A 57,258-nucleotide genomic window follows, 5' to 3' on the forward strand; every position below is an offset into this window, starting at 1 on the left:
CCCTTGCGGTAGGTGGTGCCGATCGGGTGGATCGGCGGCAGGTAGACGACGTCGAAGCCCATCGCGGCGATCGCCGGCAGCCGGCGCGCCGCGCTACGGAAGGTGCCGTGCGGCCGCTGGGCGGTGCCCTCCGAACGCGGGAAGAACTCGTACCAGGCGCCGTACAGCGCCCGCTCCCGCTCCACCAGCAGCCCCAGCGTCGGCGAGGCCGTCACGAACTCCCGCAACGGATGCCGCGCCAGCACCGCGTCCACCTCCGGCGTCAACGCCGCCGCCAGACGCGAGGCGGCCGGCCGGCTCTCGTCGCGCAGCGCCTCGACCGCGGCGGCGAGCACGTCCCGCCCAGTGCCCTCGGGGGCGCCGTCGGCCGCGCGCTCGTACAGGCGCGCGCCCTCCTCCAGCACCAGCTCCGTGTCCATCCCGGCCGGGATCTTGATCTGGGCGTGGTGCCTCCAGGTGGTGACCGGGTCGCCCCAGGCCTCCACGGTGTACGTCCACCGGCCGGGCTCGCCCGCGGTGACGGTGGCGCCCCAGCGGTCCGTACCGGGGGCCAGTTCCCGCATCGGGGTCCAGGGGCCCGCACGGCCGTCGGGATCCCGTAGGACGACATTGGCGGCGACGGCGTCGTGGCCCTCGCGGAAGACGGTGGCCGAGATCTCGAACGTCTCGCCGGTCACGGCCTTCGCGGGCCTGCGCCCGTGCTGGACGACGGGCCGGACGTCGAGGACCGGGATGCGCCCGAGTGTCTCCTCGGCGTCGGACGTCGGAGGTGCTGACGAGTGGTGCGTGGCGGGCATGACCGCTCCTGTCCGCGTCAACGTGGGTGGGCGGATGGCTGTGGGGAGGTGGGTCCTGCGTGGTGTTTTCTTGATCTGCCTGTCGTGTACCCCGGGAGCCTTCCCACCCTATTCGGGTGAGCAATCCGGCACTTTGTTAACTACTCACTCGTATGTCTACACACAAGACCGGCCCCGTTCGTGAACGAACGGGGCCGGTATGAGTACTCCTGGATGACGAACCCGGAACCTGTCACTACGAGGCCGGGACCTGGAGCAGCTCGTCCGGCGAGCCGAGACCCCGGCCGGAGACCTTCCCGGGCACCGCCAGCTTGACCAGCGCCTTCGCGACCTGGGCCGGCGTCGCCTTCGGATGGCCGGCCAGATACAGCGCGGCCGCGCCGGTCGCGTGCGGGGTCGCCATCGACGTACCGGAGAAGGTCGCCCTCCCGGTGTCGCTCGCGAAGGAGGCCGAGGTGATCGAGACTCCCGGGGCGAACAGGTCCACGGCCGGCCCGAAGTTCGAGAAGGCCGCCCGCGCGTCCGTCCGGCCGGTCGCGCCGACCGTGATCGCCTCCTTGACGTCGGCCGGGGAGTAGAGCCCCGCCGGCAGGCCGTCGTTTCCCGCGGCGACGGCGTAGGTGACGCCCGAGGCGATCGAGTTGCGTACGGCGGCGTCCAGCTGGGCGTTGTGCGAGCCGCCCAGGCTGAGGTTGGCGACCGCGGGCTTCCTCGCATGCCTGGTGACCCAGTCGATCCCCGCGATGACCTGCGCCGTCGTGCCGGAGCCGTTGTTGTCCAGGACGCGCACGGAGACGACGTCGGCCCGCTTGGCGACGCCGTACGTGGTGCCGGCGATGGTGCCCGCGACATGGGTGCCGTGGCCGTTGCCGTCGTTCGCGGTCCGGTCGTTCCCGACGAAGTCCCACCCGTAGCTCGCCCGGCCGCCGAAGTCCTTGTGGGTGATCCGGATGCCGGTGTCGATCACGTACGCCGTCACCCCGCGGCCCGCCGCGCCGGGCGGGATGTAGCGCCTGTCCAGCGGCAGGCTCTTCTGGTCGATCCGGTCCAGGCCCCAGGACGGCGGGTTCTTCTGGGTGCCGTCCAGCGTGACCCGGGCGTCCTGGACGACCGAGGCGACCCGGGAGTCGGCCGCGAACCGCTCGGCCTGTCTCTCGTTCGCCCTGATCGCGTAGCCGTTCAGGACCGTGCCGTAGCTGTGGCTTATTCTCGCCCCGTACTTCTCGGCCAGGCCCTTTCCGGCCGCCGACGACGCCTTCGTACCCCCCTTGAGTGTCACCAGATAACTTCCGCCGACGGCGCCGGGCTCTCCGGCGCCGAGTATCCGCCCCTCAGGTGCGGCGTGCGCGGGCAAGGTGCCGGCTGAAAGCGCGGCGGTGCAGGCCACCGCCGTCAGGCCCCCCGCCCGGCGCAGACGCCGTGGTCGCGTCCGTGCCATGGTCCGAGTTCCCCTCCTCGACTCGGCGTACGGCGACCGTCGGTCACCGGGGTGCACCCGGCTGTGGTCGGATACGCCTTCCGGCAGCCTCTCGTGCGGTGCAGAAGGCCACAAGAGGGCCCATGGGGAGGGAATCGGCCATGTCCGCCATGGTGGATGCATGACGGTTGCGGCTTTTTCCGGACTTCGCAGGAGTCTGTCGTGTTCTTGGACGTGCCGTGGTTGCGGAGCCCTCCGCACCGATACCGTCGAGGTTGACGACGAGGCGCACAGTGTTGTGCGTCCGCACAGCGACACGCGTCGAGGTGGAAAGTGAAGGCGATCCGTCGATTCACCGTCCGACCCGTTCTCCCCGAGTCCCTCGGGCCGCTGAGTGATCTGGCCCGCAATCTGCGCTGGTCCTGGCATCCGGAGACCCGAGACCTGTTCCAGTCCGTCGATCCCGAGCGCTGGGCCGCCTCCGACGGCGATCCCGTACGTCTGCTGGGGAGCGTGGCGCCCGCGCGGCTCGCGGAACTGGCCGAGGACCGTCGATTCCTGCGCCGCCTGAAAGCGGTCTCGGACGACCTGAACGACTATGTGAGCGGCGACCGCTGGTACCAGGACCAGGCCGGGGAACTGCCCGCGGCCATCGCGTACTTCTCGCCCGAGTTCGGCATCACGGCCGCCCTGCCCCAGTACTCCGGCGGCCTGGGCATCCTCGCAGGCGACCACCTGAAGGCGGCCAGCGATCTCGGTGTCCCCCTGATCGGGGTGGGCCTGCTCTACCGGCACGGCTACTTCCGGCAGTCCCTGTCCCGGGACGGCTGGCAGCAGGAGCACTATCCGGTCCTGGACCCCAACGAGCTGCCCGTCGCCCTCCTGGAGGAGCCCGACGGCACGCCCGCCCAGGTCTCCCTCGCCCTGCCCGGCGGCAGGCAGCTGCACGCCCGCATCTGGCACGCCCAGGTCGGCCGCGTCCCGCTGCTGATGCTCGACTCCGACGTCGAGGAGAACGACCTCGGCGAGCGCGGGGTGACCGACCGGCTCTACGGCGGCGGCAGCGAGCACCGGCTCCTCCAGGAGATGCTGCTCGGCATAGGAGGGGTACGGGCGGTGCGGACCTACTGCCGGCTCACCGGCCACCCCGAGCCCGAGGTCTTCCACACCAACGAGGGGCACGCCGGCTTCCTCGGCCTGGAGCGCATCGCCGAACTCTGCGACCAGGGGCTGGACTTCGACTCGGCCCTGGAGGCCGTCCGCGCCGGGACCGTGTTCACCACCCACACCCCCGTCCCCGCCGGCATCGACCGCTTCGACCGCGAGCTGGTCGCCCACCACTTCGGGACCGACGCCGAGCTCCCGCGCATCGACGTCGAGCGCATCCTGCGGCTCGGCATGGAGACCTATCCCGGCGGCGAGCCGAACCTCTTCAACATGGCCGTGATGGGCCTGCGCCTCGGCCAGCGGGCCAACGGCGTCTCCCTGCTGCACGGCCACGTCAGCCGGGAGATGTTCTCCGGACTGTGGCCGGGATTCGACCCCGACGAGGTGCCGATCACCTCCGTCACCAACGGCGTGCACGCGCCCACCTGGGTCGCTCCCGAGGTCTTCCGGCTCGGCGCCCGGGAGATCGGCGCCCAGCGCACCGAGGACGCGATGACCGTCGGCGGCTCGGACCGCTGGGACGCCGTGGGTGACATCCCCGACCAGGACATCTGGGAGCTGCGCCGCAACCTGCGCGAGCAGCTGGTGGACGAGGTGCGCCGGCGGCTGCACGCCTCCTGGCGCGGGCGCGGCGCCGGAACGGCCGAGTTGGGGTGGATCGACGGCGTCATGGACCCGGACGTCCTCACCATCGGCTTCGCGCGGCGCGTCCCGTCGTACAAGCGCCTGACCCTGATGCTGCGCGACCGCGACCGGCTGATGGACCTGCTGCTGCACCCCGAGCACCCGATCCAGATCGTGGTCGCGGGCAAGGCGCACCCGGCGGACGACGGCGGCAAGCGGCTGGTGCAGGAGCTGGTGCGGTTCGCCGACGACCCGCGCGTGCGCCACCGCATCGTGTTCCTGCCCGACTACGGCATGGGGATGGCGCAGAAGCTCTACCCGGGCTGCGACATCTGGCTCAACAACCCGCTGCGTCCGCTGGAGGCCTGCGGCACCTCCGGGATGAAGGCCGCCCTCAACGGCTGCCTCAACCTCTCGGTGCTGGACGGCTGGTGGGACGAGTGGTTCCAGCCCGACTTCGGCTGGGCGATCCCCACGGCGGACGGCGCCGGGACCGACCCCGACCACCGCGACGACATAGAGGCGGGCGCTCTCTACGACCTGCTGGAGCAGCGGGTGGCACCCCGCTTCTACGAGCGGGGCCAGCACGGCCTGCCCGACCGTTGGATCGAGATGGTGCGCCAGACCCTCACCCTGCTCGGCCCGAAGGTGCTGGCCGGCCGGATGGTGCGCGAGTACGTCGAGCGCCTCTACACCCCCGCCGCCCACGCGCACCGCGCGATGGACCCGGGCTCCGCGCGTGAACTCGCCGGCTGGAAGGCCCGGGTGCGGGCCGGCTGGCACGAGGTCACCGTCGACCATCTGGAGACGTCCGCCCACACGCCCACCGCGGAACTCGGCACCACGCTCGCCCTGCGGGTGCGGGTCGCCCTCGGCGAGCTCGGGCCGGACGACGTGGAGGTCCAGGTCGTCTCGGGCCGCGTCGACCCGGAGGACCGCATCGCGGACGCGGCGACGGTCCCGCTGAAGCCGACGGGCGGACCCGACACGGAGGGCCGCTGGGTCTACGAGGGCCCGCTCTCCCTGGACCGCACCGGGCCGTACGGCTACACGGTGCGCATCCTGCCCGCGCACCGGCTCCTCGCGTCCGGCGCGGAGCTGGGACTGGTGGCAGTGCCTTCGGAGGAGACGGGCGAGGGAGGCGGGGTGCTGCTGCGGTGAGCCCGGCGCACACCGCCGGGCCGAGCCGGACTCACACCTCCGAGTAGGGGGCGCACATCCGCCTCAGCACGTTCCCGCACCGTCGTGCGTAGGCATGCTGGATGCCGCGCGTCGCAGGGCCGCCCGCACGGGCGTACCACTTCGCCGCGCGGCTGAAGGCGTCCAGGGTCAGCCACACCGTGCCGTCGCCGGTGCGGTCCACGACGAACGCCTCCTCGCCGCACTCCGGATGACCGGTCAGCGTGCCGTAGGCCCAGCCGGCGCGGCGGGGCTCCTCGACCGTGTAGACGATGCGGCAGGGGGCCTTGATCAGCCCGGCGAAGCTCACCGTGACGTCGACCCCGGGTGCCGCCCGGTCCGCGCTCGTCTCGACGCCCACGCCCAGCTCGCGGTGCATCTCCCAGGTCAGCACCGCCTCGGCGGCTCTGTGGAAGAGCTTCTCCCCCTCGCCGATGCGCGTGCGGACATGCATCGGGTGAAAACCCGGCGGGCAGAAACCGCCGCGGCGGGTGCCGCCGACGTCGTCGTAGGTGAAGTCCTCCAGGCGCATGGCACCCAAGAGTAGGGCGGTACCCGGGAGCGGCTGCGCTCCGGGTACCGCCCGCCAACCCCCCTCGGGTCAGTTCACGTTGACCGCGGACCAGGCCGCGGCCACCGCCTTGTACTCGGCGCTGCTCGCGCCGTACAGCGCGGAGGCGGCGGACAGCGTGCCCGCCCGTGCCTTCGAGTAGTTGGTCGTCGACGTGAAGTACGTGGTCAGCGCCTTGTACCAGATCTGCAGCGCCTTGTCCCGGCCGATGCCGGTGACCGTGGAGCCGTTGGACGTGGGCGAGTTGTAGCTCACGCCGTTGATGACCTTGGCTCCGCTGCCCTCCGACAGGAGGTAGAAGAAGTGGTTCGCGACACCGGACGAGTAGTGCACGTCCTTGTTGCCGACACCGGAGGACCAGGAGTCGGCCGAACCGCCGTCCTTGCTGGGCTTGTCCATGTAGCGCAGCGGGGTGCCGTCGCCGTTGATGTCGATCTTCTCGCCGATGAGGTAGTCGCCCTTGTCGGACGAGTTGTTGGCGAAGAACTCCACGCCGGTGCCGAAGATGTCCGAGGTGGCCTCGTTCAGACCGCCGGACTCACCCGAGTAGTTCAGGCCCGCGGTGTTCGAGGTGACGCCGTGGCTCATCTCGTGGCCGGCCACGTCCAGCGCGGTGAGCGGGTGGTTGTTGCCCGAGCCGTCGCCGTAGGTCATGCAGAAGCAGCTGTCGTCCCAGAAGGCGTTCACGTACGAGTTGCCGTAGTGGACGCGGGAGTAGGCGCCGACGCCGTTGTTCTTGATGCCGCTGCGGCCGAAGGTGGACTTGTAGAAGTCCCAGGTCTCCTGCGCGCCGTAGGCGGCGTCGGCCGCGGCGGTCTGGTCGGTCGCGGAGCTGGAGGCGGTGCCGGTGCCCCAGACGTTGTCCGTGTCGGTGAACAGCGTGCCGGTGCCGGACGTGCCGTGCTTCAGGTTGTACGTCTTGTGGTTGCCGCGCGAGGCGTCGGTCAGCGAGTACGACGAGCCCGACCCGGACGTGGTCAGGCTGACCGTGCCCGAGTACAGCGTCTTGCCGGTTCCGGTGGCGTTCTCGATGCCCTGGTACTCGAAGAGCTTCTTGCCGGTGGCGGCGTCGGTGATGACGTGCAGCTGGTTCGGGGTGCCGTCGTCCTGGAGGCCGCCGACGATCGTCTCGTAGGCGAGGACGGGCTTGCCGGAGCCGGCCCAGATGACCTTGCGGGCGCCGTCGGCCGCGGACTTGGCGGAGCCGAGCGACTTGGCGGCGCTGACCGCCTGCTGCTCGGCCTTGGCCGGGGTGACCTGCGCCTTGAGGGAGGCGACCTTGATGGCGGCCGAGGTCGCCTTGGTCACGCCCTCGGCCTTGCCGGCCTTCGAGGTGTGGACGACGAGGTCGCCGCCGAGGACGGGCAGGCCGGCGTAGGTGCGCTCGTAGCGGGTGTGCACGGTGCCGTCCGCATCTCTGACGACGTCCTTGACGACCAGCTTCTCCTTGGCGCCGAGGCCTATCTTCTGCGCCGTCTGCGCTATGTCGGCCTGAGCCTTCTGCACGAGCGAGGTGCGGGCTGCCGCGGAGAGCGCGGTGGGCGCGGCGGCGAGGGTGGCCTTGCCCGTCTGGTCGGACGGGATCTGGGCCGATGCCGTACCGGCGGCGAGTCCGCTGGTGAGCAGGGCTCCGGCGGCGACGGCGGTGGCGATGGCCAGGCTTGAGCGCTTGTGACGCGCGTAGCGGGGGGTGGTCACACAAGCTCCTTGAAGTGGGGGTCCGGCACGGCGTGGGGCGCCCGGGCCGGAAGCGGAGTGAATTTGTGCGGCGGTTGTGAGGAAGGGTGACATCGGGGATGCGTACATGTCAGGACCCCCAAGTGATGTTGGCTGAAAACCGACTGCCGGGTGAACTTTGCAGTCGTGTAACAGCGGGCGAAACGGCAGAGCGCCGCCCTGGAGAGTCGAACCTCCGGAGCGGCGCCCTGACTTGGGATCCCGGGCCGGCCTACGGGAAGGTGAGCTTCCAGCTGTTGATGTAGCCGGTGTCCTGCGCCGCCTGGTCCTGGACCCTCAACTTCCAGGTGCCGTTGGCGACTTCGGAGGAGGCGTTGACGGTGTAGGTCTGGTTGACGTTGTCCGCCGAGTCGGAGCCGCTGAAGTTCTTCAGGCGGTACGCCGACCCGTCGGGGGCCAGCAGGTCGATCACCAGGTCACCGCGCCAGGTGTGCACGATGTCGACCGAAACCTGAAGGTTCGACGGGGCGTTGCCCGTACGGCCGGAGACGGTGATGGGCGACGTCACGGCCGGTCCGTTGTCCGGAATCGATACGTCGGTGGTGTTCTCGAAGGACGTGCCGCCGCCCCCGCCGCCACCGGAGCGCGAGCCGACCGCGACGCCGGCCCAGGCGTCCTGCACCGCCTTGTACTCGGCGGACGTGGTGCCGTACAGCTCGCCCGCCGCCGCGAGTGTGCCGGTGCGGGCGCTCGCGTAGTTGGTGGTGGAGGTGAACTTCGTGGTCAGCGCCCGATACCAGATCTGCAGCGCCTTGTCGCGGCCGATGCCGGTGACCGGAAGCCCGTCCGCCGTGGGCGAGTTGTAGCTGACGCCGTTGATGACCTTGGCGCCGCTGCCCTCGCTCAGCAGGTAGAAGAAGTGGTTCGCGGGGCCGGACGAGTAGTGCACGTCGAGGCCGCCGAGCCCCGAGTACCAGCTGTCCTTGGACGCGCCGTCCTTGCTGGGCTTGTCCATGTAGCGCAGCGGGGTGCCGTCGCCGTTGATGTCGATCTTCTCGCCGATGAGGTAGTCGCCCACGTCGGAGGAGTTGTTGGCGAAGAACTCCACTCCGGTGCCGAAGATGTCGGAGGTCGCCTCGTTCAACCCGCCCGATTCACCGGTGTAGTTGAGCCCGGCCGTGTTCGAGGTGACGCCGTGGCTCATCTCGTGGCCGGCCACGTCCAGCGCGGTGAGCGGGTCGGCGTTGCCGGAGCCGTCGCCGTAGGTCATGCAGAAGCAGCTGTCGTCCCAGAAGGCGTTCACGTACGAGTTGCCGTAGTGGACGCGGGAGTAGGCGCCGACGCCGTTGTTCTTGATGCCGCTGCGGCCGAAGGTGGACTTGTAGAAGTCCCAGGTGACCGCCGCGCCGTAGTGGGCGTCCGCGCCCGCGGTCGCCGCGTTCGACGTGGTGCCGTTGCCCCAGGTGTTGCTGGTCTGCGAGAACAGCGTGCCGGTGCCGGACGTGCCGTGGTTCAGGTTGTACGTCTTGTGGCCGCCGCGGTCGCCGTCGGTCAGCGTGTAGTTGGAGCCCGACTGGGTCGTCGTCAGCGGGACCGTGCCGCTGTACTGGGTGTTGCCGGTGCCGGTGGCGTTCTCGATGCCCTGGTACTCGTAGAGCTTCTTGCCGGTGGCGGCGTCGGTGATGACGTGCAGCTGGTTCGGGGTGCCGTCGTCCTGGAGGCCGCCGATGACGGTCTCGTACGCCAGGACCGGCTTGCCGCTCGCCGCCCAGATCACCTTGCGCGCGCTGTCGGCGGTCGCCTTGGTGGAGCCGAGGGCCTGTGCGCGCTTGACGCCCTGCTGCTCGGCGGCCGCCTTGCTGATGTCCGGGGTGAGGTCGGAGACCTTGATGGCGGCGTTCGTCGCCTTGATGACGTCCTTCGTGGCGCCTGACTTGGCGGTGTCGACGATGAGGTCGCCGCCGAGCACGGGCAGGCCGCCGTAGGTGCGCTCGTAGCGGGTGTGGACGGTGCCGTCGGCGTCCTTGACCACGTCACGGGCGACGAGCTTCTCCTTCGCGCCGAGGCCGATGTCCCGGGCGGTCTGCGCGCGGGCGGTGTCGGCGTCGCGTATCAGCTCCGCGCGCTGGGAGGCGGTGAGCTGTACGGCCGTGTGGGCGGGGCTGGCCTTCCCCGTCGAGGCCCCGGCGGGGGCGGCGGAGGCGGCGCCCGACTGGACGGCCGCGGCGAGCAGGGCTGTGACGCCGGCGACGGCGACGATGTGGGAGGTGCGTCTGCGAGAGATGTTGCTTCTCAACACTGACTCCTTCTGCGTGGCCGCGGGGTTGCGCGGCCAGGGGAGATCCGGACGGTGGGTCGACCGTCCGGGCAGAACTGTGCAGAACCAATGCGGAACCAAGTGCGCGACCGTGACGACACAGCGGCATGTTTCTGTGGGGTTGCTGTGAAGCGGCCGTGGGGAAGCGTGGCACCGGATGGCGCTTTCTGTCAGGCTCGCGTCAGAATTTTGGCCGAATCTGGTCCGTTGTCCGGTTGTTCATGTTCGTTATCCGGAGCGGGAGTTGACGCCTCAGATGCGGTCGCCGTGCCATGTCCGCCACAGCGCCGCATACGCGCCCTCGGCCGCCACCAGCTCCTCGTGCGTGCCGAGTTCGGTGAGCCGGCCGTCCTCCATCACGGCCACGCGGTCCGCGTCGTGGGCGGTGTGCAGGCGGTGCGCGATGGCGATGACCGTGCGGCCCTCCAGCACGGCGGCCAGGGCGCGTTCGGTGTGCCGGGCCGTCGTCGGGTCCAGCAGCGCCGTCGCCTCGTCGAGGATCAGCGTGTGCGGGTCGGCCAGCACCACGCGGGCGAGGGCGAGTTGCTGCGCCTGCGAGCCGTCCGTGCGCAACCCCCCGTCACCGAGCGCCGTGTCGATGCCGTCCGGCAGCTCCCGCACCCAGTCGTCGGCGCCGACCGCTGCGAGGGCGGCCCACAACTGCTCGTCGGTGGCGGCCGGTTCGGCGATCAGCAGGTTGTCCCGGACCGTGCCGAGGAAGACGTGGTGCTCCTGGGTGACCAGGACGACCTGGCGGCGCAGCCGCTCCGGTCCGAGGCCGACGACGGGCACCCCGCCGACCGTCACCGTGCCCTCGGTCGGCGCGTCGACGCCCGCGAGCAGCCGGCTGAGCGTGGTCTTGCCCGCGCCGGAAGGGCCCACGACCGCCAGCCGCTCGCCCGGCCGCACAGTCAGGTCGACCCCGCGCAGCACCTCGCCGCCGCGGTCGTAGGCGTAGCGCACCCCGGTCACGTCGAACCGGTCGTCCACCGGGGCCGGCGAGCGGGTCTCCCGTGTGCGCGGGGCCCGGGCGAGACCCTCCACGCGGGCGAACGAGGCGCCGCTGCTCTGGAGTTGCTCGATCCGCATCAGGATCTCGTCCAGCGGACCGCTCAGCCGCTGGAGGTACAGGGCCGCGGCCACCACCGCGCCCAGGCTCAGTGTGCCGTGCCCGTGCAGCACGCCGCCCACCAGCAGGACGGCCGCCACGGGCACCAGGTAGGAGACGTCCACGGACGGGAAGAACACGGTGCGCAGGAACAGGGTGTAGAGGCGGGCGCGCCGGGAGGTCTCCAGCGCGTCCCGGCTCGCCGCGATCCGCTGCTTCTCCAGCCGCAGCGCCTCGACGGTGCGGGCGCCGGACGCCGTCGCCGCGACGATCTCGGCGATGTCGGAGGTGGCGGCGCCCTCGGCGAGGTAGCCGTCGCGGGCCCGGCGCAGATACCAGCGCAGCGCGCACCAGATGCCGAGCAGGCCGAGCAGGCCGCACGCGCCGAGCAGCGGGTTCAGCCAGAACACCGCGCCGAGCAGGAACAGCGCCTGCACGGTGTTGATGAGCAGCTCGGGTCCGACGTCGCGCAGTGTGGTGCCGACCATGGCCACGTCGGCCGTGCCGCGCGCCGTCAGATCGCCGCTGCCGGCCCTTTCCACCACGGCCGCGGGCAGGGCGAGGGTCCGGTCGACGAACTGCTCCCGCACACGGGCGAGGGTCCGCTCGCCGAAGCGGTGGCCCACGTAGCGGGCCGAGCGGGCGAGCACCAGCTGGGCCAGGGAGCAGAGCAGGATCCACAGGGCGAGGCGGTCCACCGCGTGGACGCCGCCGCTCGCCTTGACCTCGTCCACGATCCGGCCCACCAGCCAGGGGCCGGCCAGTCCCGCGGCGGCGGCGAGCGCGTTGAGCGCGAGCACCGCGGCGAAGGCCGCGTGGTCGGCCCGCAGCAGCCGTACGACCGCCCGGCGTACGTCGGCCCGCTCGGCGACGGGGAGCCGGCCCGACGGGTCTGCCGTCACCGCACGACCTCCTCTGCGTCGGCGTCCCTTGCCACGAGTGCGCGGTATCCCGCTTCCGTGTCCAGCAGTTCGCGGTGCCGGCCTGTGGCCGCGACCGTGCCGTCGACCAGGTAGTACACGGTGTCGGCGTGGTCCAGCACGAGTGGGGACGTGGTGGTGACCACGGTCGTACGGCCTTGGCGGGCTTGCTTGAGCCGTTGTGCGACGCGGGCCTCGGTGTGGGCGTCCAGGGCGGATGTCGGCTCTGCGGCGAGGAGTACTTCGGGGTCGGCCAGGAGCGCCCTCACCAGGCGGATGCGTTGGCGCTGGCCGCCGGAGAGGTTTCTTGCCTGGGCGTCGACGAGTGAGTCGAGGCCTGTCGGTAGGGCGTGGAGGATGTCTTCCGCGGCTGCGGTGTGGATGGCCTGGGTCAGGTCCGCAGCTCCGTCGTGGCTCGTCGCGCAGTTCCCCGCGCCCCTGAAAGACGTGCCGCCCACTACATCGCGCAGCGTCCCTGCGAAGAGGTCCGCCTCGTGGTCGGCCACCAGAATGCGCTCCCTGACCTGTTTCAACTGGATCTCGTCCAGCGGGATGTCGCCCCAGGTAGCCCTTGACGGGACATACCTCCCCAGCCTGTCCAGGACGGTTGTCGCGTCCGACGGGCGCGCGCAGGCCAGGGCCGTCAGGGCGCCGGGGCGTACGCGTACGCCCGACTCGGGGTCGTGGAGGCAAGCCGTGTCGGCGGGGGCGCCGCAGGTACCCGTGTCGGCGAGCGGCTCCAGTTGCAGGAAGCGCACGACCCGTCGGGCGGCCACCAGGCCGCGGCTGATCTGGTAGCCGCACTCGACCCAGAAGGCGACCGGGCCCACCAGGACCGCGACGTAGCCGTAGACCGAGACCAGCTCGCCGATGCTGATGGCGCCCTGGGCGGCGAGCCGGGCCGCCAGCCAGGTGACGACGGCGAGGAAGAGCGTCGGCAGACCGACGCCGAGCGCCTGCACCCAGCTGGTCACCGCGCCGACCCGGTAGCCCTGCCGGCGCAGATGCTGCGAGTCGCGGTGGAAGGCGTCGGCGAACAAGCCCTTGCCGCCGAGGCCGTTGAGGACGCGCAGGCCGCCCGCGAGGTCCGCGATCCGGGCGGTGAGCACGCCCTGCCGCTCCCGGTACTCGGCCTCCGCGCCCTGCAACCGGGCAAGCAGCGGGCCGACCAGGACGACGATCAGCGGGAGGCCGAGGAGGACGACCGAGGCGATCAGCGCGGAGATCGACAGCAGCAGACCGGCGACCACCAGGTACGCCACGACCGCGCCGACCCCGGGTCCGACGACCGTCAGCGACTGGCTGATCGTCTGCACGTCGCCCACCCCGATGGTGACGACCTCCCCGGCCCCGACCCGGCGCCGGAGCGCGGCCCCCAGCCGGACCGACTGCGCCACGACCACCTTGACCGTGCGGAAGTTGGCGTCCATCCGCACCCGCGTCATCGTGCGGTGCCGCATGACGCCCAGCCAGGCGTTGAACGCCCCGACCCCGAACAGCGCGGCCGTCCAGCCCGCCAGCGCCGGATAGTCACCGGGCTCCAGCCCCTCGTCGATCGCCCGGGAGAGCAGATACGGCGTCCCCGCCAGCAGCACCATCCACACGCTGCCGAGCACCGCGCCGGCCAGCGACCGGCCTGGCTGGCACCGCACCAGCCACCACAGATAGCGTCCGCCCCCGCGGCGGTCGGGCTCGCCCGGCTCCTCGTACGCGTCGATCATCCGACCCCCGCTCCCATGATCCCTACGCCAGACTGTCGCGCCACGCCCGGTGCAGATCGGCGAACCGCCCGGTGCCCGCGACGAGTTCGGCCGGGCTGCCGTCCTCCACGATCCTGCCGTGCTCCATGACCAGGACCCGGTCCGCGATCTCGACGGTCGACAGACGGTGCGCGATCACGATCGCCGTACGGCCCCGCAGAACCGTCGACATCGCCCGCTGCACGGCCCGTTCGCCCGGGACGTCGAGGGAGCTGGTCGCCTCGTCGAGGATGAGCACAGCCGGGTCGGCCAGCAACGCCCGGGCGAACGCGACGAGTTGGCGCTGACCCGCGGAGATACGGCCGCCCCGCTTGCGTACGTCCGTGTCGTACCCGTCCGGCAGCGCGCCGATGAACTCGTGCGCCCCGATCGCCTTCGCGGCCCGCTCGATCTCCTCGCGGGTCGCGTCCGGGCGGCCGATGGCGATGTTCTCGGCGACCGTGCCGGAGAACAGGAACGCCTCCTGCGTCACCATCACCACCCCGCGCCGCAGTTCGGCCACGGACAGCTCGCGCAGGTCGACGCCGTCCAGCAGGACCCGGCCCGCGGAAGGGTCGTAGAAGCGGGCGAGCAGCTTGGCGAGGGTCGACTTCCCGGCGCCGGTCGAGCCGACCACCGCGACCGTCTGCCCGGCGGGGACGGTGAGGTCGAAGCGGGGCAGGACCTCGCCGCCGGTGCGGTAGCCGAAGCCGACCCCGTCGAAGACGACCCGGCGGCCCGGGTGCTCGCTCTCGAGCGGCGGCAGCTCCACGGGGACCGGCGACTCCGGCACGGACGGGGTCTGCGCGAGCAGTCCGGCGATCTTCTCCAGGGAGGCGGCCGCCGACTGGTACGCGTTCAGGAACATGCCGAGCCGGTCGATGGGGTCGTACAGCCGCCGCAGATACAGCACCGCGCCCGCCAGCACGCCGAGTTCCAGCGAGCCGCCCGCCACCCGGTGGGCGCCCCACAGCACGATGCCCGCGACGGCCGTGTTGGCGACCAGCCGGGAGCCGACCACATAGCGGGCCATCTCCAGCAGGGCGTCGCCGTTGATCCGCTCGTGGCGCCGGTTCAGCACCCGGAAGGCGGCGTCGTTGGCGGCCTCGCGGCGGAAGGCGCGCACCGGCCGGATGCCGTTCATGGTCTCGACGAACTTGACGATGACCGCCGCGATGGCGGTGGACCGCACCCGGTACACCCGTACCGCGCGCCGCTGGTAGACCCGTACGAGCAGGTAGAGCGGCACGAAGGACGCCACCGCCACGGCGCCGAGCCCGAGGTCCAGCCAGAGAAGCATCGCCGAGATGTAGACGAAGGACAGGACGACCGTGATGAGTTCCTGCAGGCCCTCGTTGAGCAGTTCCCTGAGCGACTCCACGTCCGTCGTCGAACGGGAGATCAGGCGCCCGCTCGTGTACCGCTCGTGGAAGTCGATGCTGAGCGCCTGCGCATGGCGGAAGATACGGCCGCGCAGATCGAGCAGCACGTCCTGGCTGACGCGGGCGGAGGCGACGATGAACACGGACTGCAGTCCGCCGGAGATCAGCGCGCACAGCAGATAGCCGACGGCCACCGCGATCAGCGGCCCGTGGTCGTGGTCCCGGAACGCCGGCACGGCCCGGTCGATCGCGTACGCCACCAGCAGCGGGCCCGCCTGCACCGCCGCCTGCTGGAGCAGCAGCAGGAGCGTGGTGAGGGCGACGCGTCCCCTCATCGGGGCGAGCAGGGAGCGCAGCAGCGTGGCGGTGGCGCCCGGGGGTGAGGGCAGCACGTCCCGGTCGAAGGGGTCGCCGGCGTCCTTGGGGCGCGGGAGGTCCGGTTCGTCGTCCGACCTGGGCGCGGACGTGGTCGGAGCCGTCATCGGTCGTCCTCCGCTTCTCCGGTCCCGGACATCAGGTGCGCGTACTCGGCGTTCGTACGCAGGAGTTCGTGGTGTGTGCCTACGGCGGTGATCCGGCCGCCGGAGAGCAGGGCGACCCGGTCGGCGAGCAGGACCGTGGAGGGGCGGTGCGCCACGATGAGGGCGGTGGTGTCCGCCAGCACGTCGCGCAGGGCGGCCTCCACGGCGGCCTCGGTGTGCACGTCCAGCGCCGACAGGGGGTCGTCCAGGACGAGGAACCTCGGCCGGCCGACGACCGCCCTGGCGAGCGCGAGGCGCTGGCGCTGGCCTCCGGAGAGGCTCAGGCCCTGTTCTCCCACCTGGGTGTCCGTGCCCTGGGGGAGGGAGTGGGCGAAGTCCGCCTGGGCGACGGAGAGGGCGCGGTTCAGGTCGGCCGCGCCGGCGGAGTCCTCGGCGCCCATCAGGACGTTGTCCGCGATGGTGGCCGAGAAGAGGGTGGGCTCCTCGAAGGCGACGGCGACCTTCGAGCGCAGCTCTTCGCGGGACATGGCGGTGATGTCCTCGCCGTCCAGCGTGATGTGGCCGGATGTGACCTCGTGGAGGCGGGGGACGAGCGCGGTGAGGGTCGTCTTGCCGCTGCCTGTCGCGCCCACCAGGGCCATGGATTCGCCCGGGCGCACGTGCAGGTCGATCCGGTCGAGGACGGGCGGGGTGCCGGTGGAGGCGTCCGGGTAGCGGAACCGGACCTTGTCGAAGCGAAGTCCGCTGCCCGCGGCGTCCGTCGGGGCCGTGCCCGGCACCGCCGATTCCGGCTGCGCGTCCAGCACCTCGAAATAGCGCTCCGTCGCCGTCGCCGCCTCCTGGCTCATCGCCAGCAGGAAGCCGATGGAGTCGACCGGCCAGCGCAGCGCAAGGGCCGTCGAGAGGAAGGCCACCAGGGTGCCCGGGGAGAGGTCGCCGTCGGCCACCTGGATCGTGCCGAGGACCAGGGCCGCTCCGATCGCCATCTCGGGGAGGGTCACGATGACGCCCCAGATCGTGGCGAGGAGGCCGGCCTTGCGCAGTTCCGTCCCGCGCAGGGTCCGCGCGAGGTCGCGGAAGGCGCGGGCCTGGCTGCGGTGGCGGCCGAAGCCCTTGATGATGCGGATGCCGAGGACGCTCTCCTCGACGACCGTGGTCAGGTCGCCGACCTGGTCCTGCGCGCGCCGCGCCGCGCGGGCGTAGCGCTTCTCGAAGACGGCGCAGGTGACGATCACGGGGACGGCGGGGCCGAGGATCACCAGCCCCAGGGTCCAGTCCTGAAGCAGCATGATGATCACGCCGACCAGGATCGTCACGCCGTTGACCAGTAGGAACGTCATCGGGAAGGCGAGGAACTGGCGCAGCAGCATCAGGTCCGTCGTGCCGCGCGACAGCAGCTGGCCGGAGGCCCAGCGGTCGTGGAAGGCGACCGGCAGGCGCTGCAGATGCCGGTACAGATCCGCGCGCATGCCCGCCTCGACGCTCGACAGCGGCCGCGCCACGAGCCAGCGCCGCAGTCCGAACAGCAGGGCCTCCGCGACGCCGAGGAGCAGCAGGTAGAGCGCGCCGAGCCAGACGCCCGCCGGGTCCCGGTGGGCGACGGGGCCGTCGACCATCCACTTCAGGACGAGCGGGATCACCAGCCCCGTGCACGAGGCGATGACGGCGACGAACGCGGCCGTGAACAGCCGTGCCCGCACGGGCCGCACATACGGCCACAGGCGCAGCAGCGTGCGTACGGCGGATCGTTCGGTGCTCTCCCCGGGGTCTTCTGCGGCGGCGCGTGTAGTGGGCATCGGATGTGAGCCTACGGACCGGCACTGACAACGCCCAGCGAGTTTTGGCCGGTGCGGTCGTACCCCGGCATCAACCGATCGGCTGATGCCGCTTCGAGCGCGACGGCCGATGTGGCGGACCACGGCTTCCCGGGACTCTGATGCCATGCCTGTCATCGAAGTCACCGATCTGCGCAAGTCCTACGGGGGCCGGCCCGTCGTCGACGGCGTCTCCTTCGCCGTCGAGGAGGGCGAGATCTTCGGCATCCTCGGCCCGAACGGCGCCGGCAAGACCACGACCGTCGAGTGCGTCGAGGGGTTGCGCGTCCCGGACGCGGGCAGCGTCCGCGTCACCGGCCTCGACCCCGTCGCCGACCACGCCCGCGTGTCCCGCGTCCTCGGCGCCCAGCTCCAGCAGAGCGAGCTCCAGGCCAAGCTCACCGTCCGCGAGGCGCTGGAGCTGTACGCCTCCTTCTACCCGAGCCCGCTCGACTGGGCGCCGCTCGCCGAACGCCTGGGCCTGACCGCCAAACTGACCACCCGGTTCGCCAGGCTCTCCGGCGGCCAGAAGCAGCGCCTGTTCATCGCGCTCGCCCTGATCGGCAACCCCCGGATCGTCGTCCTCGACGAGCTCACCACCGGCCTGGACCCGCGGGCGCGCCGGGACACCTGGCAGCTGATCGAGGACGTCCGGGCCGGCGGCGTCACCGTCCTGCTCGTCACCCACTTCATGGAGGAGGCGCAGCGGCTGTGCGACCGGATCGCCGTGATCGACAAGGGGAGGGTGGCCGCGCTGGACACCCCGTCCGGACTGATCCGGCGCTCGGCGGGCTCCACCGTCATCAGCTTCACCCCGTCCGCGCCGCTGGACGACCGTGACCTCAACGCGCTGCCCGAACTCGCCTCCGTCGAGCACCGGGACGGCCGCATCACCCTGGCCGGCACGGACGAGACGGTCAACGCCGTCATCACCCTGCTCGCCCGCCACCGCGTCACCGCCCACCAGCTCCGTGTCGTGGACGCCACGCTCGACGACGCGTTCCTCGACCTGACGAAGGAGACAGCGGCATGAGCACCGCCGTACTGAGGACCGAGGTCCGCCTCTTCCGCCGCGAACCCGGCGCCATCTTCTGGATCCTGCTCTTCCCGACCCTGCTGCTGCTGATCCTCGGCTCGATCCCGTCCTTCCGGCAGCACCAGGACGACCTCGGCGGCCTGCGCACCATCGACGCCTACGTCCCGGTGGCCGTGCTGCTCGGCCTGATCGTCGGCGGCCTGCAGTCCATGCCGCAGGCCCTGACCGGCTACCGGGAGCGCGGCATCCTGCGCCGGACGGCCACCACGCCCGTCCGCCCGGTCTCCCTGCTGTCCGCGCAGATGGTGGTGTTCGGCGCCGCCTCCCTCGTGTCGGCGCTGCTGGTCCTCGTCGTCGGGCGGCTCGCCTACGACGTACGGCTGCCGGATCAGGGCTTCGGATACGTCCTCGCCCTGCTGCTCGCCGTCCTGGTCTCCCTCGCGCTCGGATCGGTGGTGTCGGCGCTGTCCCGTACGACGAAGATCGCGGGTGCGATCGGGTCCGCGGTGTTCTTCCCGTCGATGTTCTGCGCGGGCGTGTGGCTGCCGGTGCAGGCGATGCCGCATCTGCTCGGGAAGATCGTGGGCTACACGCCCTTCGGCGCGGCCGCACAGGCCCTCAACCAGGCGGCCGCCGGGCACTGGCCGGGCTGGAGCCACCTGGGCGTGCTGGCGCTGTGGATCCTGCTGCTGACGGGCGCGGCAACCCGCTGGTTCCGCTGGGAGTAGGTGGCCGGCCGTGCAGACTGGGGACATGACCGTGGTGGACAGGCACCTGGACCGGCGCTGGGAGCAGTTTCACACCTGGGGGCCGTACGGGCTGCTCGGCGTCAGTGTCGTCCTCGCGTTCGCCACCGCCGACCCGCATGCGCCCCCGGCCAAGTGGTACGCCGCCTGGATCCTGATCGCCGCCGCGGTCGCGCTCCAGCTGGCGTGGCACAGCACCCGGCCCCGCGGGTCCGACCGCCGCCGGACGCCGTCCCGCACCGGGACGGCGTACTACGGCGCCCGCTGGGCCCTCGCCTTCGGCCTCACCTACCTCAACCCGTTCTTCGCGTTCTACGCCGCCACCGGCTACATGGACGCCGACGAGACCCTGCCCGGCAGGTGGCACCGGCTCGGGCTGCTCGCGAGCGCGGTCACCGTGGCCGGCGCGCAGGCCGGTGGGATCCCGTTCCACGGCGCACTCCAGTGGACCGTCTTCGCCGCGCTCCTGGTCGCCAACTCCGGTCTGCAGATGGTGGTCGCCCACCTCACCGAGCAGGAGGCGCAGCGGGCCCGCGAGCGCACCGCGACCATCGCCGAACTGGAGAGCACCAACACGGCCTTGCAACAGGCCCTCGACGAGAACGCCGCCCTGCACGCCCAACTGCTGGTCCAGGCACGGGAGGCCGGGGTCGCCGACGAGCGGCGGCGGCTGGCCGCCGAGATCCACGACACCATCGCCCAGGGCCTCACCGGGATCATCGCCCAGCTCCAGGTCGTCGTGAACACGCCCGACCGGGACCAGGCCCGCGAGCACACCGGCCGCGCCATGGAGCTGGCCCGGCACAGCCTCGGCGAGGCCCGCCGCTCCGTGCACAACCTGGCGCCGGTGGCGCTGGAGAACGACGGGCTGCCCGAGGCGCTGAAGAAGACGGTCGCCGAATGGGGCGAACGGACGGGCGTACGAGCCGAGTTCACGGTGACCGGCACCGCGGAACAGCTCCACGAGGAGGTCTCGGCCACCCTCCTGCGCATCGTCCAGGAAGCCCTGTCCAACGCGGCCCGGCACGCGCACGCCACCCGCGTCGGCGTCACCCTCTCCTTCACCGGCGACGAGGTCCTCCTCGACATCCGCGACGACGGCACCGGCTTCGACCCCCTGGCGCTGCCCGCCCGCACCAGCGCCGGCGGCTTCGGCCTGGACGGCATGCGGGCCCGCGCCGAACGCATCGCCGGCTCGCTGGCCGTGGAGTCCGAACCGGGGCACGGCACGGCGCTGTCGGCTCGCGTACCGTTGGTCCGCCATGACCAGTGACGCCCTGATCTCCCTGCTGATCGTCGACGACCATCCCGTCGTACGGGACGGCCTGCGCGGCATGTTCGACGCGGCCCCCGGGTTCACCGTCCTCGGCGAGGCCGCCAACGGCGTCGAGGCGCTGGAGCGGGCCGCCGCCCTCGACCCGGACGTGATCCTCATGGACCTGCGCATGCCGGGCGGCGGCGGAGTCGACGCCATCAAGGAGCTCGCCCGCCGCGGCGCCCGTGCCAAGGTCCTCGTGCTGACCACGTACGACACCGACTCCGACACCCTGCCCGCGATCGAGGCGGGCGCGACGGGCTATCTGCTCAAGGACGCCCCGCGCGACGAGCTGTTCACCGCCGTGCGCGCGGCGGCCGACGGCCGCACGGTGCTGTCCCCGGCCGTCGCCTCCCGCCTGGTCTCCGCGGTCCGCTCGCCCCGCACCCCCGGCGGTGAGCCGCTCTCCGCCCGCGAACGCGAGGTCCTCGCCCTGGTCGCCAAGGGCACCTCCAACCGGGAGATCGCCCGCGAGCTGTTCATCAGCGAGGCGACCGTGAAGACCCATCTCACGCACCTCTACACCAAGTTGGCCGTGAGCGACCGCGCGGCGGCGGTGGCAACGGCGTACGAGCGCGGGATCCTCGGCTAGGGACTCCCGCAACAGGCCCTGGCTCAGTCGGCCGCCGACACCTTCAGCAGCAGGACCGCTCGTGCCGGCACCGTGATCGACGTGCCCGACCGGTGCACCACCCCCGGCTCCTCGGCCTGGGCCTCGCACGAGGTGTCGACCACGACCTCGTACCGCTCGGCCCACGGTGGCCCGGGCAGTACGAAGGCCGCCGGCCGGTCGCCGGCGTGCAGGACGGCGAGGAAGCTGTCGTCGAGGACCGGGTCGCCGAGTTCGTCGCGGCCGGGGATGTCCCGTCCGGAGAGGTACATGCCCAGCGTGGCGGCCGGCGCGTACCAGTCCCGCTCCGTCATCTCCGTGCCGCGCGCGGTGAACCAGGCGAGGTCGCGCAGACCGTCCGCGGAGTGCGCCCGGCCGGAGAAGAAGGCGCGGCGGCGGAGCACCGGGTGCCGGTGGCGCAGGGCGATCAGCCGGGCCGTGAGGTCGAACAGGGCCTTCCAGCCCGGCTCTTCGAGCAGCCCCCAGTCCAGCCAGCTGATCTCGTTGTCCTGGCAGTACGCGTTGTTGCTGCCGCGCTGGGTGCGCCCCAGTTCGTCGCCCGCGACCAGCATCGGCACGCCCGTCGACAGCAGCAGCGTGGTCAGCAGGTTCCTGAGCTGGCGGCGCCTGAGGCCCCGTACCCGCTCGTCGGGCGTCTCGCCCTCGGCGCCGCAGTTCCACGACCGGTTGTCGTCCGTGCCGTCCCGGTTGCCCTCGCCGTTCGCCTCGTTGTGCTTGCGCTCGTAGGACACCAGGTCGCGCAGGGTGAAACCGTCGTGCGCGGTGACGAAGTTGACCGAGGCGTACGGCCGCCGGCCGCCCCACGCGTACAGGTCGCTGGAGCCCGACAGGCGGTAGCCCAGGTCCCGTACGTCCGGCAGGGCGCCCCGCCAGAAGTCCCGTACGGCGTTGCGGTACCGGTCGTTCCACTCCGTCCACAGGGGCGGGAACGCACCCACCTGGTAGCCGCCGGAGCCGACGTCCCACGGCTCGGCGATCAGCTTCACGCGCCGGAGCACCGGGTCCTGCGCGATGACCGCGAGGAACGGGGAGAGCATGTCGACGTCGTGCATCGAACGGGCCAGCGCGGCGGCCAGGTCGAAGCGGAAGCCGTCCACGCCCATCTCCGTCACCCAGTAGCGCAGGGAGTCGGTGATCAGGCGGAGCACGTGCGGCTGCACTACGTGCAGGGTGTTGCCGCAGCCGGTGTAGTCGGCGTAGCGCCGCGCGTCGGACTGGAGCCGGTAGTAGCCGCGGTTGTCGATGCCCTTCAGGGAGAGCGTCGGGCCCAGTTCGCTCGCCTCCGCCGTGTGGTTGTAGACCACGTCGAGGACGACCTCGATGCCGGCCGCGTGCAGTGCGCGGACCATGCGCTTGAACTCGCCGACCTGCCGGCCCGTCGTGCCGGACGCGGCGTACGCGGCGTGCGGGGCGAAGTAGCCGATGGAGTTGTAGCCCCAGTAGTTCTTCAGGCCGCGGCGCAGCAGGTGGTCCTCGTGCGCGAACTGGTGGACGGGCAGCAGCTCGACGGCCGTGACGCCCAGCCGGACCAGGTGCTCGACGGCGGCGGGATGCGCCAACCCCGCGTAGGTGCCGCGCAGTTCCTCGGGAATGCCGGGGTGCAGTTTGGTGAAGCCCTTGACGTGCAGCTCGTAGATGACCGAGTCCGCCCAGGGTGTCTTCGGGCGGCGGTCGTCGGCCCAGTCGTCGTCATCGTGGACCACGACGCCCTTGGGGACGTACGGCGCCGAGTCGCGGTCGTCGCGGACGGTGTCGGCGACATGCTGCTGCGGCCAGTCCCGCACATGCCCGTACACCTCCGGCGGCAGGCTGAAGTCGCCGTCCACCGCGCGCGCGTACGGGTCCAGGAGCAGCTTCGCCGGGTTCCAGCGGCCGCCGGTCCACGGGTCCCAGCGGCCGTGCACCCGGTAGCCGTACCGCTGCCCGGGCATCACGCCCGGCACGAAGCCGTGCCAGATCTCGTGGGTGAGCTCGGTCAGCCGCGCGCGCGTCTCCTTGCCGTGCTCGTCGAACAGGCACAGCTCCACCGCCTCGGCCCCGCCCGCCCACAGCGCGAAGTTGGTGCCCGCCACCCCGTCCTGGCCGACCCGGAACCTCGCTCCGAGGGGCGTCGGCGCACCCGGCCGCACCGGCACGCCCGGCACCCTCCGGGGCGCGCCGTTGACCACGGCGGCCGGGTGTTCGCCCCCTTCGGCCTGCCCGTCGGCCACCGCCTCCTGCTCGGCTGCGCTGGACACCTGTCCGCCTCCCACGGCTCGTGGAACGACCTGGAAAGAGAGCGCACGGCGTCCCGGCCGCGGCTCCCCATCGCGTCGTCCTCCCCACTGTTCTGCCCAGAGCGTGGCCAAACGACCCGAGGCAAGTGCGGGTGCGGCGCCGCGGACGACCGAGGACCCGGTGTGGCATCTCCGGGCGGAGCGCACCGCGCCCACGTTTCCCGGGGCGGGCATGGTCGTTGGGCAGCACGTGAGGCAAGGACAAGGGCGCGCACGGCGCGCAGGGGCCGCGCTGGCCGCCGTACTGACATGGGCAGGGCTGCTGGCCGGAGCCGCCGGCTGTACTTCGGACGGGTCGGGCGGGAGCGACATCGGCGAGGTCCTCGGCAAGGCCCCCGCCCCCGAGGACGTCATCCGCATCTCCCCGGACGACGGGAGCAAGGACGTCCGGCCGGGCCGCAGGCTCGTCGTGCGGGTGCCCAGCGGCCGTCTGGAGTCGGTGAAGGTCGTCAGGTCCCAGGACGCACAGGACTCCGCGGTGCCCGGCCGCGTCTCCGCGGACGGCCTGCGCTGGGAACCCGCGGAGCCCCGGCTGTCGCTGGCCGCCAAGTACACGGTCGACGCGGTGGCCCTGGACGGCCACGGACGCCGCTCGGCACGGCACACGACGTTCACCACGTACGTCCCCGACGAGCGCTTCATCGGCTACGTCACCCCGGAGAACCGCTCCACGGTCGGCACCGGAATGATCGTCTCGCTGGAGTTCAACCGGGAGATCGCGAACCGCGCCGCCGTTGAGCGCGCCGTCCGCGTCAGCGCGAAGCCCGCCGTGGAGGTCCGCCCGCACTGGTTCGGCAACGCCCGCCTCGACTTCCGCCCGGAGCGGTACTGGAAGCCCGGCACCCAGGTCACCGTCTCCCTCAGTCTCCGCGACGTCGAGGGGGCCCGCGGTGTCTACGGGCTCCAGTACAAGACCTTCTCCTTCACCGTCGGCCGCAGCCAGGTCTCACTGGTGGACGCGGCCGCCCACACCATGCAGGTACGGCGGAGCGGCGCGCTGCTGGCCACCGTGCCGATCACCGCCGGAGCGCCCAAACACACCACCTACAACGGGAAGATGGTGGTGATGGAGATGCTCGACATGACCCGCATGAACAGCCGCACGGTGGGCTTCGGCGGCGAGTACGACATCCCGGACGTCCCGCACGCGCTGCGCCTGACCGACTCCGGCACCTTCCTGCACGGCAACTACTGGGCGCCGAACGCCCCCGGGCACATCAACGTCAGCCATGGATGCGTGGGGCTCAGGGACGTGAAGGGCGGCAGCTCCGAGACCCCGGCCGGCTGGTTCTTCGACCGCAGCCTCGTCGGGGACGTGGTCCAGGTCGTCAACAGCAATGACAAAAAGGTCGCTCCCGACAACGGCCTCGGAGGGTGGAATATGGGATGGAAGGAGTGGAAGGCGGGCGGCGTGGTCAAGTAACCGGTGAGGAGGCGGGGATTGAGCCAGGCGCGAGGAACGATGTTGCGACTGAACGGTGACCTTCACCTGACACGATCCCTAAAACCTTGCGGTTAATATGCGCCAATGCGCGCGTGAAACGCGCCGGGGCGCGGGCCCGACCAGGCCCGGCGAGGGGAGAACAACTTGAACGTGCGGCCGATATCGGGGGCGTCGGTTGACGCGAGCGGGCGCCGGCGCCGGGGGGTGCCGGCACTCATATCCGGAGTGCTGCTGCTGGCCCTGACCGCGTGCGGCGGGGGAGGCTCGAGCGCCGGATCAGCGGGCGACGGCAAGGCCAAGGGGGCGGACGCGGCGCAGACCAAGCAGTCGGAAGCCGTCGTCACCATCAGCCCCAAGAGCGGTGCGAAGTCCGTGGACACGACCGGCGCGCTGAAGGTGAGTGCCGGCAAGGGCAAGCTGACCGCCGTCGAGGTCAAGGACGACAAGGGCGCGAAGATAGCCGGGGACATCACCGCGGGCGGCACCAGCTGGACGCCCGCCACGCACCTGGCGGCGTCCACCAAGTACACGGTGCACGCGGTCGCCAAGGACGCCGAGGGGCGCGAGGCGGCGGAGGACTCGACCTTCACCACCCTCACCCCGCAGAACACCTTCGTCGGCAACTTCACCCCCGAGGACGGCTCCACGGTGGGTGTCGGAATGCCGTTCTCCGTCCGCTTCACCCGGGGCATCACCCACCCCGCGGACGTCGAGAAGGCCATCAGCATCAAGACCGAGCCGGCCGTCGACGTCGAGGGCCACTGGTTCGGCAACGACCGCCTCGACTTCCGTCCGGAGAAGTACTGGGCGTCCGGTACGAAGGTCACCGTGAAGCTGAACCTCGACGGCGTCGAGGGCCGCAAGGGCGTCTACGGCAAGCAGGCCAAGACGATCAAGTTCACCATCGGCCGCAACCAGGTCTCGGTCGTCGACGCCAAGACCCACAAGATGAAGGTCACCCAGGACGGCAAGGTCGTCAAGACCCTGCCCATCACCACCGGCAAGCCCGGCTACGAGACCTGGAACGGCCAGATGGTCATCAGCGAGCGGCTCCGGGTGACCCGTATGAACGGCGAGACGGTCGGCTACGGCGGTGAGTACGACATCAAGGACGTCCCCGACGCGATGCGCCTGACCGACTCGGGCACCTTCATCCACGGCAACTACTGGGCCGGCGGCGCCTTCGGCAACTACAACGCCAGCCACGGCTGCGTCGGCCTGCGCGACGTGCGTGGCGGCTACGACCGCAAGGTGCCCGCGGGCTGGTTCTTCGACCACTCGATCATCGGCGACGTGGTGGTCGTCAAGCGCTCCCACGACCAGACGGTCGACCCGGCCAACGGCCTCAACGGCTGGAACATGTCCTGGGACAAGTGGAAGTCGTAGACCTCCCCTGACCACGGAATGCGATGTACGGCCCCGGTGTGAGGTACTGCACCGGGGCCGTTGCCGTCAGCCCCCGTGCTGTGTCTGTCTGGGGGGCGCCCCCCGGGCCCCCGGCCGAGTGTGGGCGAGGGCACCGGTCCAGTTGCCGTTAGCCCCCGTGCTGTGTCTGTCTGGGGGGCGACCCCCAGGCCCCCGGCCGAGTGTGGGCGAGGGCACCGGGGCCGTTGCCGTCAGCCCCCGTGCTGTGTCTGTCTGGGGGGCGCCCCCCGGGCCCCCGGCCGAGTGTGGGCGAGGGCACCGGTCCAGTTGCCGTTAGCCCCCGTGCTGTGTCTGTCTGGGGGGCGACCCCCAGGCCCCCGGCCGAGTGTGAGCGACGGCACCGGTCCAGTTGCCGTTAGCCCCCGTTAACCTGCCTTCATGACCGTGAATCTCGAAGTCGCCGAAGGTGTCGGCACCATCCGCCTCGACCGTCCGCCGATGAACGCGCTGGACGTCGCCACGCAGGACCGACTGAAGGAACTCGCCGAGGAGGCGACCCGGCGCGACGACGTACGGGCCGTGATCGTCTACGGCGGGGAGAAGGTGTTCGCGGCGGGCGCGGACATCAAGGAGATGCAGAACATGGACCACGCCGCGATGGTCGTGCGTTCCCGCGCCCTGCAGGACTCGTTCACGGCCGTGGCCCGTATCCCCAAGCCGGTGGTGGCGGCCATCACGGGCTACGCGCTCGGCGGCGGCTGCGAGTTGGCGCTCTGCGCGGACTACCGGATCGCGGCGGAGAACGCCAAGTTGGGACAGCCCGAGATCCTGCTGGGCCTGATCCCGGGCGCGGGCGGCACCCAGCGGCTGTCCCGTCTGGTCGGCCCGTCGAAGGCCAAGGACCTGATCTTCACGGGCCGGATGGTCAAGGCGGACGAGGCGCTGACGCTGGGCCTGGTGGACCGCGTGGTGCCGGCCGAGGAGGTCTACACGGCCGCGCACGAGTGGGCTGCCAAGCTCGCGCAGGGCCCGGCCATCGCCCTCCGGGCCGCCAAGGAGTCCATCGACACTGGTCTGGAGACGGACATCGAGACCGGGCTGGCCGTCGAACGGAACTGGTTCGCGGGCCTGTTCGCGACCGAGGACCGCGAGCGCGGGATGCGGAGCTTCGTGGAGGAGGGGCCGGGAAAGGCGAAGTTCCTCTGAACCTCCGCACCGCATGAACCTGTGAACCTCCGCGGAACCACTTGCAATTGACGCGATGTCTGATCCGGGTCCCTCGATGGGGCGGTTTATGGCAGCCTTAAGGCAACCTTAAGCCTGGCTCGTCGAGGGAGACCGTCGATTGCCATCAGCGGAGCCTTCACCGCAGGCCGGACAGGCTGCCGACACCCCCAAACTGCCTTTGGCATATGCCGAACCGACCATTCGGAATGATGAGTTCCGGGGGGCGTATTCCCCCGGAACGGCCCCGAAGGGCCCTTCGGGCGGCCATGATGGGGGCATGGCGGGGCTGGAGGGCATGGAACAGCCGCGGGGACACGGCCGTGTGACGGCGGCGCGTTGGTCGCCCGCGGTCGAGGACGAACAGGCGCTCAAGGCGCTCGAGTTGTTCGGCAACCCGACCGAGGCGGAGGTTCCGCTGCCGTCGCGCCCGGAGTCCGCCGCCACCGCCCGCCGGCTCACCCAGGTCGTGGTCCTCAGGCACTGGGGCCTCACGCCCAAGATGACCGAGGACGCCGTTCTGCTCGTCTCCGAACTCGTCGGCAACGCAGTCCGCCACACCGGCGCCCGCACCTTCGGTCTGCGGATGCGCCGCCGCCGGGGCTGGATCCGCATCGAGATCCGCGACCCCTCCCGGGGCCTGCCCTGCCTGATGCCGGTGCAGGAGCTGGACGTCAGCGGGCGGGGCCTGTTCCTGGTCGACAAGCTCTCCGACCGCTGGGGGGTCGACCTGCTGCCGCGCGGCAAGACGACCTGGTTCGAGATGAGAGTGGCGGACCGCTAGGACGCGACTCGAACGATGTCCCCTGATCGGATGAATCGCCCGATTTTCCACTGATCACCCTTTAAATGGGGCGGGTGACCTCGACCGACCGCCGTACGGCACTTCGCACGGGCGCCGGGCTTCTTGCCGCCGGTGCCTTCACCGCAGGCTGCGCGCCGAACGGCGCCGTCGCACACTCCTCGTCCGTGGCGCACTCCTCCATGGCGCACACGTCCACCCCCACCGATTCCCCCACCGCGTCGCCCGCCCCGTCTCCCCACGGGTACCCGGGCCAACCCGCCCAGCTCACCCACGGCCCGCGCACCCGCCCCCGGGTGGCCCTCACCTTCCACGGCCAGGGCGACCCCGCCATCGCCCGCTCGCTGCTCACCACCGCCGAGAAGCACGGCGCCCGCCTCACCGTCCTGGCCGTCGGCACCTGGCTCGACGCGCAGCCGGAACTGGCGCGCCGCATCCTCGACGGCGGCCACGACCTCGGCAACCACACCCAGCGTCACCTCGCGGTGAACACCATGTCCGAGGCCGACGCCCGCACCGAGATCACCGCCTGCGCCGGCCGCCTGAAGAAGCTCACCGGCTCCATCGGCACCTGGTTCCGCCCCTCCCGCGCCCCGCTCGCGTCGCCGCAGGTCGTGCGGCTGGCCCGCGAGGCCGGTTACCCGCACGTGCTGTCGTACGACGTCGACTCGCTCGACTACACCCGGCCCGGCGCGGACGCCGTGGCGCGCAAGGTCCTCGGCGAGGTCCGGGGCGGTTCCGTGGTGAGCCTGCACTTCGGCTATCCGGACACGGTCGCCGCGCTCCCCGTCGTACTCGAAGAACTCGCCCGTCGCGGCCTGTCCGCGGTGCCCACCACGGAGTTGTTCAGCTGATGCTTCCCACCCGGCGCGCCCGCGCCCTCACCGCCGCCGTCGCCCTCGCCGCGCTCTCCACCCTCGCCTCCTGCACCGACGCCCCCGGGAAGCACAGGGACGAGGCCCTCGGCAGCAATCCCGCCGTCGCCCCGGTCAAGCAGAAGGCGGTCGTCCGGGGCCTGCCCGGCATGCCGCCCGTCCTCGACCCGTCAGACGTGTACGCGGCCGACCGCCCGAACCGGCTCTCGCCGGTGGTCAGGGACTTCCCGTCCCGCGTGTACGTCCCCAACACCAACTCCAACACCGTCTCGGTCATCGACCCGACGACGTACAAGGTCATCGAGACGATCCCGGTCGGCACCCAGCCGCAGCACGTCGTGCCGTCCTGGGACCTGAAGACGCTGTGGGTCAACAACGACCGCGGCAACACGCTCACCCCCATCGACCCGAGGACGGGGAAGGCCGGCAAGAGCGTCGACGTGCACGACCCCTACAACCTCTACTTCACGCCCAACGGCAAGTACGCGATCGTCATGGCCTCCCTCGACCGCGAACTCGTCTTCCGCGACGCGCACACCATGAAGCGCGAGAAGACCGTCCCGGTCAGCTGCTACGGCGTCAACCACGCCGACTTCTCCGCCGACGGCCGCTACTTCATCGTCTCCTGCGAGTTCAGCGGCGAGCTGCTCAAGGTCGACACCGAGAAGATGAAGGTGGTCGCCCAGGAGAAGCTGCCCTACGACGGCGCGATGCCGCAGGACGTCAAGATCTCGCCCGACGGCAAGAGGTTCTACATCGCCGACATGGTGGCCAACGGCGTGTGGGTCCTGGACGGCGACAAGTTCACCCGGCCCACCCTGCTGCACACCGGCAAGGGCGCCCACGGCCTCTACGTCAGCCGCGACTCGCGCGAGATGTACATCTCCAACCGCGGTGAAGGCACCATCTCCGTCTTCGACTTCACCGAGAACAGGCTCACCAAGAAGTGGCGGCTGCCCGACGGCGGCAGCCCCGACATGGGCGGAGTCTCGGCGGACGGCAAGGTGCTGTGGCTGTCCGGGCGCTACAACGCCGAGGTGTACGCCATCGACACCCGCACCGGCGAGCAGCTGGCCCGCATCAAGGTGGGCAGCGGCCCGCACGGCCTCGCGGTGTACCCCCAGCCGGGCCGCTACTCCCTCGGCCACACGGGCGTCTTCCGCTGACCACCGCCTCCTGAGCGTTTCTTGAGTCTCCACCCGCTGGAAGGCCCAGACTCGCCGACATGAGCGACGACGGCACCGCACTGTTCACCATCGGCGAGCTGGCCAGGTCCACCGGCCTGACGGTGCGCACCATCCGCTACTGGTCCGACGAGGGCGTCCTCACCCCGGTGACCCGCTCCGCGGGCGGCTACCGGCTCTACGACGCCGCGTCCGCCGCCCGGCTGGAGCTGATCCGCACGCTGCGCGAGCTGGGGCTCGGGCTGGACGACGTGCGCCGGGTGCTGGCCGGGGAGCGGACGGTCGCGGAGGTCGCGGCGGCGCACGTGGTGGCGCTGGACGCGCAGATCAGCACGTTGAGGGTGACCCGGGCGGTGCTGTCGTCCGTGGCGCGACGCGGTTCGACCGCGGAGGAGATGACCCTGATGAACAAACTGGCACGGCTGTCGGCGGCCGAGCGCAGGCGGATCATGGAGGAGTTCGTGGAGGAGATGTTCCACGGGCTCGACCTCGTCGACCCGGACATCCGCGAACGGATGCGGAACACCGCGGTGAACCTGCCGGACGACCCGACGCCCGAACAGGTCGACGCCTGGGTGGAGCTGGCGGAGATGGTGCAGGACCCCGAGTTCCGGGCGCAGATGCGCCGGGCCGCCGAGTTCAACCACGCCGACCGCGGCCCGGACGCGCCCGCCGGCGCGTCCATGTGGTTCGCCAAGCGGCTGGTGGAACTGGTGGGCCAGGCGCGCGAGAAGGGGGTCGCGCCCGACTCCCCGGAGGCCGAGAAGGTGCTGGGGAAACTGCTGGGGAAGACCGACCGGAGCGCGGTCCTGGAGCGCATCACGGCCTCCCACAACATCCGTATCGCCCGCTACCGCGAACTGCTGGGCGTCCTGAAGGGGACGCCGGTGCGGGCCTACGAGGAGGAGTTCGGGTGGGTGGTCGCCGCACTGGAGGCGCATCCGGGCCGTTAGTCTGACCAGCGTCAGTACGCCAGCACGGCAGTGAAGCACGAACAAAAAGGGGCGGACCCGGTGGCCGACATCGAAGAAGCACGCAAGGATTTCCAGCGGATCGACACCGACGGCGACGGCTTCATCACCGCCGCCGAGTTCAAGACCGCCCTCGCCCAGGGAGGCGACTGGAACGTCACCGACTCGGTCGCCGAGGCGATCATCAAGACGCGTGACCTCAACGGCGACAAGGTCCTGTCGTTCGACGAGTTCTGGGCGTATCTGAGCAAGTAGGACATGAGGGGGGTGCCCGTCCGCACGGCGGCCGGGCACCCTCTCGTCACGTGCGGCGCCGGATCCGCACGCTCCAGCGGCCGTCGTGCCGGTCCAGGGTCAGCGGCAGGTCGTAGCACTTGCCGACCTGGTCGCCGGTGAGGACGCCGGCCGCCGGGCCCTGCGCGAGGACACGGCCCTCGCGCAGCAGCATCGCGTGGGTGGTGCCGGCCGGGAGCTCCTCCAGGTGGTGGGTGACCAGACCCGTGGCCAGGGCCGGGTGCGCGAGGCGCAGTTCGTCCAGGGCGGCGATCGGCTGCTCGCGGCCGGGCAGGTCCAGCCCCGTCGCCGGTTCGTCGAGCAGCAGCCGCGGCTCGGACATGAGCGCCCGGGCGATCAGGGTCCGGCCGCGCCGGCCCTGCGAGAGCGTGGTCCAGCGGGCCTCGCGGAGAACGTCGAGGCCGAGCGTGCCGATGAGCTGCTCCGCCCGCTCCTGCTGCTTGGGCGTCGCGCGCCAACGGGGCAGCGGGACAACGGAGTTGGTCAGTCCGTCAGGACGACGTCCCGGACCCGCAGCGGCTCGGTGAGCGGGTGGCGCGGGTCGACATGCCCGACGTACGACCGCAGTTCGCGCAGGTCGACCCGGCACAGGCGGCGGCCGAGCACCTCCACCGTGCCCCGGGTGGGGTGGACGAGCGCACCGAGCAGGCGCAGCAGCGTCGACTTGCCGGCGCCGTTGGCCCCAGCAGCGCCCAGTGCTGGCCCGGCCGGACGGTCAGGGACACCTCCTGAAGCAGCGGCCGGCCGTCACGGACGACATGGACGTCCTCGGCGCGCAGCACCTGGCTCATCGCACCGCCCGGTTCACCGCGGAGAGCACCGCCCGCACGGGGGCCGCCGGGCCCTCTCCCGCGCCCCAGGCGGTGACGCCGCCGACCCGGCACTCGGCGAAGGCCGCCGTGCCGTTCCTTCCACGCAGCCGTGGTCGCCGCCTGGGCCGGGTCGGCGGGAGCAGGATCCGAACACCGCGGACGCGGCCCACGAGGCCCTCGTGCGGGCGATCGCCGACGGGGACGCGGAGGCGGCGGAAGTGCTCCGGCAGGAGCTGGAGGATCCCTTCGCGGGCCAGCCGCGTCCGTCGTGTCCGCGCGGGTGGCGAGGTACTCCGCGTGGCGAGGTACTCCGGGCGGCGCAACGCTGGAATAGGGCGGAGGACCGCGGGGTTGACGACGCCCAGACAGATGCGCATGCATGGAATCGTGAAAGGGCCTGTCATGAAGATCGGCATCATCGGCGCGGGCAACATCGGCGGCAACCTCACCCGCCGGCTCACCGCCCTCGGCCACGACGTCTCCGTCGCCAACTCCCGTGGCCCCCACACCCTCACGGCACTCGCCGAGGAGACCGGAGCGACGCCCGTACCCGCGGAGGAGGCGGCCCGCGGTGCGGAGGTCGTCGTCGTCACGGTCCCGGTGAAGGCGCTCCCCGGCCTCCCGTCCGGCCTGCTGGACGGGGCGGCGGACGGTGCCGCGATCATCGACACCGGCAACTACTACCCGCAGCGCGACGGCCGGATCGCGGCGATCGAGGACGAGGGCCTCACCGAGAGCCGCTACGCGGAACGCGAGATCGGCCACCCCGTGATCAAGGCGTTCAACGGGACCTACGCCCAGGACCTGCTCGAACGCCCTCTCCCGGCCGGCGATCCCGACCGCATGGCGCTGCCGGTCGCGGGCGACGACGCCGCCGCGAAGAGCAAGGTACGGGACCTGATCGACGAGCTCGGCTTCGACACCGTCGACGCGGGCGGCCTCGACGACTCCTGGCGCCAGCAGCCCGGCACGCCGGTGTACGGCTTGCGGGCCGGCGTCGACGCGGTCACCAAGGCCCTGGGGGAGGCGTCGCCGGAACGACCGGCGGACTTCCGGGGCTAGGGGGTGCCTGACACCCCCTGGGGGACGCCGGCGCCGTAGGGCTCAGACGACCTCGAGGGGACGGTGCGGTCCGTCCGGCAGCTCGACCTCCACCGGGTCGCCCGGCCGCACCACTCCACCGGTCAGGACCACGCTCATGATCCCGGCCTTGCGCCAGGCCGCACCGTCCTCGTCCCGCCCGACCATCTGCTTCAGCAGCCCGTGCTCGAAGCCGTCGATCTGCGGACAGGGGTTGCGCAGGCCGGTGACCTCGACCACGGCCTCGTCGCCGAGGCGCAGCAGTGTTCCGGCGGGCAGGCCCAGCAGGTCGATCCCGCGCGTGGTGACGTTCTCGCCGAGCTGCCCGGCGGCGACCTCGTACCCGGCCGTCCGCACCTCGTCGAACAGCTCCTCGTGGATGAGGTGCACCTGCCGCAGGTTCGGCTGCGAGGGGTCCCTGCGCATCCGGCTCCGGTGCTTCACCGTCGTACCGGCGTGGACGTCCCCCTCCACCCCGAGCCCCGCGAGCAAGGTGATGCTCTCCCGGTTCGGCTTGGTGAACGAGTACACCCCGTTGCTGCTGACCGCACTGACCGACCCGCCCATGACGCCCCCTCCGCCGCACGACCCTGCGTCAGGACTCTATCCGGCGGCCCGGTCGTCAGGCGCCGGAGGCCCACTCCTTCAGGGCCGCCTTGTCGGCGAAGTCCGCGACGTCCTTGTCGTGCGGTTCGCTCGTGTACTGGTGGAAGCGCCACTTGGCCTTGATGCGGGGGTGGCCGGCGCTGACGTAGTCGGCGATCCAGAGGCCGTCACCCGCATACGACGTGCGGTCGATGTTGAGCCAGTAGTCCCTGTTCGTGTACAGGATCACCTGGTTGTTCGGGCGCAGTTCCTTGAGCTTGCGGATGAACAGGTCCTTCTCCGCGTTGCTCGCGTGCGTGCCCTCGCTGGTGGTCTCCCAGTCGACGGCGAGGACGTCGCCCGCCTTCTCGGGGGCGTGCTTCACGAAGTACTCGGCCTGGGCATCGAGATGGCCCGGCCACAGGAAGTGGTAGAAGCCGACGACGAGTCCGGCGTCACGTCCGTGCTTCGTCTGGGCGGTGAGCTTGGGGTTGACGTACGAACGGCCCTCCGTCGCCTTGATGAAGGCGAAGGAGAGGCCGTCGGTGCCGTACGAAGAGGACTGATATGCGCTTACGTCGATGCCGCGCAGCATGTTGGGACTCCCTGAAAGGCCGGTGGGGGGACAGGGGTTGATGTACCCCTCACCTTGGCACGGGTGATCCCCTCCGGATGTGGAAACAGGGTGGAAACGTCAACATTCGATGATGTTGACCGCGAGCCCTCCCCGCGCCGTCTCCTTGTACTTCACCGACATGTCGGCGCCGGTGTCCTTCATGGTCTTGATGACCTTGTCCAGGGACACTTTGTGCGAGCCGTCGCCGCGCATCGCCATCTTCGCGGCCGTGACCGCCTTGACCGCGGCCATGCCGTTGCGTTCGATGCACGGGATCTGGACGAGGCCGCCGACCGGGTCGCAGGTCAGGCCGAGGTTGTGCTCCATGCCGATCTCGGCGGCGTTCTCGACCTGTTCGGGGCTGCCGCCCAGCACCTCCGCCAGCGCGCCCGCCGCCATCGAGCAGGCCGAGCCGACCTCGCCCTGGCAGCCGACCTCGGCGCCGGAGATGGACGCGTTCTCCTTGAAGAGCATGCCGATCGCGCCCGCGGCGAGCAGGAAACGCACGACGCCGTCCTCGTCGGCGCCCGGCACGAAGTTGATGTAGTAATGCAGAACGGCGGGGATGATGCCCGCGGCGCCGTTCGTGGGTGCGGTGACGACCCGGCCGCCCGCCGCGTTCTCCTCGTTCACCGCCATCGCATAGAGCGTGATCCACTCCATCGCGTGCGCCAACGGGTCGCCCTCGGCGCGGAGTTGGCGCGCGGAGACGGCGGCACGGCGCCGTACCTTAAGACCGCCCGGCAGGATGCCCTCGCGGGAGATGCCGCTCGCGACGCATGCCTGCATGACCCGCCAGATCTCCAGCAGTCCGGTGCGGATCTCGTCCTCGGTGCGCCAGGCGCGCTCGTTCTCCAGCATCAGCGCGGAGATCGACAGGCCGGTCTCCTTGGTCAGGCGCAGCAGTTCGTCGCCTGTGCGGAACTGGTACTTCAGCACGGTGTCGTCGAGCTTGATGCGGTCCGCGCCGACCGCGTCCTCGTCGACGACGAAGCCGCCGCCGACCGAGTAGTACGTCTTGGACAGCAGCTCCGTGCCGTCCGCGTCGTACGCCCACAGCGTCATGCCGTTGGCGTGGTACGGAAGTGCCTTGCGGCGGTGCAGCTTGAGGTCGTCGTCGAAGGAGAACGGGATCTCGTGCTCACCGAGCAGCCGGATACGCCGCTCCGCCTTGATCTGCGCGATGCGGTCGTCGGCCGTCTCCACATCCACCGTGCGCGGCGAGGCGCCCTCCAGACCGAGGAGCACCGCCTTGGGGGTGCCGTGGCCGTGGCCGGTCGCGCCCAGGGAGCCGTACAGCTCGGAGCGCACCGAGGCGACCGAGCCCAGCAGCTCCTCGTTGCGTAGTCTGCGGGCGAACATGCGGGCCGCGCGCATCGGGCCCACCGTGTGGGAACTGGACGGGCCTATGCCGATCGAGAACAGATCGAACACCGAGATGGCCACGGAAAATCCTCCTGAGAGGGTGGGGGCACACGTCCTCGGGTGCCCCCACCACGGAACTACTTGTTCAGACCCGGGTAGAGCGGGTGCTTGTCGGCGAGGGCTTCGACCCTGGCCCTGAGTGCCTGGGCGTCGGCCTCGGTGAAGGGGGACGGCGCCTTCAGCGTCTCGGCGATCACGTCCGCGACCTCGGCGAAGTCCTGCGCGCCGAAGCCGCGGGTGGCCAGCGCCGGGGTACCGATCCGCAGCCCGGAGGTCACCATCGGCGGACGCGGGTCGTCGGGCACCGCGTTGCGGTTGACCGTGATCCCCACCTCGTGCAGCCGGTCCTCGGCCTGCTGCCCGTCCAGCTCGCTCTCGCGCAGGTCGACCAGGATCAGATGCACGTCGGTGCCACCGGAGAGCACGTTCACCCCGGCCGCCCGCGCGTCCGCGGCGGTCAGCCGCTCGGCCAGGATGCGCGCACCCTCCACCGTACGCCGCTGCCGCTCCGCGAACTCCTGGCTCGCCGCCACCTTGAAGGACACCGCCTTCGCGGCGATCACATGCTCCAGCGGGCCGCCCTGGAAGCCGGGGAAGACCGAGGAGTTGAGCTTCTTCGCGAAGTCCTTCCTGGCCAGGATGATGCCGCCGCGCGGCCCGCCCAGCGTCTTGTGCGTGGTGGAGGTGACCACATCGGCGTGCTCGACCGGGTTGGGGTGCAGCCCGGCCGCGACCAGACCGGCGAAGTGCGCCATGTCCACCCACAGGTAGGCGCCGACCTCGTCGGCGATCCGGCGGAACGCGGCGAAGTCCAGCTGGCGCGGGTAGGCCGACCAGCCCGCGATGATCACCTTCGGGCGGTGCTCCTTGGCCAGCCTCTCCAGCTCGGCCATGTCCACCAGCCCGCTGGCCGGGTCCACGTGGTAGGCGACCACGTGGAACTGCTTGCCGGAGAAGTTCAGCCGCATCCCGTGGGTCAGGTGCCCGCCGTGCGCGAGGTCCAGCCCGAGGATGGTGTCGCCGGGCCGGGCCAGCGCGAACAGCGCGGCCTGGTTGGCGGAGGCGCCCGAGTGCGGCTGGACGTTGGCGTACTCGGCGCCGAAGAGGTCCTTGACCCGGTCGATGGCGATCTGCTCGGCGACATCGACGTGCTCGCAGCCGCCGTAGTAGCGCCGGCCCGGGTAGCCCTCGGCGTACTTGTTGGTCAGGACCGAGCCCTGGGCCTCCATCACCGCCAGCGGCGCGAAGTTCTCGGAGGCGATCATCTCCAGGGTCGACTGCTGGCGCACCAGCTCGGCGTCGACCGCCGCGGCGATCTCCGGGTCCAGCTCATGCAGGGACGTGTTCAGGACAGACATGCGTCTACGGCTCCTCAGCCGGCGTTCTGGGCGGTGTACTCGTCGGCGGAGAGCAGGTCGGACGGCTCGTCGGTGAGCCGGACCTTGAACAGCCAGCCGCCCTCGAAGGGGGCCGAGTTCACCAGGGACGGGTCGTTGACGACGTCCTCGTTGATCTCGGTGATCTCACCGGTGACGGGGGAGTACAGGTCGCTGACCGACTTGGTCGACTCCAGCTCGCCGCAGGTCTCGCCCGCGGTCACCGCGGAGCCGACCTCGGGAAGCTGTGCGTAGACGACGTCGCCGAGCGCGTTCGCCGCGAACTCGGTGATGCCGACCGTCGAGACGCCGTCCTCGGCGGCCGACAGCCACTCGTGCTCCTTGCTGTAGCGCAGCTGCTGCGGGTTGCTCATGGCCTGAATTCTCCTGTATGCGCGGAGGTGCTGGGAAATGGGGGACTGCTGAATGCGTGTGTGAACAGGGAGATGTGCGCAGGGTCACGTCCGTGGACCCGGTCGCACCCGTCCAGTGTCTACTTCTGGCGCTTGTAGAACGGCAGTGCCACGACCTCGTACGGTTCGTGGCTGCCCCGGATGTCCACGCCGACGCCGGACGTGCCGGGCGCCGCGTGCGCCGCGTCGACGTACGCCATCGCGATCGGCCTGCCCAGCGTGGGGGAGGGGGCGCCGGAGGTGACCTCGCCGACCACCGCGCCGCCGGCGACGACCGGGTACCCGGAGCGCGGGACCCGGCGGCCCTCGGCGACCAGACCGACCAGGACGCGCGGCGGGTTCTCCTGCGCGCGGGCGGCAGCCTCCTGCAGGGCGGCACGCCCCACGAAGTCGCCCTCCTTCTCGAACTTCACCACCCGGCCGAGCCCGGCGTCGAAGGGGGTGAGGGAGGTCGACAGCTCGTGCCCGTACAGCGGCATGCCCGCCTCCAGGCGCAGGGTGTCCCGGCAGGACAGCCCGCAGGGGACCAGGCCGGCGCCCTCGCCGGCCTTGGTGAGCGCCTGCCACAGCTCGACGGCGTGCTCCGGCTTCACGAACAGCTCGAAGCCGTCCTCGCCGGTGTAGCCGGTGCGCGCGATCAGCGCGGGGACGCCGGCGACGGTGCCGGGCAGGCCCGCGTAGTACTTGAGGCCGTCGAGGTCGGCGTCGGTCAGGGACTTGAGGATCCCGGGCGACTCGGGGCCCTGCACGGCGAGCAGCGCGTAGGCGTCCCGGTCGTCGCGCACCTCGGCGTCGAAGCCCGCGGCCCGCTCGGTCAGGGCGTCCAGCACGACCTGGGCGTTGGAGGCGTTGGCCACGACCATGTACTCGGTCTCGCCGAGCCGGTAGACGATCAGGTCGTCCAGGATGCCGCCGTCGGCCCGGCAGATCATGGTGTAGCGGGCGCGGCCGAGGCCCACGGAGGCGAGGTTGCCGACCAGGGCGAAGTTGAGCAGGGCGGCGGCCTGCGGGCCGGTGACCGTGATCTCGCCCATGTGCGAGAGGTCGAAGAGGCCGGCCCGAGTGCGCACCGCGAGGTGCTCGTCGCGCTCGGAGCCGTAGCGCAGGGGCATGTCCCAGCCGGCGAAGTCGGTCATCGTCGCGCCGAGCGAGCGATGCAGCGCATCGAGCGCGGTACGGCGCGGTTCGGTACTGCTCATCGGTCCGTCTCCCAAGTCATGACAGATGGTTGTTCCTCCCCATCTGTCATCGGAACCTGAGAGGTTCGCCCTGATCGCGGCAGGCGATCGGGGTTTGCACCTTGGGTGGAGCCACTGACGCAGCGGCCCGCTTTTCAGATGTGCCTCGCCCGCGCGGTAACGGGGCCTGAGAGATTCAAGGGAGGAACTTGCTCCTTCGGCGCCCCAGCGGTCTGGGGACTCTCCCGCGCGGATTCAAGCGGCCGGTATGCAGTTGGCGCGCACATCATTGCACGCCTTCTCCACGGGGGGCAGGTCCGCATCCGCCCCTCCCCTTTGTGACCGGCTTGTGGCAGAGCGATCACGAAAACACGAGGCACCGCGCATTACCTTCTCTTTACACTCGACGGGCAGGGAATCCGCACCCGGCCCAGGGGAGGACGATCACGGTGAACAGGCCCACGGCGTACGCCACGACCTCGGCTGTCACGCTGCCGAAGCAGGCCGCGGCTCCGGCCCGCGAGGCATGCGGGGGCCGGGCTCCTGTGGTCCGCGACCTGCGCGACCGCTCGGGGCGCAGCCCGCACGCCCTGCTCTTCGGCCCGCAGGACCTCGTGGTGATCACCGGCCTGCCCGGCAGCGGCAAGTCCACGCTGATGGAGCGCGCGGTGCGGGGTGTCCGCATCGACTCCCAGGACACCCGCGACCGCTGGGCCGCCCGCCTGCCCCGCCTCCTGCCGTACGCGCTCTACCGCCCCCTGGTCCGCCTCGCGCACTACACCGGCCTGCGCCAGGCCCTGCGCGGCGGCGAGGGCGCCGTCGTGCACGACTGCGGCACGCAGGCCTGGGTGCGCGGCTGGCTGGCCCGCGCGGCCCGACGCCGCGGCGGCACCCTGCACCTGCTGCTCCTGGACGTCACTCCGGGCACCGCCCTCCGGGGCCAGCGCGAGCGCGGCCGAGGCGTCTCCCGCTACGCCTTCCTGCGGCACCGCACGGCGGCCGCCCGGCTGATCCGCTCCGCCGAGCGCGGTGACCTGCCCGAGGGCGTGGGCTCGGCGGTGCTCCTGGACCGGGACGCGGCGGACGTGCTGCGCAGGATCGGCTTCACGGGCCGACCCTGATGAGGGCCGGGCCCTCGCCCCTCCCACCCGCTAGCCTTTCCAGCCTCAGCAGTGGCTCTCGAAAGCAGCGGTTCTCGAAGGCACTGGTTCTCAACAGCAGTGGTTCTCAGCAGGCGGTCGGACACAGATGGACTTCCCAGCGGATCTTCCCGCGGACTTTCCCATGCAGGCGCACCCCCATCCGCACGGCGGATGGCCCGGCAACGAGCTGGAGGAGGTGCTGTCGGCCTCCCTCGGCATACCCTCCGCGGGCGGCCGAATCATCGAGGTGCTCGGCCGCAGCTTCCTCTGGGTGCCGCTGCCGAGCGGCGGCGGACCGCACAGCGGCCCCCTGGACCTGCCCTCACTGGAGATCGAGGGCCAGGCCTACGTCCCGGTCTTCAGCTCCGAGGAGCAGTTCCGGCACGTGGTCGGAGCCCACATGTCCTACACGATCGCCCCGGCGGTCGAGTTCGCCCGCGGCCTGCCCCCGCAGGTCGGTCTGGCGATCAACCCGGACGGCGTGGTCGGCGTACCGCTCCCGCCGGCCGCCGTCGCCGAACTGTGCCGGGTGGGCCGCACGCCGCTGGACGGCCCGGCCACCGGCGCCCGCGTCCGCCTCTACGAGCCGGACTGGCAGGACGATCCGGTCGACTTCCTGGCCGCCGCCTCCGCCGAGTTCGCGGCGACCGGCGTGGTCGTCTCGGCCCGCCGGTGCCTCGCGGCCGTGGAGACCGCGGACCCTGTGATGTTCGTCGGCGTCGAACTCTCCCACCGGGAGGGCGACCTGAGGGCGCTTCCCCTCCAGGCGCTGGAGCGGGCCGTGACCGGGGTCCCGGTCCCGTGGCCGGTCAACCTCGTGCTCCTGGACGTCACGGACGACCCGGTGGCGAACTGGATGCGCGAGCAGGTACGCCCTTTCTATACGAGGGATCACCTCTAGCCGCCGCCGGTGGCGCGCTCGCCGAAGAGACAACCGGTCCCGGGCCACCGGGCGCTTAAGCTGTCAGCAAGAACGCGGGGCATTCTTCGAAGGGGCGGTACGACACGTGAGCGCGAGCCTCAGCGGCAGCGTCGAGCAGATGCTGCGCCAGGTGACGCCAGGGCGCTACGACGCCTACGAGGCACTCCTTCGCGCACTCGCGACCCCGGGCTCCGGCCAGGTCTGGATGCTCCTGTGGCACGGCCAGGCGGGCTCCCCTGACGCCCAGTACGGAAACATGGAGGTCGAGGGCTACGGCTACGCGCCGTGCGTCACCTCCGCCCAGGAGCTCTCGGCCAGTGGCTGGAACAGGTCGTACGAGGTGGTCGACGGTCTGGACGTCGCCCGCACCCTGTACCCCGACCACTTCGGCCTCTGGCTCAACCCGCACGCCCCGGGCGGCGGGGTCGGCATCCCCTGGCTGGACCTGCGCCGCATCGCCACCGGCCTGGAGCGCCAGGCCGCGGGCCCGCTGCGCCTGACGGAACCCGCTCTGGAGATCCCGCAGTTCTACGCCCTGCTCGCGCAGAACGCCCACCGCACCCCGGCCGTCCGCTCGCTGCGCCGTGCGTGGGTGCAGCCGGCGCTCGGTGCGCCGTACCTCGCCATCGGGCTGGACGTGTACGACACGAGCCCGCCCGCCGTGGACTCGGTACGGGCGATGATGCAGCAGTCGATCGGCGCCGTCCCGGACGGGCTGCCGGTGTCGACGGTGGCGATGTCCGACGAGTACGACCCCGTGGCCCTCTGGATGCGCGCGAGCGCCCGCCCCTTCTACGATCGCGAGGCCCACGCGGCGGCTCCGGCGCAGGCTCCGGCGGGCGGCTACGGCTACCCACCGGTGCATGGCGGATACTGAGACGACTCCTGGGCCCGTGTCGGACCCCAACGTGATCTGCGCGCGTAGATAGCGCCGGAAGAACCTGAAATTTCCTTAGATGTCCGAAATGGACCGTGTCCGGCGGCCGTGATCTGCCGTCCGGATAACGGAACCCACCTGACCGCATCACGTTTACGCATCCTTTCACTGCCAAGTCTGGCAACAGATCGCCAAAGCGTTGAAGACTCCCGCTCCAGAGGGGTTCGCCCCCATGTACGACGGACTGATCACGCCGCTACAGCGGCAAGTGCGGGCCGGCTACCGCCGGTTGAGAGGGGTCCCTGCCAGATGACGGCACCAATCCACGAGCCGACCGCGGAAGCGGCCCCGAGCGCGGCCGAGGAAGCGGCGGTTGCCACTGCCGGTGAAAAGGCTGTTCAGGGCCGGTCCTTGGGCCGGATCGCCTGGGAGCGGCTCAAGCGGGACAAGCTCGCACTCGCGGGCGGCGTCGTCGTGCTCGCCCTGATCGTGATCGCCGTGCTGGCTCCCTGGCTCGCGAACCTGGTCGGGCAGGACCCCGACGCCTACCACGAGAGCCTGATCGACCCGCTGTTCGGTACGCCCAAGGGCTCCCTGGGCGGCATCAGCGGCGATCACCTGCTGGGTGTCGAGCCGGTCAACGGCCGCGACATCTTCGCCCGCGTCCTCTACGGCGCGCGGATCTCGCTCCTCGTCGGCTTCCTGTCCGCGATCGTCGCCGTCGTGCTCGGCACGGTCCTGGGCATCCTGGCCGGCTTCTTCGGCGGCTGGGTCGACTCGGTCATCAGCCGCATCATGGACGGCCTGCTCGCCTTCCCGCAGCTGCTCTTCATCATCGCCCTCGTCTCGGTCATGCCGAACGAGATGCTCGGCCTGACCGGTTCGAGCGTGCGCGTGTTCGTGATGATCCTTGTCATCGGGTTCTTCGGCTGGCCCTACATCGGGCGCGTGGTGCGCGGTCAGACGCTCTCGCTGCGTGAGCGCGAATACGTCGAGGCCGCCCGGTCCCTGGGCGGCGGGCGCATGTACATCCTGTTCAAGGAACTGCTGCCCAACCTCGTCGCGCCCATCATCGTGTACACGACGATGATGATCCCCACCAACATCCTGACCGAGGCGGCACTCAGCTTCCTGGGTGTGGGCGTCAAGCCGCCCACCTCGTCCTGGGGGCAGATGCTCTCGACGGCGATCGACTACTACGACTCGGACCCCATGTTCATGGTGGTTCCGGGTGTGGCGATCTTCATCACCGTGCTGGCCTTCAACCTCTTCGGCGACGGCGTGCGTGACGCGCTCGACCCGAAGGGCTCCCGCTGAACTGCCGTACCCCCAGCGTCCCGTGAGCTCAGCCACGGGGTCTCTCATCAACACCGGAGGATCCGAGATCGTGACTACCCAACGCACCTCAGGGCGGCGTAAGCAGGCACTGGCCGCTGCTGTCGGGGTCGCTGCGCTGCTGACCACGGCGGCGTGCGGCGGCGGCAACGACAACAGCGGTTCGAAGAGCGGCGCAGCCGGCTTCGACGCGGCGAACAACAAGGTTGCCCAGGCCTCCGCGGTCAAGAAGGGCGGCGAGCTGAAGTTCGTCAGCACCCAGGACGCCGACTCGTGGGACACCACGCGTGGTTACTACGGCTTCATGTGGGACTTCTCCCGCTACTACAGCCGTCAGCTGCTCACCTACAAGACCGAGCCGGGCGCCGCGGGCGCCGAGGTCACGCCGGACCTCGCCGCCGACGACGGCCAGGTCTCGGCCGACGGCAAGACGTACACGTACCACCTGCGTGACGGGATCACGTGGGAGGACGGCAAGCCGATCACCTCCCAGGACATCAAGTACGGCATCGAGCGCTCCTGGGCGCAGGACGTCCTGTCCGGCGGTCCGGTCTACCTGCAGCAGATGCTCGACCCCAAGGCCACCTACAAGGGCCCGTACAAGGACACGTCGAAGGACCACCTCGGCCTGAAGGCGATCGACACGCCCGACGCCAAGACGATCGTCTTCCACCTGCCGTCGGCGAACTCCGACTTCAAGCAGGTGCTGGCCATGACCTCGGCCTCGCCGGTCCGCCAGGACAAGGACACCAAGTCCAAGTACGGTCTGAAGCCGTTCTCCTCGGGTCCGTACAAGTTCCAGTCGTACAGCCCGGGCAAGTCGCTGGTGCTGGTCCGCAACACCAACTGGAAGGCCTCCTCGGACCCGGTCCGCAAGGCCTACCCGGACAAGATCTCGCTCACCATCTCGTCCAACCAGAGCGACTCCGACCAGCGTCTGATCAACGGCGACTACGACATCGACGCCAGCCAGACGGGTCTTGGCCCGCAGGGCCGCACCATCGCCCTGAAGCAGCACAAGGCCAACCTGGACAACCCGGTCTCCGGCTTCATCCGCTACGCGGTCTTCCCGCAGACGGTCAAGCCGTTCGACAACATCCACTGCCGCAAGGCCGTGATCTACGCCGCCGACCACGTCTCCCTGCAGACCGCGCGCGGTGGCCCGGTCGCCGGTGGTCTCATCGGCACCAACATGCTCCCGCCGTCCGTCCCGGGCGCCGAGGGCCAGAAGTACGACCCGTACAAGATCGCCGGTGAGAACAAGAACGGCAACGCCACCCTGGCCAAGCAGGAGCTGAAGGCCTGCGGTCAGCCGAACGGCTTCAAGACCACCATCGCGGTCCGCAACAACAAGCAGCAGGAGGTGGCCACGGCCACGTCCATGCAGGCGGCGCTGAAGAAGGTCGGCATCCAGGCCGACATCTACCAGTACGACGGCTCGCAGAGCGCCGGCATCATCGGTGCGCCGGCCAACGTCGAGAAGAAGAAGCTCGGCATCATCATCATGGGCTGGGGTCCCGACTTCCCGAGCGTCCAGGGTTACGGCATCCCGCTGTGGAGCAGCAAGTACATCCTCCAGAGCGGTAACAACAACTTCGCCATGATCAAGGACAAGTCGATCGACGGCCTCTTCGACCAGTACAACTCGACGAAGGCCACGGACGAGGCGAAGAAGACCCAGATCGCCACGGAGATCAACCACAAGGTCAGCGAGGGTGCGTACTACCTGCCCTTCACCTTCGAGCGGCTGCTCAACTTCCGCGGCTCGAACGTGGGCAACGTGTACACGACGAACGCGTACAGCGGTTACTACGACTTCGTCAACCTCGGCCTGAAGTCCACGAAGTAATCCCCGGCACACCCGCCGTACGGCACGAAAGGCAGGTGAAGGCCGGCGCGGCGTGACCGCGGGCCACCGGACAATCTCCGGAGGCCCGCGGTCCGCAGCGGGCCGTAAGCTGTGCTCGCTTACCTCATCAGGCGGCTGTTCGCCGCCGCAGTGATGCTGGTGGTCATCATCCTGGTGGTCTTCAGCATCTTCTTCCTCGTCCCCAAGTGGGCGGGCGTGGACATCGCCACGAGCTTCGTGGGCAAGCAGGCGGACCCCGCGGCGGTGGAAGCCGTCCGGACGAAGCTGGGTCTGAGCGACCCGGTCTTCATTCAGGTCTGGCACTTCTTCAAGGGCATCTTCGTGGGCCGCACGTACGCGGCCGGCGGCGATATCACCCACTGCTCCGCGCCGTGCTTCGGCTACTCCTTCCGCAGCGAGCAGGCCGTGTGGCCGGTGCTGACCGACCGCTTCCCGGTGACCCTGGGTCTGGCGCTCGGTGCCGCCGTGCTGTGGCTGGTCTTCGGTGTCTCCGCCGGTGTGCTCTCCGCTCTCAAGCGGGGCAGCCTCTGGGACCGCGGCGCGATGGTCATCGCCCTCAGCGGTGTGTCGCTCCCGATCTACTTCACCGGTCTGCTCTCGCTGGCGATCTTCAGTTACGGGCTGGGCTGGATCGACGGCCAATACGTGCCACTGAGTCAGAGTTTCACCGGCTGGCTGGGCGGCATGATCCTGCCATGGGTCACCCTCGCGTTCCTGTACGCGGCCATGTACGCGCGGATCACCCGCGCCACCATGCTGGAGGTCCTCGGTGAGGACTACATCCGCACGGCGCGCGCGAAGGGCCTCACCGAGCAGGTCGTCATCCGCAAGCACGCGATGCGCTCCACGATGACGCCCATCCTCACCATGCTCGGCATGGACCTCGGCGCCCTCATCGGCGGCGCGATCCTGACCGAGACGACGTTCAGCCTGCCCGGCCTCGGCCAGGCCGTGCTGAACGGCATCAAGAACCAGGACCTGCCCATCATTCTGGGCGTCACCCTGATCACCTCCCTCGCGGTACTCATCGCCAACCTCGTGGTGGACGTCCTGTACGCCGTGATCGACCCCCGAGTGAGGCTCGCATGACCGAACTCAGCAAGACCGGAGCAGCCGTGGGCGAACCCACCTCGGCCTCGCCGGCCCCGACCTCCTTCCTGGAAGTGCGCGACCTGAAGGTGCACTTCCCGACCGACGACGGCCTGGTCAAGTCCGTCGACGGGCTGTCCTTCAAGCTGGAGAAGGGCAAGACCCTCGGCATCGTGGGCGAGTCGGGTTCCGGCAAGTCGGTGACCTCGCTCGGCATCATGGGCCTGCACACCGCCGGCCAGTACGGCAAGCGCAAGGCCCAGATCTCCGGGGAGATCTGGCTGGACGGCACCGAGCTGCTGTCCGCCAACCCGGACGACGTGCGCAGGCTGCGCGGCCGGCAGATGTCGATGATCTTCCAGGACCCGCTGTCCGCGCTGCACCCGTACTACACGATCGGCCAGCAGATCGTGGAGGCGTACCGGATCCACCACAACGTCGACAAGAAGACCGCCCGCCGCCGGGCGATCGAGATGCTCGACCGGGTCGGCATCCCGCAGCCCGACAAGCGGGTGGACGGCTACCCGCACGAGTTCTCCGGCGGTATGCGCCAGCGCGCGATGATCGCGATGTCGCTGGTGAACAACCCCGAGCTGCTCATCGCGGACGAGCCGACCACCGCCCTCGACGTGACCGTCCAGGCGCAGATCCTCGACCTGATCCGCGATCTGCAGAAGGAGTTCGGCTCCGCGGTCATCATCATCACCCACGACCTGGGCGTCGTCGCCGAACTGGCCGACGACATCCTGGTGATGTACGGCGGCCGCTGCATCGAGCGCGGTCCGGCGGAGAAGGTGTTCTACGAGCCCCGGCACCCCTACACCTGGGGTCTGCTCGGCTCGATGCCGCGCCTGGACCGTGAGCAGCAGGACCGTCTGATCCCGGTCAAGGGCTCCCCGCCCTCGCTGATCAACGTCCCGTCCGGCTGCGCCTTCAACCCCCGCTGCCCGTACGCCGACGTCCCCAAGGACAACGTCACCCGCACGGTCCGCCCCGAGCTGACCGAGGTCGACAGCCAGCACTGGGCCGCGTGCCACATGACGCAGGAGCAGCGGGAGCGCATCTGGACCGAAGAGATTGCGCCGAAGCTGTGAGCGAGAACCCCGAGGACACAGTTGTGACCACTCCCGCGAAGAGCGACGGTGCCACCCTCACCAAGGACGCCGCCCCCGGCGAGACCCTGCTGAAGGTGACCGGGCTGCAGAAGCACTTCCCGATCAAGAAGGGCCTGCTCCAGCGGCAGGTCGGGGCCGTGCACGCGGTCGACGGCATCGACTTCGAGGTCAGGTCCGGCGAGACGCTGGGCGTCGTGGGCGAGTCGGGCTGCGGCAAGTCGACGATGGGCCGGCTGATCACCCGGCTGCTCGAACCGACCGGCGGCACGGTCGAGTTCGAGGGCAGGGACATCACGCACCTCGGTGTGGCGGGCATGCGCCCGATGCGCCGTGACGTGCAGATGATCTTCCAGGACCCGTACTCGTCGCTGAACCCGCGCCACACCATCGGCACCATCGTCGGCGCTCCCTTCCGGCTGCAGGGCGTGGAGCCCGAGGGCGGCATCAAGAAGGAAGTGCAGCGGCTGCTGTCGGTGGTCGGTCTCAGCCCCGAGCACTACAACCGCTATCCGCACGAGTTCTCCGGCGGTCAGCGCCAGCGCATCGGCATCGCCCGCGCGCTCGCCCTGAAGCCGAAGCTGGTCGTGGCGGACGAGCCGGTCTCCGCGCTCGACGTGTCGATCCAGGCCCAGGTCGTCAACCTGCTCGACGACCTCCAGCAGGAACTGGGCCTGACGTACGTGATCATCGCGCACGACCTCTCCGTCGTCCGGCACGTCTCGGACCGGATCGCGGTGATGTACCTCGGCAAGATCGTCGAACTGGCGGACCGCGAGGCGCTGTACAAGGCGCCGATGCACCCGTACACCAAGGCGCTGATGTCGGCGGTGCCGATCCCGGACCCGCGGCGCAAGAACGCCAAGAGCGAGCGCATCCTGCTCAAGGGCGACGTGCCCTCGCCGATCTCCCCGCCGAGCGGCTGCCGCTTCCACACCCGGTGCTGGAAGGCGACGGAGATCTGCAAGACGACCGAGCCGCCGCTCCTGGAGCTCCGGCCCGGCCAGCAGGTCGCATGCCACCACCCGGAGAACTTCGAGGACCAGGCCCCGCAGGACACGGTGCTGCTGACCGTGGCCAAGGAGGCGGCCGAGCTGGTCGCCGACGAGGTGCTGGCGGAGTCGGCGGAGACGTCGGTGGCGGTCGCGGCGAAGGTCGCGGAGGCGGCCGGGACGGCGGACGCCGCCGAGCCTTCCGGTCCCGCCGAGCCTTCCGGCACCGAGGCCACCGAGCCTGCCGAGACCCCGGCGGCCGACGCCCCGGAGGCCGCGAGCCAGGAGTCAACCGACAAGTAACGCATGACAAGTTGGCAAAGTCATGCACATGACTGAACGGGAGAGTTCAGAGTCGTCCGTGTCCGACTTATCGGCACACGCTCGAAAGGGACGGCTCATGAAACTCTCCCGTTCGGCACGCTTAGGGGCCCTCGCGACCGCGGCGGCCTCTTTCCTTGTCATCGCCGCCGCACCGGCCCCCACCCAGGGCGCGCCCGGCATCGGTGACACATACTTCCCGGGCCTCGGCAACGGCGGCTTCGACGCCCGCCACTACACCCTCGACGTGGCGTACAACCCGGACACCGACCGTCTCGACGGCCGTACGACGCTCACCGCACGGGCCACCGAGTCCCTCTCCTCCTTCGACCTCGACCTGCAGAAACTGGAGGTCACGAAGGTCGAAGTGAACGGCAGACGCGCCGGGTTCACCCGCGACGGCGACGAACTGCGCATCACCCCGCACGGCGTGCTCCGCAAGAACAGCACCTTCACGGTCACGGTCACCTACGGCGGCGTCCCCGAAGCCCTCGGCGGCCCCATCGTCTTCGGCTCCGGCTACGGCTGGATGAAGACCGCCGACGGCGTCTTCGTCGCCTGCGAGCCCAATGCCGCCTCCACCTGGTTCCCCTCCAGCGACCACCCCTCCGACAAGGCGACCTACGACGTCCGCATCAAGGCCCCCAAGGGCCTGACCGGCGTCTCCAACGGCCGGCTGGTCTCGACGTACGACAAGGGCGCCTCGACGTACACCCACTGGCGCGAGAGCCGGCCCATGGCGACCTATCTAGCGACCGCCACCATCGGCAAGTTCGACGTGAAGACCGGGAGGACCCCGTCCGGGATCCCGATCTACGTCGCCATCGACCCGGTGCTGGCCAACAGCAACAGCGTCGACGTGTACGCCGTCACCGCCGCGGCCACCGACTACTGGCAGCAGATCTTCGGCCCGTACCCCTTCGAGGAGACCGGCGCGATCGTCGACGATATGCCGGAGGCCGGGTTCTCGCTGGAGGTGCAGAGCAAGCCCGCCTACTCGGCCGTGCGCAACGAGACGACGATCGTGCACGAGCTGGCCCACCAGTGGTTCGGCGACTCGGTCTCGGTGGCGCACTGGAAGGACATCTGGCTGAACGAGGGCTTCGCCACCTACGCGCAGTGGCTGTGGGCCGAGCACCAGGGCACCCGCAGCGCCCACGACTCGTTCCTGGCGGGCTACAACTCGCGCCCGGACGACAGCTCCTTCTGGCAGACCGTGGTCGCCGACCCGCAGCGCGACACCATGTTCGCCTCCGCGGTCTACCAGCGCGGCGCGATGACCCTCCAGGCGCTGCGCGAGCGGATCGGCGACAAGGCGTTCTTCAAGCTGCTGCCGGCCTGGACGCATCTGCACCGCTACGGCAACGCGAACACACAGCAGTTCATCCAGCTCGCCGAGCGGGTCTCCGGGCAGAAGCTCGGCGACCTTTTCCAGAAGTGGCTCTACACGACGGGCAAGCCCGCCCTCTAGCGACCCCTGCGTAAGAATGTGGGGTGCTCCAGCAACTGTTCAGCCCCTCCGTCCAGCACACGCTCGACCTCATCGGCATCTTCGTGTTCGCCATCTCCGGCGCGCTGCTGGCCGTCCGCAAGAACTTCGACGTCTTCGGCATCGCCGTCCTCGCCGAGGTCACCGCGCTGGGCGGAGGGCTGTTCAGGGACCTGATCATCGGTGCCGTACCGCCCGCCGCCTTCACGGACTTCGGCTACTTCATCACCCCGCTGCTCGCCGCCCTCATGGTCATCTTTCTCCATCCGCACGTCGAGCGCATCCAGGTCGGGGTGAACGTCTTCGACGCGGCCGGCCTCGGCCTGTTCTGCGTCGCCGGGACGACCAAGGCGTACGAGTACGGGCTGAGCCTCACCTCGTCGGCCACCCTCGGGCTCGCCACCGCCGTCGGCGGCGGCGTGCTCCGGGACGTCCTGGCCAACGAGGTGCCCTCCCTGCTGCGTTGGGACCGCGACCTGTACGCGGTCCCCGCCATGGTCGGCGCCACCATGGTCGTCCTGTGCATCCGATACGACGCCCTCACCCCGTTCACCAGCGGACTCGCCGTCGTCACCGCCTTCGTGCTGCGCCTGCTCGCGATGAAGTACCACTGGCGAGCTCCGCGTGCCTGGAACCGGCGCTCGACGGTGCGGGAGGAGTAGTGCTCCCGCTCCGGGCGCGGTGCCGGCCCATCTCCACCGAGAGCCAGCGGAAGGACGGGACCACCTGCGGCCGCCACAGCGCCATGGTGTGGCCGCCCGCACTCTTCGGAATGAAGATCACGTGCACGGTGGTCGGCGCCTTCGCGGCCTGTTCGAGGCCGATGCCCGCTTCGTAACCGTCGTGCGGCTGGCCGGAGATGTACAGCGCGATCCGGGGCGGGCTGAGGGCCTTCCTCAGCAGCAGGTAGGGGTTGTTCTCGGCCCTGACCTGGAGGTTCTGGGCCGCGAGCGAATTGCGTTCGCCGATCGGGTCGTTGTAGCCGGAGAGGCTGATCGCGGCCATGTAGCGGCCCGGGTGCGCGACGGTCAGCTTCACCGCGCAGTGGGCGCCCGCCGAGTACCCCGCGACCGCCCAGCCCTTGGGCGCGGGTGCGGCGCGGAAGTTGTCCGTGACCATCCGCGGGACGTCGATGCTGAGCCAGCTGTCGGCGTTGACCGTGCCCGGGATGTTGGCGCAGCCCGTGTCCACGCCGGCCAGCAGGTTGGTGCGCGGCGCGACCAGGATGAACGGCGCGACCTCGCCGTCGCGCATCAGCGGCGCCAGCTGCTGTGTCACCTTCATCGACCCGAACCACGCCTTCGCCGAGCCCGGGTAGCCCGGCAGCAGCTCCACGACCGGGAACTTGTGGTGCCGGTAGCGCGGCTCGCCGTACTGCGGCGGCAGCCAGACGTAGACCTCGGCGTTCACGCCCGAGACCCGGCCCTTGAGCTGGGTCTCGCGTACGCCGCCCATCCCGGGACCGGTGGCCTGCGTGAAGTTCTGCTTGACCTTGGGGAGTCGTTTCAGCGCTATTCCACCGGTGCCGTCGGCGCCCAGGTTCGCGGCCTGCTGCACATGGTTGCCCGTACCGAGGAGGTCGGCCCAGTTGTCGTACAGACTGTTGGCGTTGTTGACGAGGACGAAGACCAGTGCGACCGCCGTCCCCTGGGCGAACAGCAGCATCAGCACGCGGCCGGCCGTGCGCAGGGCCTGCGGCCCGCGCACGCGTGACCACAGGGCGAGCGGCAGTATCAGCGCGATCGCGAACAGCACGATCAGCGTGTAGAGGAACGGAGTCCCGGTGAGGCTCATGTCCCCATAGAGGGGGACGGAAGGGCCCGGGTTTCGGACGAGTGGGGACACTTACCAAGAAATTGCCGGAACCTCACCCGCAAGGACGGGCGGAGCGGCAACCGCGTCACCTGCCGTTAACTTAGAAAGCTACCGCTTAGTAGTTTCTCGTTGTACGGTTCAGGCATGCCAGAAGCAGCTTCCGCAGCGGCCACGAGGGCCGTCGTCGGCGACAGCGAGTTCGACCGGGACACCGGGCTCACCCTGCGCGAGCCCGGCGTGTACGACATCGACCTCTCCGCCGGCTGGACCATCATCAACGCCGTCAACGGCGGCTATCTGCTGGCCGTGCTGGGCCGCGCCCTCGGCGACGCCCTGCCGCACCGCGATCCGTTCACCATCTCGGCGCACTACCTCACCGCGTCCCAGCCGGGCCCTGCGGTGGTCCGCACGGAACTGGTGCGCGGCGGCCGCACGCTCTCCACCGGCCAGGCCTCCCTCCTCCAGTACGACGAGGAGGGCCGCGAGGTGGAGCGCATCCGCGTCCTCGCCTCCTACGGCGACCTGGACGCGCTGCCGGACGACGTGCGCACGACCGCCGTGCCGCCCGCGTTCCCGCCCATGGACCAGTGCTTCGGCCCGCAGGACGGCCCGGCGCCCGTCGACGGCAGCTCGGCGATCGCCGACCGTCTGATGATCAAGATCGACCCCGCGACCCTCGGCTGGGCGCTCGGCGCCCCGTCCGGCAAGGGCGAGATGCGCGCCTGGTTCGGCCTCGCCGACGGCCGCGACGCCGACCCGCTCTCCCTGCTGCTCGCGGTGGACGCGCTGCCGCCCACCGCCTTCGAGATCGGTCTCTCCGGCTGGGTCCCCACCGTCGAGCTCACGGTCCACATCCGCACCCGCCCGGCCCCCGGCCCCCTCCGCGTCTCCATCACCACCCGCAACCTCGCGGGCGGCTTCCTGGAGGAGGACGCGGAGGTGTGGGACAGCGACGACCGGCTGGTGGCGCAGTCCCGCCAGCTGGCCCGCGTCAGGCTCGGCTGAGGGGCCTCCTGCCCAGCCAGGCCGCCAACCGGCCGTACGCGTCGGCCTCTTCGGGGGCCGACTGCACCGTGGCGAACGGCGTGTCCGCGTCGCGGTCCGGGTCGGGCAGGACGCGGCGGGCCGTGGCGAGGGCGAACTCGGCCAGTTCCAGGTCCAGTTCCAGAGGGCGGCCGAGGGACTCGGACAGGTCCCAGGTGTGGGTGACCAGCTCCATCACATAACCGGAGAGGGCCGCGCGGCCCGGGACCTCGCCCCAGGGCACACGGACCGGTGCCGCCATGCGGTCGTCGCCCGCCCAGGCCTGAAGGACCCGCACGCGGACCTCCTCGTACGCGGCCGGCCAGCCGTCGTCCTTGACGCCGTCCGTGACGGGGCGCACGGCCATGCCGTCGCCGCCCTCGCCGACGACCGCGATGCGCCGAGAGCCGCCGACGACGTGCCCGAGCAGGGCGCGCACGTCGAACTCCGTACAGGGGGTAGGGCCGTCGAGCTGCTCGGGGCGCACGGTCCTGATCAGTGCCGCCGCCTGCTCGGTGGCGCGGGTGTACACGGGGCGCGGGTCGATCGTGTTCACGGGTGACTTCTCTCTGCCGGGCCGTCGGTCTGTCGGTCTGTCGGGGGAGAGCGTGCCCCGGATAACCTGACAGTTCCCGTCAACATTTGCCGCGGCCCGCACTTGGCGCGATCCTGATCCCGTGAAGTCCGACCGCCTGCTCTCGATCCTGCTGCTCCTGCAGACCCGCGGCCGCGTCCCCGCGCACGAACTCGCCGAGCGCCTGGAGGTGTCCGTACGCACCATCTACCGCGACATCGAGGCCCTGTCGGCCTCCGGAGTCCCGGTCTACGCCGAGCGCGGGCGGCACGGCGGCATCGAACTGCTCGCGGGGTTCCGTACGGACGTCACCGGACTGACCGCGGACGAGTCCCGCGCCCTGTTCATCCTGGCCGCACAGGGCGCGCACGCCGCGCTCGGCCTGGACGCGGCGCTCGGCTCCGCGCTGCGCAAGGTGATGGCCGCGCTGCCGGCGCCGCACCGCCCGGCCGCCGAGGTGACCTCCCGCCGGATCCTCGTCGACGCCACGCGCTGGAAGGGCGGTCCGCAGGCCGCCGTCGACCTCGGCACCCTCCAGGACGCCGTCTTCGCCGACCGCAGGCTGCGGCTGCGCTACCGGCACAGCGGGCAGCGGCAGGCGCGGACGTACACCGTCGACCCGTACGGTCTCGTGTCGAAGGCCGGCGTCTGGTACCTGATCGCCGACCGCCGGACGACACCGCGGCTCTTCCGCGTGGACCGGGTGCAGTCCGCCACCGTCCTCGGCGACGACGTGCGGCGGCGGCCCGGTGTCGAACTCGCCGATGTCTGGGAGGTGTTGCGCCGCCAGGTGGAGGAGCGGCCCGGCGGCCTCGACGTCACCGTCCGGGTCCGGCGCGACCGCCTCGACATGTTCCTGCGCCTGAACGCCTCGCAGCTCGCCGAACTCCCCGACAGCGCCGATGGCGGGGACGGTGGGGGCGGCGGGGAAGGATGGGTGACCGTACGGCTGTCGTACGGCGTGGTGCGCGAGGCCCGTCAGCTCCTGCAGTTCGCCGACAGCGTCGAGGTGCTGGACCCGCCCGAGGTGCGCGCGGAACTGGCCGCCGCGGCCGCCTCCGTCATGAGCCTGTACCCCTCTTTGCCCGAACCACAGGCCCCGGACAGGCCGTCCCCGAGGAAGCCCTAAGCGCCGTTGATTGAGTGCTGCTCTCAGAAGTCCCTCATCCTTCTTGGAGTTGCCTCTCATGAAGCGCGTGCGTCTTGTTCCCGCGACGGCCCTGCTGGTGCTCTCGCCGCTGGCCCTGACGGCTTGCGGCTCCGACGGCTCGTCGTCCTCGGGAAGCGGCAACTCGGGTCAGCAGCAGGCGTGTTCGGCACCGAGCGGGAACCCGTCGGGGATGCCGTCCGGGAGGCCGAGCGGCGCTCCTTCGGGGGCTCCGACCGGCAGGGCCACGGTGAAGCCGTCCGGTATGCCTTCGGGGATGCCGAGCGGCGGGCCGGGTGGCGGTCAGGGGCAGGGCGATCCCGGTGGCGGGCAGGGCGGCGGCTGCGGTGGCGGCCCGGGCGGTGGACGCGGCTGATTTCGTACGGCGTACGGCGTACGTCCTGCGGCAGGGGCGGCACACCCGATGAACGGGCGTGCCGCCCCTGCGCGTTGTCGCTCAGTCCCGCCAGTGCCGGCGCCCGATGCTGATGAGCCGCATCTGCCGCGAGGCGACCTGCGCCACCTGCTCCCGGTCCCCGTCCGTGCCCTCCAGGAACAGCGAGGCGGTGATGAGCATCTGGTCCACGTACAGATGGGCCAGCATGAGCAGGTCGTCGTCGCTCCAGCCCGTGGACTGCGGGTCCTTGGCGAGCTCGTCCCGCACCTCCTCGGCGAACCGGGCCAGTTGGTCCCGAATGGCGTCCCGCACCGGCTGAACTCCGCCATGTCGCTCACGGGCGATGAAACGGACATGGGAGGGGTACGCGTCCACGTGACCGGCGATCAACTCGATAGCGCGCGCGATGCGTTCCTCGCTGTTGTCCGCCGAGGTCACCGTCGTCCGGATCATCGGGTGCAGGCTGCCCAGCGCCTCCTCGACCAGGGCCACGCCGAGATCCGGGATGGAGCGGAAGTGCCGGTAGAAGGCGGTGGGGGCGACACCGACGGCACGGGTGACCTCGCGCAGACCCAGGCTGCTCAGGCTCTGCTCCTCCAGCAGGGCGAGCGCCGCGTCGAGGAGCGCCTGCCTGGTCTTCTGCTTCTGGGCCTGCCGGATGCCGAGGGTGTGACTCATGTCATCCAGTTAACAACTGTTCTCTGGATTTGGAAAGCCGTACGGCGCGCTAGACTCTGTAGTCAGTGAACAAGTGTTACTACAACTGTTCACCGAACCGTAACCCGGAGGGGGATCCATCCCATGCTGTTCCTTGTCGCCGCACTGATGCTGTTCGGCGCAGTGCTGGGCACCGTGGCCCACGCGCCGTTCGCGTTCACGCTCGTCGCGGCCGCCGTCATCGCCGCCTGGCTCGGCATCTTCGCGCTCCGCGAGCGCAACGGCCGCCGCCGCCACTCGTCCACGCACTGACCGACCGTCCCTACGGCTTCCTGGAGCTGACCCGTCATGCAACTCACCGCACCCGCCACGCGCACCACCACCACGACCCCGCGTCGCGACGCCGACGGCATGGCCGTCGCGTCCTTCATCCTCGGCCTGCTCGGCCTGCTGGTCCTCAACGTCTTCCTCGGCCCCATCGCCATCGCCCTGGCCGGCGCCGCCCTCTGGCGTGGCACGGCCCGCCGCGGCCGCGCCTTCCTGGGCCTGACCCTGGGCATCGCCGACCTCGCGGTCCTGGCCATCGCGATGCAGCTGTCCAACACGGTGTCCTGGAGCCTGTGAGGGATCTGACAGCCACGGGACGGGTCGTCACCGCTCCCGCCGTGAGCAGTCGTTCCGCAGGGCGGAACGGGTGGCCACGGCCTGCAACACCGGGCGTGATGACGCGGACGTCGAGTGCGGCGCGGACAGGGCATGCCCTCCGCTGCGGCGCCGGGGGCCTTGACGCCGAGCCCGTTGCTCGGGCCCCGTAGAATCGGGGCACCATGGCTTACCTCGACCACGCCGCGACCACCCCGATGCTCCCCGAGGCAGTCGAGGCGATGACCGCCCAGCTGAGCGTCACGGGCAACGCCTCCTCTCTCCACGCCTCAGGCCGGCAGGCCCGCCGTACCGTCGAGGAGGCCCGCGAGACCCTCGCGGAAGCGCTCGGCGCCCGCCCCAGCGAGGTCGTTCTCACCTCCGGCGGCACCGAGGCCGACAACCTCGCCGTGAAGGGCCTGTACTGGTCCCGCCGCGACGCCGACCCGGCCCGCACCCGCGTCCTGTCCAGCCCGGTCGAGCACCACGCCGTCCTCGACGCCGTCCACTGGCTCGGCGAACACGAGGGCGCCACGGTCGAGTACCTCCCGGTCGACTCCCACGGGCGCGTCCACCCCGAGGCGCTGCGCGAGGCGATCGCCCGCAACCCCGACGACGTCGCCCTGGCCACGGTGATGTGGGCCAACAACGAGATCGGCACGGTCCTGCCGGTCCGCGAACTGGCGGACGTGGCGCAGGAGTTCGGCATTCCGCTGCACTCCGACGCAGTCCAGGCCTTCGGCCAGGTCCCCGTCGACTTCGCCGCCTCCGGTCTCGCCGCGATGACGGTCTCGGGCCACAAGATCGGCGGCCCGTACGGCATCGGCGCGCTGGTCCTCGGCCGTGAGTACACCCCCGTGCCCGTCCTGCACGGCGGCGGCCAGGAGCGCCATGTCCGCTCCGGCACCCTCGACGTCCCGGCCGTCGCCTCCTTCGCGGTGGCCGCGCGGCTGGCCACCGAGCAGCGCGAGTGGTTCGCGGCCGAGATCGGCGCCCTGCGCGACGGCCTGGT

General features: G+C 70.7%; 49 protein-coding genes, 1 pseudogene and 1 riboswitch (1 of these 51 only partly in view). Of the genes and pseudogenes, 29 read left to right on the forward strand and 21 right to left on the reverse strand.

Features of this window, described 5'->3' with window-relative positions; translation table 11 throughout:
- Both ACGFYN_RS16920 and ACGFYN_RS16925 read right to left on the reverse strand, forming a co-directional pair.
- Nucleotides 1-797, reverse strand: a 797-nt coding sequence (locus tag ACGFYN_RS16920) for a maltotransferase domain-containing protein (RefSeq protein WP_393866592.1), incomplete at its 3' end; no start/stop codon positions are given.
- Between the two features lie 235 nt (nt 798-1,032).
- Nucleotides 1,033-2,235 carry a S8 family peptidase gene (locus ACGFYN_RS16925; protein WP_393866593.1) on the reverse strand — a complete coding sequence of 401 codons (1,203 nt, stop codon included), beginning with the start codon at nt 2,233-2,235 and terminating at the stop codon, nt 1,033-1,035.
- A 312-nt stretch (nt 2,236-2,547) separates the two neighbouring features.
- Between ACGFYN_RS16925 and ACGFYN_RS16930 the strand changes: the two genes are divergently transcribed.
- The gene (locus ACGFYN_RS16930; protein ID WP_393866594.1) at nt 2,548-5,166 is read left to right on the forward strand and encodes a glycosyltransferase family 1 protein; all 2,619 of its coding nucleotides are present in this window, start codon (nt 2,548-2,550) and stop codon (nt 5,164-5,166) included.
- 31 nt (nt 5,167-5,197) lie between these two features.
- Here the strand turns inward: ACGFYN_RS16930 and ACGFYN_RS16935 are convergent, their stop codons facing one another.
- The 7 genes from ACGFYN_RS16935 to ACGFYN_RS16965 all read right to left on the reverse strand — a co-directional run bounded on the left by ACGFYN_RS16935 (nt 5,198) and on the right by ACGFYN_RS16965 (nt 17,176).
- Nucleotides 5,198-5,716 (reverse strand): DUF1990 family protein, encoded by a 519-nt coding sequence (locus ACGFYN_RS16935; protein ID WP_393866595.1) that lies wholly within the window; start codon nt 5,714-5,716, stop codon nt 5,198-5,200.
- 69 nt (nt 5,717-5,785) lie between these two features.
- Nucleotides 5,786-7,453, reverse strand: coding sequence for a M4 family metallopeptidase (locus ACGFYN_RS16940; protein ID WP_393866596.1), 1,668 nt, complete (start codon nt 7,451-7,453; stop codon nt 5,786-5,788).
- 250 nt (nt 7,454-7,703) lie between these two features.
- Nucleotides 7,704-9,728 (reverse strand): M4 family metallopeptidase, encoded by a 2,025-nt coding sequence (locus ACGFYN_RS16945; protein WP_393866597.1) that lies wholly within the window; start codon nt 9,726-9,728, stop codon nt 7,704-7,706.
- 273 nt (nt 9,729-10,001) lie between these two features.
- Entirely contained in the window at nt 10,002-11,759 is a 1,758-nt protein-coding gene (locus tag ACGFYN_RS16950; RefSeq protein ID WP_393866598.1) for an ABC transporter ATP-binding protein, read from the reverse strand.
- Nucleotides 11,756-13,498 carry an ABC transporter transmembrane domain-containing protein gene (locus ACGFYN_RS16955; protein WP_393866599.1) on the reverse strand — a complete coding sequence of 581 codons (1,743 nt, stop codon included), beginning with the start codon at nt 13,496-13,498 and terminating at the stop codon, nt 11,756-11,758. Before ACGFYN_RS16955 ends, ACGFYN_RS16950 begins: the two co-directional genes overlap by 4 nt.
- A 22-nt stretch (nt 13,499-13,520) precedes the next feature.
- Nucleotides 13,521-15,380, reverse strand: a complete 1,860-nt coding sequence (locus tag ACGFYN_RS16960) for an ABC transporter ATP-binding protein (RefSeq protein ID WP_393866600.1) — start codon at nt 15,378-15,380, stop codon at nt 13,521-13,523.
- Nucleotides 15,377-17,176, reverse strand: a complete 1,800-nt coding sequence (locus tag ACGFYN_RS16965) for an ABC transporter ATP-binding protein (protein ID WP_393866601.1) — start codon at nt 17,174-17,176, stop codon at nt 15,377-15,379. Before ACGFYN_RS16965 ends, ACGFYN_RS16960 begins: the two co-directional genes overlap by 4 nt.
- Nucleotides 17,177-17,321: 145 nt before the next feature.
- Here ACGFYN_RS16965 and ACGFYN_RS16970 point away from each other — a divergent pair, with 145 nt between their 5' ends.
- Genes ACGFYN_RS16970 through ACGFYN_RS16985 form a run of 4 tightly spaced genes read left to right on the forward strand, consistent with a single transcriptional unit; the run spans nt 17,322 to nt 20,883 of the window.
- Nucleotides 17,322-18,227, forward strand: a complete 906-nt coding sequence (locus tag ACGFYN_RS16970; RefSeq protein WP_393866602.1) for an ABC transporter ATP-binding protein — start codon at nt 17,322-17,324, stop codon at nt 18,225-18,227.
- Nucleotides 18,224-18,958 (forward strand): ABC transporter permease, encoded by a 735-nt coding sequence (locus ACGFYN_RS16975; protein ID WP_393866603.1) that lies wholly within the window; start codon nt 18,224-18,226, stop codon nt 18,956-18,958. Before ACGFYN_RS16970 ends, ACGFYN_RS16975 begins: the two co-directional genes overlap by 4 nt.
- Before the next feature lie 25 nt (nt 18,959-18,983).
- Nucleotides 18,984-20,249 carry a sensor histidine kinase gene (locus ACGFYN_RS16980; RefSeq protein ID WP_393866604.1) on the forward strand — a complete coding sequence of 422 codons (1,266 nt, stop codon included), beginning with the start codon at nt 18,984-18,986 and terminating at the stop codon, nt 20,247-20,249.
- Nucleotides 20,239-20,883, forward strand: coding sequence for a response regulator (locus tag ACGFYN_RS16985; RefSeq protein ID WP_393866605.1), 645 nt, complete (start codon nt 20,239-20,241; stop codon nt 20,881-20,883). Before ACGFYN_RS16980 ends, ACGFYN_RS16985 begins: the two co-directional genes overlap by 11 nt.
- Nucleotides 20,884-20,906: 23 nt before the next feature.
- Here ACGFYN_RS16985 and glgX read toward each other — a convergent pair whose 3' ends face one another.
- The gene (gene glgX, locus ACGFYN_RS16990; protein ID WP_393866606.1) at nt 20,907-23,159 is read right to left on the reverse strand and encodes a glycogen debranching protein GlgX; all 2,253 of its coding nucleotides are present in this window, start codon (nt 23,157-23,159) and stop codon (nt 20,907-20,909) included.
- Between the two features lie 229 nt (nt 23,160-23,388).
- Here glgX and ACGFYN_RS16995 point away from each other — a divergent pair, with 229 nt between their 5' ends.
- The 8 genes from ACGFYN_RS16995 (at nt 23,389) to ACGFYN_RS17030 (ending at nt 31,318) form a co-directional block, all read left to right on the forward strand.
- The gene (locus ACGFYN_RS16995; RefSeq protein WP_393866607.1) at nt 23,389-24,621 is read left to right on the forward strand and encodes an Ig-like domain-containing protein; all 1,233 of its coding nucleotides are present in this window, start codon (nt 23,389-23,391) and stop codon (nt 24,619-24,621) included.
- A 165-nt stretch (nt 24,622-24,786) separates the two neighbouring features.
- Nucleotides 24,787-26,028, forward strand: coding sequence for an Ig-like domain-containing protein (locus ACGFYN_RS17000; protein WP_393866608.1), 1,242 nt, complete (start codon nt 24,787-24,789; stop codon nt 26,026-26,028).
- A gap of 417 nt (nt 26,029-26,445) precedes the next feature.
- A complete protein-coding gene (locus ACGFYN_RS17005; RefSeq protein WP_393866609.1) occupies nt 26,446-27,213 on the forward strand; it encodes an enoyl-CoA hydratase/isomerase family protein in 768 nt (255 codons plus the stop codon).
- 193 nt (nt 27,214-27,406) lie between these two features.
- The gene (locus ACGFYN_RS17010; protein WP_393866839.1) at nt 27,407-28,015 is read left to right on the forward strand and encodes an ATP-binding protein; all 609 of its coding nucleotides are present in this window, start codon (nt 27,407-27,409) and stop codon (nt 28,013-28,015) included.
- Nucleotides 28,016-28,080: 65 nt separating this feature from the next.
- Complete coding sequence (locus ACGFYN_RS17015; RefSeq protein WP_393866610.1) at nt 28,081-28,887, forward strand: polysaccharide deacetylase family protein; 807 nt, start codon at nt 28,081-28,083, stop codon at nt 28,885-28,887.
- The gene (locus ACGFYN_RS17020; protein ID WP_393866611.1) at nt 28,887-30,074 is read left to right on the forward strand and encodes a YncE family protein; all 1,188 of its coding nucleotides are present in this window, start codon (nt 28,887-28,889) and stop codon (nt 30,072-30,074) included. Before ACGFYN_RS17015 ends, ACGFYN_RS17020 begins: the two co-directional genes overlap by 1 nt.
- 59 nt (nt 30,075-30,133) lie before the next feature.
- Nucleotides 30,134-31,045 carry a MerR family transcriptional regulator gene (locus ACGFYN_RS17025; RefSeq protein ID WP_393866612.1) on the forward strand — a complete coding sequence of 304 codons (912 nt, stop codon included), beginning with the start codon at nt 30,134-30,136 and terminating at the stop codon, nt 31,043-31,045.
- A 60-nt stretch (nt 31,046-31,105) separates the two neighbouring features.
- Nucleotides 31,106-31,318: an EF-hand domain-containing protein gene (locus ACGFYN_RS17030; protein ID WP_384263574.1), complete on the forward strand. Its 213-nt coding sequence runs from the start codon at nt 31,106-31,108 to the stop codon at nt 31,316-31,318.
- Nucleotides 31,319-31,364: 46 nt separating this feature from the next.
- Here ACGFYN_RS17030 and ACGFYN_RS17035 read toward each other — a convergent pair.
- Together ACGFYN_RS17035 and ACGFYN_RS17040 are read right to left on the reverse strand one after the other, a co-directional pair.
- Nucleotides 31,365-32,148: pseudogene (locus ACGFYN_RS17035) on the reverse strand (ABC transporter ATP-binding protein).
- Entirely contained in the window at nt 32,145-32,546 is a 402-nt protein-coding gene (locus ACGFYN_RS17040; protein ID WP_393866848.1) for a hypothetical protein, read from the reverse strand. Before ACGFYN_RS17040 ends, ACGFYN_RS17035 begins: the two are co-directional and overlap by 4 nt.
- Here ACGFYN_RS17040 and ACGFYN_RS17045 point away from each other — a divergent pair.
- Entirely contained in the window at nt 32,545-33,231 is a 687-nt protein-coding gene (locus ACGFYN_RS17045) for an NADPH-dependent F420 reductase (RefSeq protein ID WP_393866613.1), read from the forward strand. The genes ACGFYN_RS17040 and ACGFYN_RS17045 overlap by 2 nt on opposite strands.
- Nucleotides 33,232-33,273: 42 nt before the next feature.
- Here ACGFYN_RS17045 and ACGFYN_RS17050 read toward each other — a convergent pair whose 3' ends face one another.
- From ACGFYN_RS17050 to gcvT, 6 genes are all read right to left on the reverse strand, one after another.
- Nucleotides 33,274-33,816 carry an MOSC domain-containing protein gene (locus ACGFYN_RS17050; RefSeq protein WP_393866614.1) on the reverse strand — a complete coding sequence of 181 codons (543 nt, stop codon included), beginning with the start codon at nt 33,814-33,816 and terminating at the stop codon, nt 33,274-33,276.
- Between the two features lie 55 nt (nt 33,817-33,871).
- Nucleotides 33,872-34,429: a GH25 family lysozyme gene (locus tag ACGFYN_RS17055; protein ID WP_393866615.1), complete on the reverse strand. Its 558-nt coding sequence runs from the start codon at nt 34,427-34,429 to the stop codon at nt 33,872-33,874.
- Nucleotides 34,430-34,528: 99 nt separating this feature from the next.
- Nucleotides 34,529-35,896, reverse strand: a complete 1,368-nt coding sequence (locus tag ACGFYN_RS17060; protein ID WP_393866616.1) for an L-serine ammonia-lyase — start codon at nt 35,894-35,896, stop codon at nt 34,529-34,531.
- 56 nt (nt 35,897-35,952) lie between these two features.
- On the reverse strand, nt 35,953-37,233 hold the full coding sequence (gene glyA / locus ACGFYN_RS17065; RefSeq protein ID WP_393866617.1) for a serine hydroxymethyltransferase: 1,281 nt from the start codon (nt 37,231-37,233) through the stop codon (nt 35,953-35,955).
- A 14-nt stretch (nt 37,234-37,247) separates the two neighbouring features.
- The gene (gcvH, locus tag ACGFYN_RS17070; protein ID WP_393866618.1) at nt 37,248-37,625 is read right to left on the reverse strand and encodes a glycine cleavage system protein GcvH; all 378 of its coding nucleotides are present in this window, start codon (nt 37,623-37,625) and stop codon (nt 37,248-37,250) included.
- Nucleotides 37,626-37,744: 119 nt separating this feature from the next.
- Entirely contained in the window at nt 37,745-38,863 is a 1,119-nt protein-coding gene (gene gcvT / locus ACGFYN_RS17075; protein WP_393866619.1) for a glycine cleavage system aminomethyltransferase GcvT, read from the reverse strand.
- Nucleotides 38,864-39,007: 144 nt separating this feature from the next.
- Nucleotides 39,008-39,100: riboswitch (glycine riboswitch) on the reverse strand.
- A gap of 185 nt (nt 39,101-39,285) precedes the next feature.
- Here gcvT and ACGFYN_RS17080 point away from each other — a divergent pair.
- From ACGFYN_RS17080 to ACGFYN_RS17125, 10 genes are all read left to right on the forward strand, one after another.
- On the forward strand, nt 39,286-39,963 hold the full coding sequence (locus tag ACGFYN_RS17080; RefSeq protein WP_393866840.1) for an AAA family ATPase: 678 nt from the start codon (nt 39,286-39,288) through the stop codon (nt 39,961-39,963).
- 127 nt (nt 39,964-40,090) lie between these two features.
- Entirely contained in the window at nt 40,091-40,885 is a 795-nt protein-coding gene (locus tag ACGFYN_RS17085) for an enhanced serine sensitivity protein SseB (protein WP_393866620.1), read from the forward strand.
- A gap of 139 nt (nt 40,886-41,024) precedes the next feature.
- Nucleotides 41,025-41,783 carry an enhanced serine sensitivity protein SseB C-terminal domain-containing protein gene (locus ACGFYN_RS17090; protein WP_393866841.1) on the forward strand — a complete coding sequence of 253 codons (759 nt, stop codon included), beginning with the start codon at nt 41,025-41,027 and terminating at the stop codon, nt 41,781-41,783.
- Nucleotides 41,784-42,092: 309 nt separating this feature from the next.
- The gene (locus tag ACGFYN_RS17095; protein WP_393866621.1) at nt 42,093-43,100 is read left to right on the forward strand and encodes an ABC transporter permease; all 1,008 of its coding nucleotides are present in this window, start codon (nt 42,093-42,095) and stop codon (nt 43,098-43,100) included.
- A 70-nt stretch (nt 43,101-43,170) separates the two neighbouring features.
- A complete protein-coding gene (locus ACGFYN_RS17100; protein ID WP_393866622.1) occupies nt 43,171-44,967 on the forward strand; it encodes an ABC transporter substrate-binding protein in 1,797 nt (598 codons plus the stop codon).
- Nucleotides 44,968-45,078: 111 nt separating this feature from the next.
- Nucleotides 45,079-46,077, forward strand: a complete 999-nt coding sequence (locus ACGFYN_RS17105; RefSeq protein WP_393866623.1) for an ABC transporter permease — start codon at nt 45,079-45,081, stop codon at nt 46,075-46,077.
- Nucleotides 46,074-47,171, forward strand: a complete 1,098-nt coding sequence (locus ACGFYN_RS17110; RefSeq protein WP_393866624.1) for an ABC transporter ATP-binding protein — start codon at nt 46,074-46,076, stop codon at nt 47,169-47,171. Before ACGFYN_RS17105 ends, ACGFYN_RS17110 begins: the two co-directional genes overlap by 4 nt.
- 23 nt (nt 47,172-47,194) lie before the next feature.
- Nucleotides 47,195-48,484, forward strand: coding sequence for an ABC transporter ATP-binding protein (locus tag ACGFYN_RS17115; RefSeq protein ID WP_393866625.1), 1,290 nt, complete (start codon nt 47,195-47,197; stop codon nt 48,482-48,484).
- Nucleotides 48,485-48,581: 97 nt separating this feature from the next.
- Nucleotides 48,582-49,973: a M1 family metallopeptidase gene (locus tag ACGFYN_RS17120; protein WP_393866626.1), complete on the forward strand. Its 1,392-nt coding sequence runs from the start codon at nt 48,582-48,584 to the stop codon at nt 49,971-49,973.
- A gap of 23 nt (nt 49,974-49,996) precedes the next feature.
- Nucleotides 49,997-50,653 carry a trimeric intracellular cation channel family protein gene (locus ACGFYN_RS17125; RefSeq protein ID WP_393866627.1) on the forward strand — a complete coding sequence of 219 codons (657 nt, stop codon included), beginning with the start codon at nt 49,997-49,999 and terminating at the stop codon, nt 50,651-50,653.
- Here the strand turns inward: ACGFYN_RS17125 and ACGFYN_RS17130 are convergent.
- Entirely contained in the window at nt 50,562-51,785 is a 1,224-nt protein-coding gene (locus ACGFYN_RS17130) for an alpha/beta hydrolase (RefSeq protein WP_393866628.1), read from the reverse strand. The genes ACGFYN_RS17125 and ACGFYN_RS17130 overlap by 92 nt on opposite strands.
- A 165-nt stretch (nt 51,786-51,950) precedes the next feature.
- Between ACGFYN_RS17130 and ACGFYN_RS17135 the strand changes: the two genes are divergently transcribed.
- Nucleotides 51,951-52,811 (forward strand): thioesterase family protein, encoded by an 861-nt coding sequence (locus tag ACGFYN_RS17135; RefSeq protein ID WP_393866629.1) that lies wholly within the window; start codon nt 51,951-51,953, stop codon nt 52,809-52,811.
- Here the strand turns inward: ACGFYN_RS17135 and ACGFYN_RS17140 are convergent.
- Nucleotides 52,798-53,385: a TIGR03086 family metal-binding protein gene (locus ACGFYN_RS17140; RefSeq protein ID WP_393866630.1), complete on the reverse strand. Its 588-nt coding sequence runs from the start codon at nt 53,383-53,385 to the stop codon at nt 52,798-52,800. The two genes, ACGFYN_RS17135 and ACGFYN_RS17140, sit on opposite strands and share 14 nt — an antisense overlap.
- Nucleotides 53,386-53,506: 121 nt before the next feature.
- Between ACGFYN_RS17140 and ACGFYN_RS17145 the strand changes: the two genes are divergently transcribed.
- A complete protein-coding gene (locus tag ACGFYN_RS17145; protein WP_393866631.1) occupies nt 53,507-54,532 on the forward strand; it encodes a helix-turn-helix transcriptional regulator in 1,026 nt (341 codons plus the stop codon).
- A gap of 475 nt (nt 54,533-55,007) precedes the next feature.
- Here the strand turns inward: ACGFYN_RS17145 and ACGFYN_RS17150 are convergent, their stop codons facing one another.
- On the reverse strand, nt 55,008-55,625 hold the full coding sequence (locus ACGFYN_RS17150) for a TetR family transcriptional regulator (protein WP_393866632.1): 618 nt from the start codon (nt 55,623-55,625) through the stop codon (nt 55,008-55,010).
- A gap of 123 nt (nt 55,626-55,748) precedes the next feature.
- Between ACGFYN_RS17150 and ACGFYN_RS17155 the strand changes: the two genes are divergently transcribed.
- The 3 genes from ACGFYN_RS17155 to ACGFYN_RS17165 form a co-directional block, all read left to right on the forward strand.
- A complete protein-coding gene (locus tag ACGFYN_RS17155) occupies nt 55,749-55,916 on the forward strand; it encodes a hypothetical protein (protein ID WP_393866633.1) in 168 nt (55 codons plus the stop codon).
- A gap of 36 nt (nt 55,917-55,952) precedes the next feature.
- On the forward strand, nt 55,953-56,228 hold the full coding sequence (locus ACGFYN_RS17160; RefSeq protein WP_393866634.1) for a DUF4190 domain-containing protein: 276 nt from the start codon (nt 55,953-55,955) through the stop codon (nt 56,226-56,228).
- A 203-nt stretch (nt 56,229-56,431) separates the two neighbouring features.
- Nucleotides 56,432-57,258, forward strand: the 5' portion of a protein-coding gene (locus ACGFYN_RS17165) for a cysteine desulfurase family protein (RefSeq protein WP_393866635.1). Its footprint extends 337 nt past the window's final position; only the first 827 of its 1,164 coding nucleotides appear in the window; the start codon lies at nt 56,432-56,434; its stop codon lies beyond the right edge, outside the window.

This window comes from Streptomyces sp. NPDC048419 (genome assembly GCF_043200415.1).
Classification (GTDB): Bacteria; Actinomycetota; Actinomycetes; order Streptomycetales; family Streptomycetaceae; genus Streptomyces.

Bases quoted from the DNA above. Each gene is read 5' to 3' on its own strand.
- ACGFYN_RS16925 (WP_393866593.1), bottom strand. From the start codon at position 2,235: ATGGCACGGACGCGACCACGGCGTCTGCGCCGGGCGGGGGGCCTGACG.
- ACGFYN_RS16935 (WP_393866595.1), bottom strand. From the start codon at position 5,716: ATGCGCCTGGAGGACTTCACCTACGACGACGTCGGCGGCACCCGCCGC.
- ACGFYN_RS16955 (WP_393866599.1), bottom strand. From the start codon at position 13,498: ATGATCGACGCGTACGAGGAGCCGGGCGAGCCCGACCGCCGCGGGGGC.
- ACGFYN_RS16960 (WP_393866600.1), bottom strand. From the start codon at position 15,380: ATGACGGCTCCGACCACGTCCGCGCCCAGGTCGGACGACGAACCGGAC.
- ACGFYN_RS16965 (WP_393866601.1), bottom strand. From the start codon at position 17,176: ATGCCCACTACACGCGCCGCCGCAGAAGACCCCGGGGAGAGCACCGAA.
- ACGFYN_RS16970 (WP_393866602.1), top strand. From the start codon at position 17,322: ATGCCTGTCATCGAAGTCACCGATCTGCGCAAGTCCTACGGGGGCCGG.
- ACGFYN_RS16975 (WP_393866603.1), top strand. From the start codon at position 18,224: ATGAGCACCGCCGTACTGAGGACCGAGGTCCGCCTCTTCCGCCGCGAA.
- ACGFYN_RS16980 (WP_393866604.1), top strand. From the start codon at position 18,984: ATGACCGTGGTGGACAGGCACCTGGACCGGCGCTGGGAGCAGTTTCAC.
- ACGFYN_RS16985 (WP_393866605.1), top strand. From the start codon at position 20,239: ATGACCAGTGACGCCCTGATCTCCCTGCTGATCGTCGACGACCATCCC.
- ACGFYN_RS17005 (WP_393866609.1), top strand. From the start codon at position 26,446: ATGACCGTGAATCTCGAAGTCGCCGAAGGTGTCGGCACCATCCGCCTC.
- ACGFYN_RS17015 (WP_393866610.1), top strand. From the start codon at position 28,081: ATGGGGCGGGTGACCTCGACCGACCGCCGTACGGCACTTCGCACGGGC.
- ACGFYN_RS17020 (WP_393866611.1), top strand. From the start codon at position 28,887: ATGCTTCCCACCCGGCGCGCCCGCGCCCTCACCGCCGCCGTCGCCCTC.
- ACGFYN_RS17025 (WP_393866612.1), top strand. From the start codon at position 30,134: ATGAGCGACGACGGCACCGCACTGTTCACCATCGGCGAGCTGGCCAGG.
- ACGFYN_RS17045 (WP_393866613.1), top strand. From the start codon at position 32,545: ATGCATGGAATCGTGAAAGGGCCTGTCATGAAGATCGGCATCATCGGC.
- ACGFYN_RS17040 (WP_393866848.1), bottom strand. From the start codon at position 32,546: ATGCGCATCTGTCTGGGCGTCGTCAACCCCGCGGTCCTCCGCCCTATT.
- ACGFYN_RS17050 (WP_393866614.1), bottom strand. From the start codon at position 33,816: ATGGGCGGGTCGGTCAGTGCGGTCAGCAGCAACGGGGTGTACTCGTTC.
- ACGFYN_RS17055 (WP_393866615.1), bottom strand. From the start codon at position 34,429: ATGCTGCGCGGCATCGACGTAAGCGCATATCAGTCCTCTTCGTACGGC.
- glyA (WP_393866617.1), bottom strand. From the start codon at position 37,233: ATGTCTGTCCTGAACACGTCCCTGCATGAGCTGGACCCGGAGATCGCC.
- gcvH (WP_393866618.1), bottom strand. From the start codon at position 37,625: ATGAGCAACCCGCAGCAGCTGCGCTACAGCAAGGAGCACGAGTGGCTG.
- gcvT (WP_393866619.1), bottom strand. From the start codon at position 38,863: ATGAGCAGTACCGAACCGCGCCGTACCGCGCTCGATGCGCTGCATCGC.
- ACGFYN_RS17085 (WP_393866620.1), top strand. From the start codon at position 40,091: ATGGACTTCCCAGCGGATCTTCCCGCGGACTTTCCCATGCAGGCGCAC.
- ACGFYN_RS17090 (WP_393866841.1), top strand. From the start codon at position 41,025: ATGCTGCGCCAGGTGACGCCAGGGCGCTACGACGCCTACGAGGCACTC.
- ACGFYN_RS17095 (WP_393866621.1), top strand. From the start codon at position 42,093: ATGACGGCACCAATCCACGAGCCGACCGCGGAAGCGGCCCCGAGCGCG.
- ACGFYN_RS17110 (WP_393866624.1), top strand. From the start codon at position 46,074: ATGACCGAACTCAGCAAGACCGGAGCAGCCGTGGGCGAACCCACCTCG.
- ACGFYN_RS17120 (WP_393866626.1), top strand. From the start codon at position 48,582: ATGAAACTCTCCCGTTCGGCACGCTTAGGGGCCCTCGCGACCGCGGCG.
- ACGFYN_RS17130 (WP_393866628.1), bottom strand. From the start codon at position 51,785: ATGAGCCTCACCGGGACTCCGTTCCTCTACACGCTGATCGTGCTGTTC.
- ACGFYN_RS17135 (WP_393866629.1), top strand. From the start codon at position 51,951: ATGCCAGAAGCAGCTTCCGCAGCGGCCACGAGGGCCGTCGTCGGCGAC.
- ACGFYN_RS17150 (WP_393866632.1), bottom strand. From the start codon at position 55,625: ATGAGTCACACCCTCGGCATCCGGCAGGCCCAGAAGCAGAAGACCAGG.
- ACGFYN_RS17155 (WP_393866633.1), top strand. From the start codon at position 55,749: ATGCTGTTCCTTGTCGCCGCACTGATGCTGTTCGGCGCAGTGCTGGGC.
- ACGFYN_RS17160 (WP_393866634.1), top strand. From the start codon at position 55,953: ATGCAACTCACCGCACCCGCCACGCGCACCACCACCACGACCCCGCGT.